Origin of the sequence: Amycolatopsis sp. NPDC049691 (assembly GCF_040675005.1) — a bacterium.
Classification (GTDB): domain Bacteria; phylum Actinomycetota; class Actinomycetes; order Mycobacteriales; family Pseudonocardiaceae; genus Amycolatopsis.
The window spans coordinates 114,134-167,880 of record NZ_JBFANX010000021.1; the positions used below are offsets into that span (position 1 = coordinate 114,134).

Below are 53,747 nucleotides of genomic sequence, written 5' to 3' on the forward strand. Positions count from 1 at the left end.
CGGCCCTCGAACCCGGCGAGATCATCACCGCGGTGGAAATCCCCCGGCAGCCCGAAGACGCGGGCGCGCACTTCGCCAAGCTGTCCAGCCTGGCGGTCAACGACTGGCCCGCCGCGTCCGCCGCCGCGCTGGTCGTGCCCGCCTCGCGCGGTCGCCGCCAGGTCCGGCTCGGGCTCGGCGCGCTGGCCCACGTGCCGGTGTTCACCCAGTTCGAGCTGGCCGGCGACACCCCGGTCGGCGAAGCCGTGGCCGCGGCGCAGGAAGTCGCCCGGCCGCTGATCGACCCCCTGCCGGACGTGCGCGGGGGAAGCGGTTACAAGACGCGGCTCGGCCTGGTGGCCGTCGAAGAAGCCGTGCGAGGTTCCTGGAAGGAGCGAGACGATGAGCGACGGATCCCGTTCCTCGGCCGGCGCCGCCGTCGGTGAGCGGTGGGCCCGCACCGACGGGCGCGCCAAGGTCCGCGGCGAATTCCGGTACGCCGCCGAAGAACCCGTCCGGCCCTGCCTGGACGTCGCCGTCCACCGCAGCACCCGGCCGCACGCGCGGATCGTCGCGGTCGACACCTCCCGCGCGCTCGCGGCCGAGGGCGTCGTCGCGGTCGTCACCGGCGCGGACCTGTTCGCCCTGCTCGGCGACCGGATGATGACCGGGCCCGCGTTCTCCGACCAGCCGTGCCTGGCCGTGGGCAAGGTCCGGTACGTCGGCGAGCCGGTCGCGGCCGTGCTCGCGCACGGCGTCGCGGCGGCCCGCAGGGCGGCCGAGGAGATCCAGGTCGACTACGACGAGCTGGACCCGGTGCACGACGTCGACGCCGCCATCACCGGGGGTTCGTTCGTGCACGAGGAGCTCCGGCCGTCGGCGGTGTTCGGCGACCTCAAGCACCTGCGCGGCAAACGCGACACGAACGTCAACTACGAGTTCACCCTGCGCCGGGGCGATCCCGACGCCGCCGGGGGAACCAAGGTAAGCGCGGAGTTCTGGGCACCGCCGACCCACCACGTGCCGATCGAGCTGCCGTACGCGGCCGCGTGGCCCGAAGGCGACCGCGTCGAGGTGCTGGCCACGACGCAGACGCCGTCGTACGTCCGCCAGAGCCTCGCCGACCTGCTCGACCTGCCGCTCAACCGGGTCCGGGTGCGGACCGCGCCGCTCGGCGGCAGCTTCGGCGCCAAGATGTACGACCGCCTCGAACCGCTGGTCGCGGCCTTGGCGTGGACGCAGCGCAAAGCCGTGCGCATCACCGCCACCCGCGAGGAGGCGTTCCTGCTCACCACGCGCCACGGCGCCGCCGTGTCGGGCAGCATGACCGCCGACGAGGACGGCCGGATCGTCGCCGCCACCGCCGACGTCCGGTACGACACCGGCGCCTACGCCGACGTCGGCCCGCGCATCACGGCCAAGTCCGGCATGGTCGCGACCGGTCCGTACAAAGTGGACAACGTGCGGGTGCGGTCCCGGTGCGTCTACACGAACAAGCCGTCCGCCGGGCCGTTCCGCGGCTTCGGCGTGCCGCAGGTGACGTGGGCCCACGAGTCGCTTGTGGACGAACTGGCGCGCGAGCGCGGCGAAGACCCGGCCGAGTTCCGGCGGCGCAACCTGTTGCGCGAGGGCGACATCGCGCCCGTCGGCACCCCGATGCACAGCGCGGACTTCGTCGGCTGCCTGGACGCCGTCACCGAAGCGATCGGCTGGTCCGAGCCGCTGCCGCCGGCGGACGGCCGGTTCGTGCGCGGCCGCGGGGTCGCGGTCGGGATCAAGGCCGTGCTGACCCCGACGATCTCCAACGCGACCGTGCAGCTCAACCAGGACGGCTCGGCGACCGTGCTGATCAGCACCGTCGACATGGGACAGGGCAGCGACACGATCATGGCGCAGATCGCCGCCGAGGTGCTCTGCCTCGGCGAGGGCCGGGTACGCGTCATCGGCGCGGACACCGACGTCACGCCGTACGACACGATCACCGCGGGTTCGCGCTCGACCTACCACACCGGCAACGCCGTCCGGCTCGCCGCGGAGTCCATGCGGGACAAGCTGATCGCGCTCGCGGCGAAGCACTTCGACGTCGAGCCGACCGATCTCAAGATCACCGGCGACGGGCTCGTCAGCGCCCAGAACCAGGCCACCGTCGGCATCCCGGACCTGCTGCTCGCCCACTTCGGCGCGCGGGGCACCACGCTCACCGCCGAGGCGAACTTCAGCACGTCGTGGCAGCCCTACGACCACGAGACCGGGCAGTCCGCGCAGGTCACCGAGCACTGGTTCGCCGGCGCGGCCGCTGTCCAGTTGACCGTCGACACCGCGACCGGGCGCGTGCACGTCGAGCACCTCGCGGTCGCCGGCGACGTCGGCCGCGCGATCAACCCGGCGCTGGTCGAGCAGCAGCTCTCCGGCGCGGCGCTCATGGGCCTCGGCCACGCGCTGTTCGACCAGCTCGTGTTCGACGAGGGTCAGATCGTCAACGGCACCCTGCTGGACTACCAGCTGCCGTCCATCAAGGACATGCCGGACAAGCTGACGCCGATCGTCGTCGAAAGTCCACATCGGACCGGGCCGTTCGGCGCCAAGGGGGTCGGGGAGACCGCGATCATCCCGCTCGCGCCGGCGATCGCCAACGCCGTGCGCGACGCGACCGGCGTCCGGCTGACCGAGCTGCCGCTCACCCCCGAGCGGATCCTCACCGCGATCACCGAGCAGGAGCCGTCATGAGGGAGATCCAGCTGACCGTCAACGGACGGCGCCGCCGCCTCGCCGTCGCCGACGACGAGCTGCTGCTCGACGTGCTGCGCCGCGAGTTCGGCGTGACGAGCGCGCGCGAAGGCTGCGGCGTCGGCGCGTGCGGGGCCTGCACTGTCCTGGTGAGCGGACGCAGTGTCTCCAGCTGCCTGGCCCGCGCCGCGCGGTACGACGACGCCGAGATCACGACGGCCGACGGACTGCCGGACGGCGACGAGGTGGTCGAGGAGTTCGTCGCGGCCCGCGCGATGCAGTGCGGCTACTGCATCCCCGGCTTCGTGCTGATGGCGCACGAGCTGCTCGACGAGAACCCGCGCCCGACCGACGACGACGTCACCGAACACCTGGAAGGCAACATCTGCCGCTGCGGCACCTACGGCGAGATCCGCACCGCGATCAAGGCCGCGGCCGCCCGCCGCGCAGCCCGCGAGGGAAGGAAGAGCGCGTGAAAGAACTGCACGTCCACCGCACCGGGACCCAGGGGCGGCCCGTCGTGCTCCTGCACCCGCTCGCGCTCAGCGGCGCGGTCTGGGACCCGGTCGCGGAGTACCTCGGGCAGCGGCACCAGGTCCTCGCCCTCGACGCCCGCGGCCACGGCGAGTCCTCCTGGGACGGCTCGGAGTTCACGGTCGAGGACATGGCCGCCGACGCGGCCGCGGTCATCGAGGACTTCGGCGCGGGCCCGGCCGACGTGCTCGGCCTGTCCATGGGCGGCAGCACGGCGCTGGTGCTCGCCGCGAGCCGCCCGGACCTGGTGCACCGGCTCGTCCTCGCCGACGCGACCGCGTGGTACGGCTCGGACAGCGCCGCCGAATGGGCGCAGCGAGCCGAGCGCGCGTTGGGCCTGGACCGCCGCGCCCAGCTGGAGTTCCAGCGGGACCGGTGGTTCGCCGACGCGTTCCGCGCGGCCCGTCCCGACGAGGTCGAGCGCGTGTGCGAGATCTTCGTCGCGACGGACTCGAAGGCGCACGCGGCCGCGTGCCGGGCGCTGGGCGCGTTGGACGCGCGGGACCGGCTCGGTGACGTCCGGGCCGAAACGCTGGTGCTGGTCGGGGCGGAGGACTACGCGACTCCGCCGTCGATGTCGCGTGAGCTGGCCGCGGGGATCACGAGCGCGCGGTTGGAGGTGCTCGACCGTGCGCGGCACCTGAGCCTGCTGGAACGGCCGGACCTCTGGCCGGTCGTCGCCGCGCACTTCGCCGGGGAGCCGGCATGACCGAACCGCTGCTGAGCCTGCGTCCGCACCTCGACGCCGTCGCCGGGTTCGGGGAGCTGCGGACCGTGCGGGGCGCGCACTGGGACCTCGAACTCGGCGGGATCGCCGAGCTGAGCTACCGGCTGCCCGGCGCGCCCGCGGTGCTGTTCGACGAGATCGCCGGCTACCCGGCGGGGATGCGCGTGCTCACCGGGAGCACGGGCTCGCCGCGGCGGTTCGGGCGGACCCTGCGCCTGGGCGACGACCTCGACGACGTCGGCGTGGTCGAGGCACTGCGCGGGAAGCCGTCGCGGTGGGCGGCGGCGGCCCGGGACTTCCCGGTCCGGCCGGTCGGCGACGCACCGCTGCTGGCCAACGAGGTCCCGGGCGAGAAAGTCGACTTGTTGACCTTCCCGGTGCCGCGCTGGCACGAGCACGACGGCGGCCGGTTCATCGGGACGGGCTGCTTCGTCGTCACCAGCGACCCGGACACGGGTGTCCACAATGGCGGGTGCTACCGGATGGAGGTGGCCGACGGCGGGCGCAGCGTCACCCTCGCGGTCGTGCCCGGCAAGCACGGCGACCAGAACATCCGCCGCTGGTTCGAGCGCGAAGGCCGGGCGCCGGTGACTGTCTCCTTCGGACACGACCCGTTGCTGCTCGTGCTGGGCGGAACCGAAGTACCGCACGGGATTTCCGAACTGGAGTACGCCGGGGCGGTGCTCGGCGAGCGCGTCCCGGTGGTGACCGGGCCGGACACCGGGCTGCCGATCCCGGCGGGCAGCGAACTGGCGATCGAGGGCTGGCTGCGGCCGGACCACCTGCGGGAGGAGGGCCCGTTCGGCGAGTGGACGGGGTACTACTCGGGCCGCCGCCGGCCGAACCTGGCCGTGGACATCACGCGGCTGTACCACCGCGACGACCCGATCCTGCTCGGCGCCCCGCCGGGCAGGCCCCCGCACGACTATTCGTACATGCGCACGGTGATGAAGTCGGCGATGATCTCCGACGAGCTGGCGGCCTCGGGCGTCCCGGGCGTGGTCAAGGCGTGGGCCCACGAATCGGGCGGCGGGCGGCTGTTCATCGCGGTGTCGCTGCGGCAGCGGTACGCCGGCCACGCGCGTCAGGTGGCGTACCTGACCGCGCAGTGCCCGGCGGCGGCGTACCTGAACCGGTACGTCGTGGTGGTCGACGACGACATCGACCCGGCGGACCTGGACCAGGTCGTCTGGGCGATGTCGACGCGCAGCGACCCGGCCGGCGACATCGAGGTGATGAAGCGGACGTGGGGAAGCAAGCTGGACCCGCTGTCGGTCGAGGGCGAGCCGCCGTTCAGCAGCCGCGCGATCATCGACGCCTGCCGGCCGTACGAGCGGCTGGAGAGCTTTCCGCGGGTGGCGGAAAGCTCTCCGGCCTTCTTGCGGGAGCTCGAACGCAAGTGGCGTGCCGAGCTGGGGTGAGCGGTACTACGTGCGGTAGCGGAACAGGATCCGGCCTCGGGCGAGGTCGTACGGGCTCAGCTCCACCAGGACCCGGTCGAACGGCAGGATCTTGATGTAGTTCTTCCGGATCTTCCCGCTGATGTGGGCCAGGACGTGGTGCCCGTTCGGCAGTTCCACCTTGAAGGTGGCGTTGCGCAGGCACTCGATCACGGTGCCCTCGACTTCGATGCCGCCCTTATTCGCCATGGCGCACCAGCTCCAGGGTGCTGCTCGCCCGCCGGGCGCCGACGCTTTCGAACAGCGCCGTCGCCGCCGCGTTGGCTTCGCTCACTTCCGCCGTCGCCGTGGGGATGCCCGCCGCGTGCAACGAGCCGAGGACGTCGGCCAGCAGCGCACGGGCGATGCCGCGGCGCTGCCGGTCCGCGCGGACCGCGAGCAGGCCGATGCGCGGCAGCCGCGGCACCTGGACCACCCGGACCAGGCCGACGTACTCGTCCCCCTCGGCCGCGGCGGCGTACAACGCCGGGTCCACGATGGTGTCCCCGGCCGGCCGGGGCAGCACCTCGGCCGGCATCTCCTGCCAGCCGACGCCCGCCTCGACCTCGGCCCGGATCACGCGGTCCAGCTCGCGCAGCGGACCTTCCGCGGCCGAGCCGCGCGGCACCAGCGTCACCCCTGGTGGCGGCGCCGCGGGCCGCTGCCGGGTGGGCACCACGTACTCCCACTCGCGACGGCGGATCGTGAAGCCGGCTCGCTCCCACCCGGCGGTCAGGTCGGTGTGGACTTCGTCGACGACGGTGTACAGGGGCGTGGGCAGGTCCGCGAGCATCGCGTCGGCGAGCCGGTCGAAGACCGAGCGGTGCCAGGCGTCGATGCTGAGGAAGGTCCGCCCGTCGGGCCGGGTGGTGGCTTCGCCGCGGCCGGCCACGACGTCGTCGTCCAGCGCGTGCCAGTGGCGTGGCGCGACCCGCGTGATCACCACCGCGGGTTCGCCCGAAGTGAAATGCGTGGTTTGCATGGGTTCGTACCTCTCGGGAGTGCTCGAAGCGCTCCCGGCGACCCCTACGTCAGTCGCCCGACCGTGACGACGAGGGGAGCACCCACATCGAAACAGCGTTCATGGGGCTCACCTCCCGGCGTCGAGTCACGGTCCCCGGCACGATAGCGACCCGGCACCCCCGCGCCCAACTCATTTACCGGCGGCGCGGTGTGTCCACCGCGGCCCTCGGCTGGGTCACCGCCGCGGCAGGACCAGCAGCGCGTCGCCGACCGGGCGTTCGCCCGTCGCGTCCGACGGCGAGCTGACCAGCTTGCCCTCGATCGCCATCGCCGTCGAGCCGCCGCCGTCGAGGTTGATCGCCGTCACCGCGCCCAGCCGCGCCATCAGCTTCGCGCCCTCGAGCAGCGACAGCCCTTCGGCGAAGCCCGGTTGACGCCCGTCGGCCGTGACGATCAGCAGCCGCCCCTGGCGGTCGACGCCGACCATCGTGCGGGGGTTGCGCTTGACGCCCCAGCCGTAGACGAACGACGGGTCGCCCGGGTGCACGATGCCGTCCGAAGCCGCGTTCACCGCGATCCGGCCGTCGCGGACCAGCCACGGGCCGCCGTTGACCACGCCGGTGGGGTGGACCGGCCGGCCGGCGTCGAAGACGTGCGTCGCGACCGGCAGTTTCGTGCCGGGCCGCGCGTGCCCGGTCAGCCACGTCGCCGCCGCGCCGATGCCCTGCACGGTGTGCCCGCCCGCGGGCACTTCCCCGCCGGCCGGACGCACCGCCGTGACGACGTCGCGCGCGTCCAGCACGGCTTCGACGCCGTCGCCGGCCGGGGTCGGCGTGCCGAGCTGCGGGGTGAAGAGCACCAGTTCGTCCGGGTGGGTGCACGTCGTGTCGTGCAGCGGCCGGTCCGTCGGGACGTCGCCGGGCTCGCCGCAGTTGCGGATCAGGCCCGGCTTGCGGTTCACGCCGTTGACCTCGCGGCCGCCGACGGTGACGGCGGTGCGCGGGACGCCGATCGCCGGCCGCGCGCCGAGCAGCAGCGCGGGCCGCCCGGCGGTGGCTTCGCTCTGCAGGAGACCCTGGTAGACGCCGATGCCGGCCGGTTCGCCGGGGATGCCGTCGCGCGGGTCGATGACGAAGAAGCCGCCGTTGGTCCCGACGAGCGCCCCGGCCGCGGCCGCGAGCGCCGACGTCGTGCGCCGTCCCGCGACGGACTCGCCGTGCGAGGCCACGACGTCGCCGCGGAACCGCCGCGGATCCACGACGGCGACGCGGACGCGTTGCGGCCCTTGCGCTTCCGGCCCGTCCTGACCCGTCCACTCGACGGCGCCGGTGAAGCCGTTCGCGGCCATCGCGCTCGCGGTGGCGGCGGCCTGCGCGCGGTCGGCGAACGAGCCGACCCGCACCCGCCAGCCGAGCGGACCCCGCGGGGTGTCGGCGAAAGCGGGCCAGTCGACCTCTTCGGCTCGCGCGGCGAAACCCTTGCCCCGCAAAGCGAGCACGAGGGCGTCGGCGTGCTCGCGGGTCCCGAGCACGGACGGCGGCGCGTCCGGATCTGGGCTCGACCCGCCGGGCACCTGCGTGGTGACGGTCCAGGAGTTGTGGCCGGTCCCCGCACCGGTGACGGTGGTGGAGACGGTCAGCCCCGGCGCGAGGACGTCGCCGGCGGCCGAGGCCGGGGAGCTCAGCGCGAGGGTGAGCGCGGCGGACAGGGCCAGGGCGAGCGGCGTCCTCGTCTTCACGCGGAGCAAGCTACCCCGCGCGGGTGGACCGCGCGTGGGTTCCGGTTGAACTCCCGGGTGCGGACGGGCACGGCACGACCCCACCGGACGCGCCGTGCCCGGGTCTCACGACGACCGCACGTTCTGCTGCGCCTCCTGCGCCCGGTCGGTGACGTCGCCCGTGGCCGAGCGCGCTTCCTCCTGCACCGTCGACGCGCTGTCGGCCACTTCGGACTTCACCGACTCCATCGCCTGCTGCGCCGGTTCGCGCAGGTTCTCCTTGAGCTCCTCCGCCGCGTGCTGGGCGACCGGGGCCAGCTGCTCGCGGGCCAGGTCCGTCGCCTGGCTCGCCAGCTTGCGCTCCGGCTCGCTCGCCGGCAGCAGCGACGACACCAGCCAGCCCGCGCCGAACGCGATCAGGCCGGCCGCCAGCGGGTTGCCCTGCGTGCCGCGGCGGATCTGCTGCGGGGCTTCGGACACCGCGTCGGCCGCGGAGCTCACCTTGTCCTGCGCGGTCGAGGCGACCTCGCCCACCTTGTCGCCGGCCGCCGAAACGTGGTGGTCCGCGGTGCCCATGACCCGCTCCTTCGCGTTCCCGAACGCCGCCCGCACCCGGCCGACCCGGCGTTCGACGATGCGGCCGGGGCTCACCTTCTCGGTCAGCGCGTTGACGTCGGTGCTCAGGTTCCGTTGCGTGCCTTCGATCTCGCGGCGGATCCGGTCCGGTTCGGTCATGGTCGTTCGCCTTTCAGTGCGTCGGGAACCTGCTGCAGGGTCTCGACGGTGCGTTCGGGTTTCGGGTTGATCCGGCGGAACTCGCTGCGCCCGGTGGCGTACAGGACCGCGCCGGCGATCGCCCACACCGCGGCCACGATCAGCGCCGCCCAGCCCCCGTCCAGCACGTTCTCCAGGCCCTGCCAGAGCGCGACGGACAGGAACAGCAGGACCATGTAGCCGGCGAACCCGGCGCCGCCGAACATGCCGGCGCCCTTGGCCGCCTTCGTGGCTTCGGCCTTCGTTTCGGCCTTGGCCAGCTCGACCTCCTGGCGCACCAGGGTGGAGAGGTCCTTCATCACGTTGGACATCAGCTCGCCGACCGAGCTGTCGGCGACGTCCGGGTGGGGACCGGGTGGCTGCGTCATCACGGCACCTGCCCGGGCGCGGTGTGCCGGCTCGGCTGCGGGAGCGGCGGGGGCGGGGGTGCGGCGAACCCGCCGGGCGTGGTCGGCGGCGCGTCGGCGCCGCCGGGGCCGGGCGGCGGTGCGTCGGCCGCACCGGGACCGGGCTGGGGTGCGGTGAGGCCGCCCGGGCCGGGCTGGGGCGCGATGAGGCCGTCGGGACCGACCGGCCCGCCCGGCTGCGGTGCGTTGTACCCGCCCGGCGCGACCGGCGGCGGGTACCCCGTCCCGCCGGGACCGGGCGCCGGGGGCACCGGCGGGACCCCGGCCGGTCCCGGGTGCGGCGCCGGGGCGGCCGCGGCCGCCCGCCCGTCCGGGGAACCGCCCGAGTTCTCCTGCTGCTGCTGGGCGACGACGCCGCGGGTGAGCCGGCCGACGAGGGCGCCGGCCACCGCCGCACCCACCAGGAAGGTCCCGGGACGGCGGCGGGCGAAGCGCCGCACCTCGTCGAGCAGGTCACCGGGCTCGCGGTGCTCCAGCCAGTCCGCGACCGACCGCGTCCGCTCCGACACCTGCCGCGCGACGTCCGCGGCGACGCCGGGGGAGTCGGTCTGCTCGGCCATCCGGCCCAGCTGGTCCGACAGCTGGTGGAGGCTCTGCGCCGCCTTCCGCTGGCCGTCCTTGGCCTGCGCCTCGAGCTGCGCGCGGCCTTCGCGGAGGAGGTCGCGTGCTTCGTGCTGGGCGTGCTGGGCGACGTGTTTCGCTTCCTGCGCGGCGGTTTGCGCGACCTCGCCGCCGCGGTCCGCGGCCGTCGTGGCCACCTCGCGGGCTTCGACCTTCGCGGTTTCCGTCGTCGACGGCGGCGACTGGCCGCCGGATCCGTGTGTCATCTCGACCTCCTTGCGGGAGAGGCACTTCCGGTGCCCTCGGCTTCGTTGAGCGCCGGGCTACCCGGGCCGTACCGGCATAAACCGGCATGCGTGTCCGCGTGGAACCGGGGTAGCCCGCTCGGGGAGGTGGGTGTGCCGGAGGTCGGCACCATTTCTACGACGGCTCGACGACCGACGCCGGCCTGGTCTCCGACGGGCTCTTCCACGCGTTCGGCTGGTTCGCCCTCGTGTTCGGCCTCGTGCTCGTCGCCGACCTGCGGCGCGGCGACCGGCTGTCCGGCCGGGCCCTCGCCGCCGGCGTGCTGCTCCTGCGCCGTACGAAGACGGTGTGACGGGACACGGCGGCCCGGCCACGGCGATCCTGGCCGTGGTGGTGTTCGCGGCCTACGAACTGGGCGCGTGGCGCTTGCGCGGCCGCGGCGACCGGTGGCCACCCGTGCGCGACGCCGGTTTCGCCACCGGCGTCGCCGCCGCGATCTTCCCGGCCGCGCCCGGGTTCACCGGACACGTGCTGCAGCACGTCGTGGCGGGCATGCTGGCGCCGCTCCTGCTGGTGCTCGCCCGCCCGGTGACGCTGCTGCTGCGGACCGCCCCCGCCGTGGTGCGCCGCCGGCTCAAGCCGGTGCTGCGGTCCGTCCCGCCGGCGGTGCTGACGTACCCACCGGTCGCGGCCGTCCTCGACGCCGGGAGCCTGTGGCTGCTCTACCGGACCGGCCTGTTCGCCGCGGCCGGCCGCGACCCGTGGCTGCACGTCCTCGTCCACGCGCACGTCGTGGCGGCCGGCGTCCTGTTCACGGCGTCGGTGTGCCGGCTCGACCCGCTGCACCACCGGGCCGGCCTCGGTCCGCGCGCGGCCGCGCTGGTGGGTGCCGCGGCCGCGCACGCCGTGCTGGCCGGGCACGGCCCTCGCCGTCGTCGCGCTGAGCTGGTACGCCGCCCGCGGCCGGGCCGTCGCCGCGGTCAGCCGCCGACGTGGATGCCCGGACGGCGCGCCGGGTCCTTCTCCGCGCTGCGGATGATTTCCCGGACCACCGGGGCGGTGTCGCCGCGGCCCAGGATCAGATAGCGGAACAGGTGCCCGAGCGGGTTGCCCTCCGACCACTCGAAGTGGCACTGCGGCCGGACGCCGGTGACGTCGCGCAGGGCCAGCAGGATCGCCGCGATCGCGTTCGGCGCGGCCGGGCTGTCCGCGCGCAGGATGCGGTAGCCGTCGACCTCGACGCCGCGCACCTTCAGCACGTTGCTGAACTCCGACGGGTCCACCACGTCGATCTCGAGGAACAGGATGTCGGCCGCGCCGGGCACCGGGTTCATCGCGCGCTGTTCGGCCTCCTTGGCCGAGTACTCGGCTTCGTCGCCGCCCTGGCGGCGGTTCGCGACGATGTGCAGCGCGCCGTCGTTGGCGAGGGAGTCGGTGACGAACCGGCGGGCCTCGTCGTCGAACTCGATGCGCTCGGCCCGCAGCTCGGTCGTCCGCGAAACCCGCGACACCAGCGAGACGACGATGATGCCGAGGATGAACAGGGCCGAGATGGCGATGCCGTCCGGCTTCTCGACGACGTTCTCCACGAGTGCGTACAGCAGAACGAGCGTCAGAACGACGAACCCGATCGCGGCACCGCGCTGGCGCCGCCGGATCGCCGAGATGCTCACGGCGACCGAGCCGGACACCATCATCGCGAGGATCCCGGTGGCGTAGGCCCCGGCCTGCGCGTTGACGTCGGCGCCGAAGGCGACGGTGATGAGGATGCTGATCGCCGTGTAGACGAGCACGACCGGCCGCACCGCGCGGCCCCACTCCGGCGCCATGCCGTAGGACGGCAGGTACCGCGGGACGATGTTGATCAGCCCGGCCATCGCCGACGCGCCGGCGAACCACAGGATCAGGACGCTGCTGATGTCGTAGGCGGTGCCGAAGATCTCGCCCAGCTCGTGGTGGGCGAGGTAGGCCATGGCCCGGCCGTTGGCCTCGCCGCCGTCCTTGAACGCGTCCGCCGGGATCAGCACCGTCGTGACGAAGCTGGTCGCGATCAGGAAGACGGACATGATCAGCGCGGCGGCCGTCAGCAGCTTGCGCGTGTTGCGGATCCGCGATTCGAGCTTCTCTTCCGGCGTCTTCCCTTCCGCGGCGACCAGCGGCATCATGCTGACCCCGGTTTCGAACCCGGAGAGGCCCAGCACCAGCAGCGGGAAGGCGATCACGGCCGGCCCGACGATGCCGCCGAACCCGCCGCCGCCCGCGGTCAGCGCGTCGGTCCAGTGGGAGAGGGCCGTCGAGTCGCCGAGCAGGTCGACGACGCCGACGACCGTGACGATCGCGTTGAGCACCAGGAAGACCGCGACGAGCGGGATGGCGACGCCGACCGCCTCGCTGAAGCCCAGCAGGAAGACCCCGCCGAGGATCAGCAGCAGCACGACGGTGATGAGCACGGCGTGGCCGTGCAGGAAGCCCGGCAGGTACGGGTTCTCCAGCATGTGCACGGTCGCGTCGGCCGAGGACAGCGTGATGGTGATGATCCACGACGTCGCGACGAAGCCGAGGAGCGTGAGGACGAACAGCTTCCCGCGCCAGAACGGCAGCAGGTCCTCCAGCATCGCGACCGAACCCTGCCCGTGCGGGCTTTCCCGCGCGACCCGGCGGTACATCGGCAGCATGCCGAGCAGCGTCAGCGCGACGATCAGCAGGGTCGCCAGCGGCGAGAGCGCCCCGGCGGCGAGCGCGGCGATGCCGGGCAGGTAGGAGAGGGTGGAGAAGTAGTCGACGCCGGTCAGGCACATGACCTTCCACCAGGCCTGCGGGGTGCCGTGGTCCTCGCCGCCCTGCCTGCCGACGGGGGCCACCCGGTGCTCCAGCAGCCACCGGGCCAGCCCGGAGGACGGCGGCTTCGGCGGCACGGGGCTGTCGACAATCGCCGGCACGGTCACCTCGGGCGAAGCACCCATCCTCGTCCCCTCATCGCTGGACAACTCCGGGCACCAGGATGCCGGATGGGGGACGGGCGGCCCGCGCGGGCCGGGGTGGTGTCGGGCACGGGCGCGAACGCCCCCGCCGTCACCGGTGACGGCGGGGGCGTGCACGGGGGTGGCTCAGCTCCCGGGCCGCCGCACGTCGCCGCGCCACGCGCCGGTCTCGCGGCCGCCGCGTTCCTCGATGAACGTCTTGAACCGGCCCAGGTCGGCCTTGACCCGGCGGTCGAGGACGCCGAGCTTGTCGGCGACGTTCTCGACGAAGCCCTCCGGGTCGATGTCCAGCTGCGCGGTCACCCGCGTGTGCCGGTCGTCGAGGCGGTGGAACGTCACCACGCCCGCGTGGTTCGGGCCGGAGTCCGACCGCCACGCGACGCGCTCGTCGGGGTGCTGCTCGGTGATCGTCGCGTCGAATTCGCGCGTCTGCCCGCCGACGCTGATCTTCCAGTGCGTGTGCGTGTCGTCGAGCTGCCGGATCTCGTCGACGCCTTCCATGAAGTGCGGGAAGGACTCGAACTGGGTCCACTGGTTGTACGCGGTGCGGACATCGGTTTCGACGTCGACGGTCTCGGTCACGGTGCTCATCGTGGGCGTCTCCTTCCTGATGTGGTCCCGCTCCGGTTACCCGGCAAATCGATGACAAAACGATGCGGGCCGCCTAGAGTCGGGCACCGGTGGAAGGGAGGGCGCGATGACCGGCGAGCGGACGCTGACCGTGCGGGTGCGCACGGTGCCCGGAGCCGTCGTCGTCGCGGCCGACGGAGACCTGGACCTCGGCACCGCGCCGGTGCTGCGCGCCCGGGCCAAGGCCGTGCTGGCCGACCGGCCGGGTGCGCTCGTCGTCGACCTGGGCGGGATCGGGTTCTGCGGTTCCGCGGGCCTGCAGGTGCTGGCCGAAATCGCGGCGGAGACCACGGCGGACGGCGTGCCGCTCGCCGTGGTCGCCGACGGGTACGCGGTGCTGCGCGCGGTGCGGATCAGCAGGCTGGACGAGGCGTTCGCGGTGCACGCGACCGTCGACGATGCCTGCGCGTGGATCCGCGGCGGGTCGTAGGTCCACAGTGGACTTGTCCACTGTGGGGCGTGCGGTCAGGCCGCCGAAGCCGCCGGGCGTGCGGTCCGTGCGGTGCTCGTGACGGCCGCCAGCACCGCGTCCGCGTCGAGGGCCGGGTCCCACAGCGCGCAGCCGACGACGTGGGCGAGCCGGCGCCGCCGGTGTGTCCCGGAGTCCGTGAGCGCGACGTCGGTGGGGCGGCCGTTCTTGACCGCGTGCACCGCGCGCGTGACGAGCACTGCCTCCTGCCGCGTGGTGCCGACTTCTTCGGCCGCGGCGAAGATCCGCTCCGCCGCGGCCTGGACGGGATCGGTCATGCTGTTCCTCGAAAGCCCTTCGCGGCGGACCGGCCGGTACCGGTCCGCCGCGGGCGGGGTGCGTCAGGCCTTGATCTGCTTCCGGTCGGACTCCGCGCCGCCGATCTCGATGCGGCGCGGCTTCGCCTTCTCGGCGACCGGGATCCGCAGGGTCAGGACGCCGGCCTCGTACTCGGCCTTGATGTGGTCGACGTCGAGGGTGTCGCCGAGGAAGAGCTGGCGGGAGAAGACGCCGAGCGGGCGTTCGGAGACCTGCATCTGGACGTCGTCGCCGCCGGGGAGGGGCCGGCGCTCGGCCTTGACGGTCAGGACGTTGCGCTCGACATCGAGCTCGATGGCGTCCTTGGTCACGCCGGGCAGGTCGAAGCAGACCACGAACTCGTCACCCGAGCGGTAGGCGTCCATCGGCATCGCGGCCGGCTTGGACCACGTGCCCGGCGTGCCGAAGACCTGCTGGGCGAAGCGGTCGAGCTCGCGGAACGGGTCGGTGCGCATCAACATCGTTCTCCTCCTGTTCGACGATCGGGGTGTCAACACGCACTACTGTTCTAACATGTCGTCGCAACGATGACAAGAGGGAAGTCATCGAAATGATGACGTCAGCCGGGCAGGTCGATCTCGGTGTGCCGGTCGGCGAGGGTCCCGGCCAGCTCGGCCAGCTTGACGTTCAGGTCCTGGGACGTGCGCCGCAGGACGTCGAACGCTTCGTCGGCCGAGACGCCGCGGCGGGCCATGATGATGCCCTTGGCCTGGCCGATCACGTCCCGGCTGTCGATCGCCTTGCGCAGGTGCGCCGCCTGCAGCTCGCCGCGGGTGACGGCGTCGGTGGCCGCCAGCGCCAGCGACGCGTGCGTGGCCAGCAGCAGGAGGACGTCGCGGTCGGCTTCGTCCAGCCCGTTCGGGGAACGCGAGTAGACGTTCAGCGCGCCCACGGACGGACCGGACGGTGCACCCGGGATGAGCGCGGTGGAGACGACGGCCCGCACGCCGAGCTCCGCCGCGGCGGGTGCCCACCGCGGCCAGCGGGGCTCGTCGGCGAGGTCGGGCGAGTCCGCGACGGCGGGCCCGGCCGGCTCCGCGGAGTCGACGCACGGCCCCTCCCGGAACCGGTACTGCAGCAGGTCGAGCTGGATGGCCACCTCGCCGGTCTCCGCGGGCGTGTGGAACTGCCCGTCGGCGTCGATGAGCGTGAAGCTGGCGAGGTCGGCGGAGGGAACCATCAGGGTGGTGGCCTCGAGGACGCGCTCGAGGACGTCCTCGACGCTGGGGGCGGTCAGCAGCCGGCCGGTCAGCCGGGCGAACTCCGCGGCGAGCGGGCCGGGCCGGGTCGTGCCGGCGACGAAGGTTTCCTTGTCGCGCTGCCACTCCTGCTCAGCGGTCACGGTGCGAGCCGGTCCTCGGCCTCGGCGAGCGTCCGGTGCAGGGGCAGCTCGTCCTCGAGCCCCAGCGCCCGGACCGGCCGCAGCACCGCCCGGCCCTCGGCGACGACGGCCACCGGCACGCCCGCCGCGCGGGCCGCCGACACCGCGTCCAGCACCACGCCCAGTCCGCGGGCCGAGCAGAAGGTCAGCCCGGTCAGGTCGACGACCAGCGCTCGCGGCGCCAGGTCGAGCTCTTCGCCCAGCAACGACGCCAGGCGGTCCGTGCGCGCCAGGTCCAGTTCGCCGGAGACGGCGACGACCGTGCGTTCGGCCGTCGTCGTGATCGCCGTCCGGGCCGGGATGCCCGCCAGCAGGGCGACGCCCGGACGGGTGATGGTGTCGTGCATGGCTCACTCACCTCGATGAGGCGGGCCGGGCCCGCCGGTCCCGGCCGGCGCGGGAGCGCGGGCCCTCGGGTTCCAGGAGGCGGCTGCTGTGCTCAACCGCAGCGACGACGACACTACCCCCGCGCGGCATCCGGAGTCACCAGGCGCGCGCCGGTACCGTGCTCCGGGTGGGTGACGACACCTGGGCCGCGCTGGCGGGCCCGTTCGCCGACGACGCCTACGCGTCGGTGAAGGGCCGCGTGCGCACCTACGTCCTGCACCGCCAGCTGCTGGAACACCTCCCGCCCCCGCCGGCCACCGTGCTCGACGTCGGCGGCGGCGCCGGGCACCAGTCCTTCCCGCTGGCCGGCGCCGGGTACGAGGTCACGCTGCTGGACCCGTCGCCCGCGATGCTGGCCAAGGCGCGGCAACGCCCGGGCGCCGAACGCGTGACGTTCGTCGAGGCCGACGGCGAGCACGCCGAGGAAGCTGTCGGCGGCCGGCGCTTCGACGCGGTCCTGTGCCACGGCGTCCTCGGGTACCTCGAGCGGCCGGAGCCGGTGGTCGACCGGCTGTGCCGCCTCGCCGCGTCCGGGGGCGTGGTCTCGATCATGGCGGGCAACGCCCACGCGATGGCGGTCCGGCCGGCGCTGGAGCGGCGGTGGGACGACGCGCTGGCCGCGTTCGACGCCCGGAGCGAGATCGGCGTGCTGGGCGTCCCGACCCGCGCCGACACCGTCGAGGAGCTGAGCGAGCTGATCCGGGCCCGGGGCGTGGAACCCGTGCGGTGGTACGGGGTCTGGCTGTTCGTCGACTGGCTCGGGTTCGCCGGCGCCGAGGTGGACCCGGCCGACGCGGGCCGGGTCGCGGCCGTCGAGTTCGAGGCGGGCCGTCGCGATCCCTACCGCCGGCTCAGCCGCGTCTTTCACCTCGTGGGGCGCAAGGCCTGAGCGGCCAGCGTCAGCAGCTCGTCCAGCACTTCGGCCGCGATGTCGGCCAGTGACCGCTCCTCCCGCAGCCAGCGGGTGAACGCGATCCCGAACACGGTCGCGCCGGACTCCGCCGCCAGCGTCGCCGCGACCTCGTCGACGCCCCGGGCACGCAGGGCGGCGGCGACCGTCGTGGCCATGGTCGTGAGCTTGTGGTGCTCGCGTTCCTGCAGCGCGGGGTTGCGGTCGATCACGGACTGCCGCGTGCGGGCGTGCGGGCGGCGCTCGTCCGGGAAGAAGGTCGCCGCCGACCGCAGCGCGCCGGCGACCACTTCGAACGGCGACGCGTCCGGCGCGGCGGCCTCGATGCCGTCGAGGAACGCCCGGACCAGCTGTTCCTGCCCCTGGAAGAGCACCTCGCGCTTGTCGCTGAAGTGCCGGAAGAAGGTGCGTTCGGTGAGGCCGACGGCCTGGGCGATCTCCGCGGCGGTCGTCTGCTCGTAGCCGCGGGTGGCGAACAGCTCGAGCGCGGCCTTCTGCAGCCGTTCCGCGGTTCCGGGTTCCCAGCGCGCCATGCGTCGATTCTAGGTGATGACAGCGGCTGACGTGGAAGCGTAGGGTGGCGATGTCAGCCACTGACATCCACTCTTCACCAAGGAGTTCACGCCATGCGCGTTTTCGTCACCGGAGCCTCCGGCTGGATCGGCTCCGCCGTCGTCGACGAGCTGCTCGCCACCGGCCACGAGGTCACCGGGCTGGCCCGGTCCGACGCGTCCGCCGCCAAGCTGGCGGCGAAGGGCGCCGAGGTCCGCCGCGGCGACCTCGACGACCTGGCCGGCCTCCGGGCCGGCGCCGAGGCGGCCGACGCCGTCATCCACCTGGCGAACAAGCACGACTTCGCCAACCCGGCGGTGTCGAACGCGGCCGAGCGGGCCGCGGTCGAAACCATCGGCGACGCCCTCTCCGGCAGCGGCCGCCCGCTGCTGCTGGCATCCGGGGTCGCCGGCATCCGGCAGGGCCGGCCGGCGACCGAAGCCGACGCGTCCCCGTTCCACGGCCCGGACTCCCCGCGCGGCGGCGCGGAGAACCTGGCGCTGGAGTACGCCGACCGCGGCGTGCGGCCGGTGAGCCTGCGGTTCTCGCCGACCGTGCACGGCACCGGCGACCACGGGTTCATCGCGGTCCTGTCGGCGATCGCCCGCGAGAAGGGCGTTTCCGCCTACCCCGGCGACGGCACCAACCGCTGGGCGGCGGTCCACGTGACGGACGCGGCGCGCATGGTCGTCCTCGGCCTGGAGAAGGCCCCCGCGGGCACGCGGCTGCACGCGGTGGCCGAGGAGGGCGTGCCGACGAAGGTGATCGCGGAGGCGATCGGCCGGGCGTTCGACCTGCCGGTCGCGTCGGTCGACCCGGACGACGTGGCGGCGCACTACGGGTGGATCGGCGGGTTCTTCGCGATGGACCTGGCGGCGACGAGCGCGGCGACGCGCGAACTGCTGGGCTGGGAGCCGAGCGGCCCGACGCTGATCGAGGACCTCGACGGCGGCGCGTACTCGGGTTAGCCGCCGCGGTTGACCGTGCTGATCCGGTCCTGGAGCCGTTCCCGCGCAGGCGAAAGCGCGTCACGTGCGGCCGGCTCCGGGACCGGTTGCCCGGTCGCGTCGCCCGCCGGGCCCGGCACCGGGAACACCGACTTCTCGCCCGGCAACGGCACCCCCGGGCAGATCGTCGCCGCCGGGCGGGGAGCGCCGAGGAAGAAGCCGCTCACCAGACCGTCCACACAGGAATTGCCGCTGACCGCGTACTGGCCGTGGAACGGCGAATCCGCCACCGACACCATCGGGACGCCGGCCGCCCGCGCCGCGGCCTCGGCCTGCTCGTAGCCCGTCTGCGGGTCGAACTCGCCCTGTACCACCAGCACGTTCTTCGCCGCCTCCACCGGCAGCGTCGGCAGCTGGTGGCGCGGGAGGTCGGACCAGAACCCGCACGGCTCGCCCAGCCCGTACGCCCAGCCGAACAGCGGGTAGGCCGGGCCCTGCAGGTCGCTCAGCAGCTTGTACCAGCTCGCCGCGCGGGTCGGCTGGTCGCCGCACGCCACGGCCAGGCGGGTGCCGCCCACGTCCGCGTAGTCGGGCTCGGGCGGCGCCACGTCCGCCGCCGTCAGGCGGGCCAACGGCACGCCGAACTCCGCGCGGGACGCGCGGTCGAGGTCGGCCGCCAGCGCGGCGGGCGGGGCCGGCTTCGTGCCGTCGAGGGCCGCCACGCCCTTGGTCAGGACCAGCGCGCCGACCAGCCACTGCCTCGTGCTGCCGTTGCCGACGAAGACGTGGTCGAAGACGTCCGGCGAGACGCCCTGGCCGCGGAAGTACCCGCGCACCCGCTCGTAGGTCCTCTTGACCTCGCCGACGGTCTTGCCGAGCTGGTCCGGGAACCGCCGGGCCAGCCACGGCGCGTAGACGCGGTCGAACTGGCGCTGGTCGATCTTCGGGAACGCCTCGAACGCCGCCTGCAGCCTGCCCTCGAAGTTGACGCTGGAGTCGAGGACCACCCGGCCGGCGTGCTCCGGGAACAGCGACGCGTACTTGGCGCCGAGCCACGTGCCGTAGGAGTAGCCGAGGTAGTTCAGCTTCTCGTCGCCCAGCAGCGCGCGGATCAGGTCCATGTCGTGCGTGGTCTGCCACGTCGTGACGAACGGCGCGAGCGCGTCGCTCTGGCAGGCCTCGGCCACCGCGCGCGGCGTCCGCTGGTGGGCCGCGATGCTGGCGGCCGAGCGGTCGCGCGCGTCGAGATCGGCTTCGGCGGGCAGCCGCCCGGTCGGCACCCGGCAGACGAACCCCTCGTCGTCGCCGCCTTCCTGGCCGGTGCCGCGCGGGTCCATGCCGACGAAGTCGAAGTGCTCGTTCACCGCCGGTTCCAGGCCGGCCAGCGCGCCCGCGAGCGACGTGCCCTGGCCGCCGGGCCCGCCCGGGTTGACCAGGATCGCGCCCCGCCGCTCGCCGGTCGCGGCGGCGCGGCTGATCGCCACCTTGAGGTCGGTCCCCGGCGACGGCGCGGACCAGTCCCGCGGCACGGTGATCCGCGCGCACTGGGCCTTGCCGCCCTTGAACGGGCAGCTGCCCCACTCGACCTTCTGCGTCAGGTACGGCGCGAGCGGATCGGGCGTGGTCGCCGCGGCCGGTGCCGTCGCCGCCACCAGGATCGAGACGGCGACCGCCAGTCCCGCTTTGGACGTCCGCACCGCAGCTTTCCTTCCTCGCTCCCCGGCAACCCGGGAACACCCAAGCACGGCGGGACGGGCGCGGGCAGCCCGAAGACCCCCGACGGCACCGCGATTTCCCTCGATCCGGTGATCAGCTCGGCGGTTCGGGGTGCACGGCGTCTTCGTCGACGTCCTGGTGCTCGGGCTCCTCGCGCTCGGTCTCCGGGACGGGGACGTCGAGGTCGATCTCCGGCGTGCCGGGCGGGCGCGGCGCGTCGGGAGTGACGGGTCCGTTCTCGGCTTCGGTCATGGGACCCGGTTACCCGGGAACCACCGCGCCAAGCGGGCCCGTCACGAGCAGAACGCGGTGTCCACTGCGGACAGGACGGCCTTCGCCGCCTTCTCGCCGTCGCCGAACGTGCCCGGCAGCGCGGTCACCGCCAAGCCGACCGAACGGCCGTCCTCGGTGGCGCCGCCGCGGGTCTCGTAGCCGTCGATGTCGCCGCCGTGGCCCCAGTACACGCCGCCGCAGCTCAGCGGGACGCGGAAGACGCCGAGGCCGTACTGCCAGCCCGGGAACAGCGGCGCGTCGACCGTCTTGCGCATCTCCGCGAGCTGCGCGGGCGGCAGCAGCCGGCCTTCGAGCAGGGCCCGCGCCACCTTCGCGAGGTCGCTCGGCGTCGAGATCAGCTGCCCGGCCGCGCCGCCCCACGACGGGTCCATCTCGGTCGCGTCGACGACCGTCGTGCCCGTGCTGTTCGCCAGCGCGTAGCCGTGCGGGTGCGGTCCCTGGACGGTCTGGTCGCCGGGCTGCGGCCAGTACGTGTCGCGCAGGCCCGCCTTCTCGATCACGCGCTCGGTGATCTGCTCCTGCACCGGGCGCCCGGTCACGTGCTCGATCAGCAGGCCGGCCAGCAGGTAGTTGGTGTTGCTGTACTCCCACTTCGTCCCGGGCGCGAACTTCGCCGGGTGGGCCAGCGCCGCGGCGAGCAGGTCGTGCGGCTGGAAGAACTTGTGCTGCACGTCCTCGAAGTTCTCGACGCCGAGGTACTCGGTGTAGTTCGGCAGCCCGCTGGTGTGCTGCAGCAGCTGCCGGACGGTGATGGCGCGGCCGTCGATGCCCTCGCCGCGTACCAGCCCGGGCAGGTACTGCTCGATCGGCGCGTCCAGCTTCACCTTGCCCTCGGCCACCAGCTGCAGGACGACGACCGCGGTGAATGTCTTCGTGTTGCTGCCCGCCCGGACCCGGCCGTCGCGCGGCACGGGCACGCGGCGGTCCAGCCGGGCGGACCCGGCGACCAGCGACGTCGAGGAGCCCCTGTCGCCGACCCAGGCGAGGGCCGCGGGGAACTTCTCCTGGCTCACCAGTGCGTTGAGGCTGTCCTGCACCGGGGACTTGGTGTCCGCCGCCGCCGCGGCCGTGGTGACGGTGCCCAGCAGGCCCGCCACGGTCAAGATCGCCACACCCTTGCGCATCGTTTCTCCTCCAGGTCCGGATCGATAGCGGAAATGCTGCTCGAATCCGGCACGAAGATCAGTAGCGCGGGCCACCGGATCGCGGGTAGCGCTGGCACTACCGCGCGAAAAAGGCGTTGCCGGGCCGATCTCGGCGTGGCACGGTCGCGCCCGTGAGCACGACTATGCGCGCGGCGGTCTGCGTCGGAGCCGGTGGGCCGGAGGTGCTGGAGATCCGCGAGGTGCCGGTGCCGTCGGTGCGGGACGGCTGGAGCCTCGTCCGGGTGCTGGGGGCCGGCCTGAACCGGTCGGAACTGCGGACCCGGCAGGGGCATTCGCCGAACGTGCGGTTCCCGCGCGTGCTCGGGATCGAATGCGTGGGTGTCGTGGCGGAGTCGACCGACCCGGCGCTGCCGGAGGGCACGACCGTCGCGGCGGTGATGGGCGAGATGGGGCGGGAGTTCGACGGCGGCTACGCGGAATACGCGTTGCTGCCCAACGCTTTGCTGATGCCGCTCACGACGGCGCTGCCCTGGGAAGTGCTGGCCGCGCTGCCCGAGACGTACCTGACCGCCCAGGGCGCGCTGGACACCCTGGGCCTCGGCCGGACCCGGCTGCTGATCCGCGGCGGGACGTCGTCGGTGGGGCTGGCGGCGGCGTCGATCGCGGCGGGCCGCGGCGCCGAGATCGCGGCGACGACCCGCCGGCCGGACAAGGCGGCCGCGCTGACCGCGGCCGGCGTCGCCCACGTCGTCGTCGACGACGGCGGGCCGCTGGAGCTGCCGTGGCCCGACGGCCCCGACCACGTGCTGGACCTGGTCGGCGCCCGCACCGCGGTGGACTCCCTTCGCGTGGTCCGCCGCGGCGGCACGGTCTGCGTCGCGGGGTCGCTGAGCGGCTGGTCGATCGCGGACTTCCAGCCGGTGGCGATGATCCCGTCCGGCACCCGCCTGACGGCCTTCCACAGCGACGACATGAAGGGCCGCGCGGACGTGCTCCAGCGGATCGTCGGCGAGGTCGAGGCCGGGGTGTACCGGCCGAACGTCGACCGGGTCTTCCGGCTGGCCGAGATCGCCGACGCCCACCGGTACATGGAGGACGACCAGGCGAGCGGGAAGCTGGTCGTCGTCCCCTGACCTCAGCCGAACACCGCCTCGTCCCGCCAGGCGTACGGCTTGACGACGTCGCCGGCGGCCAGCGCGGCGTGGAAGGCCCCGGCCGCGGTCACCTCGCCGGGCCTGGTGCGGGCGGCGATGGCCCCGCTCACGGTGGCCGTGGCGAAGGAGGTTCCCTTCCACGTGGCGTAGCCGTGGAACTCCTGCACCTGACCGGTGCGCAGCTGGACGTTGCCGGGCAGGTAGGTGCTGGTGAGCCCGTCGCCCGGGGCGGTGCAGGTGACCCACGGCAGGTTCGGGCTGTACGGCGCCGGCGTGCCGTCCGGCTGGGTGGCCCCGACCGCGACGACGCCGGCGAGCGCGGCCGGCCAGGTCGGCGCGGTCCGCGTGAGGCCGTTGCGGAGACCGGGGATCTCGCCGTGGTTGCCGGCGGCGGCCACGATCACCATGTGGGGGCTCAGCCGCTCGATCGCCCGGCGCACGGCCGCTGGGCAGTCCCCGTCCTCGTCCTGCGCCGCCCGCGTGCCCATGGCGAGGTTCAGGATGTGGATGTCGTCGTCGAGGAACTCGGCCAGCTTCTTGACGGTGGCCCACACCGGAGCCCGGCCGTCCGGTCCCAGGACGTCGCGCACCACCAGGGTCGCCGCCGGGGCCTGGGCCAGTACCAGGCCCGCCACGAACGTGGCGTGCCCGTTCTCCCACGGAGTTTCCGCGTCCGGGGCCGGAGCGTCGAAGGTCGTGCCGGTGGCCGGTGTTTCGTAGTGACCTTCGAGGTCGGGGTGGCGGTAGAGCTTGGTGTCGAGGATCCCGACCCGGACCCCGCGGCCCGCCGACGGGCCGGCGCCCGTGCCCTCCGGCCGCTCCGCGGGGGAGGGGTCGAAGTCCGATTGCGAACGGGTCTGCGGGTAGGCCCCGAACTGGTTGCTCAGCGTCCGGTTCTTGCCCAGCAACGGGACCCAGCCGCCGCAGCGCGCCGCGAACCGGCGGCGCAGCTCGGCCAGCACCGGGTCGATGGTCATCTCGAAGCCGAGGCCTTCCGGGTAGGCCAGCTTCAGCTTCGCCAGGTCGAAGGGCTCGATCCGGTCTTCGTGGGTGACGGCGATGCCCAGCTTCTCGAGCGCGGGCCCCACGAGGTCGCGCTCGCGCAGGTCGACGATCAGCTCGTCGGGCTCCACGTGTTCGGCGGCGTCGGGCTGGTAAGGGCCGTTTTCGGACATCGCGATCCCCCTCCTCGATGTGGTGGCACCTCTTCAGACGCGCGCGGGGCTCGCGCTGATACGCGCTGGCGGAGGACCGCGCCGCCGGGAATGCTGAAACCCATGGTGGCGGACTCGGCCCTCGCCGAAGCCCGGACGGCCATGCGGCTGGCCGATCTGCAGCCCGGAAGGGCAGTCCCGGCCGCGGCCGCAGCCGTCCGGCGGGCGGTGCGCGAGCGGGATCCCCACGCGGCCGCGCTCGCCGAGCAGGCGTGGGGGCACGCGCTCATGCAGTGCAGCGAAGTCGGCGAAGCCGTGCGGCACCTGCGCCGCGCGGTGCGGCACGGTGAACGCGCCGGACAGCGTGCGCTCGCCGGGGAAAGCCGGATGAAGCTCGCCTTCGCGCTGGTGCAGCGGGGCAGCTCGCGGGCCGCGCTGCGCGAGATCGACGTCGCCGTGCGGGAGCTCGGTGGGATCGGCAAGGTGCTCGCCCAGCGCGCGGTGATCCGCTACCACGTGGGCCGCCTCGACGAGGCGGCCGTCGACTACCAGGCCGCGGTCCGGGAGCTGCGGCGCGCCGGCGACCGGCTCGGGCTGCAGCGCGCGCTGATGAACCACGGGATCCTGCACGCCGAGCGCTACGAATTCGATGCAGCGGTCCGCGATCTGGCCGAGGCCGACGTCCTCGCGCGGGAGCTCGGCCGCGACCTCGTCGTCGGGATCATCGCGGAGAACCTGGGGTTCGTGGAGAGCCAGCGCGGTGACGTCCCGGCCGCGCTCGCCTGCCTGGACCGGGCCGAGGAGATCATCGGCGCGCACGGCGGCCAGCTCGCGCCGGTGCTGCAGGACCGGGCGGAGCTCCTGCTGTCGGTCGGGCTCGTCACCGAGGCGCGCCGGACCGCCGAGCGCGCGGTGCGCGTGTTCGCCGCCGAGAACCGGCGGCTGAAGGTCCCCGAACTGCGGTTGCTGCTCGCCCAGATCGCGTTGCTGGAGGAAGACTGGCCGAGGGCCGCGGAGCAGGCTCGCGCGGCGTTGCGCGCGTTCACCGCGCAGGGGCGGGCGCAGTGGGCCGCGCTGGCGCGCTCGGCGCAGCTGCGCGCGCACCTGGGCGCCGGCGAGCGCAGCCGGATCAGCGGCGCGGCCGCCGAAGCCATGGTGTCCACATTGGACTCGAACGGCCGTCCGCTGGCGGCGGTGCAGGCCAGGGTGGACGCGGCCCGGCTCGCCGAGGCCCGCGGGCGGACGGCTGTCGCCGCGGCGCACCTCGCCGTCGCGGCCCGGGCGCGGCGGGGAGCGGGACCGGCGACCCTGCGGGCGCGCGGCTGGTACGCCGAGGCGTTGCGCAGGCGTCGCGAGAACCCCCGCGGCGCGCTCACCGCCGCCCGCACCGGGCTGCGGATCCTCGACGAGCACCACGCCGCGCTCGGCGCGAGCGACCTGCGGGCGTACTCGGCGTCGCACCGCGCGGACCTCGCCGGGCTCGGGCTGCGCGTCGCGCTGGACGAGGGCCGGGTGCGCGGGGTCTTCGAGTGGGCCGAGCGCGGCCGGGCGAGCCGGCTGCTGCACCGCTCCGCGCTGCCCCCGGACGATCCCGAGCTGGCCGCGCTCCTGCCGCGGCTGCGGGCCACCGCCGTCGCGCTCGAACAGGCCAGGGCCGCGGGCACGCCCACCACTCGGCTGCTGCACCGCCAGGTCGAGCTCGAACGGCGGATCCGCGACCGCAGCCGGCTGCTGCCCGCCGCGGCCGGGGACACCCCGGCCGGCCCGGTCTCCGTCGACGACCTCGCCGCGGCCCTCGGCGAGCGCGCGCTGCTGGAGTTCGTCGAGGCCGACGGGACGGTACTCGGGCTGTGCCTGGTCGAGGGCAGGCTGCGGCTGCACACCCTCGGTCCGGTGGCCGAGGTGGCCGGCCTGCTGGACCGGATCCCCTTCGCCCTGCGCAAGCTCGCCGCCCGGGCGGCCGACCGGTCGCGGATGCCCGTGGCGCGGTTCCTGCACAGCGCGGGCGCGCGCCTCGACGCGCTGGTGCTCGGCCCGCTGACCGAAATCGGGGACCGCCCGCTGGTCGTGGTTCCGACCGGGATCCTGCACAACGTGCCGTGGGCGGTGCTGCCGTCGTGCGCGGGGCGCCCGGTGGCCGTCTCGCCGTCGGCGACGCTCTGGCACGCGGCCGCGACCCGGCCGGCCGGTCCGGTGCGCGACGTCGCCGTCGCCGGCGGCCCGGGACTCGCTGGTGCTCGCGAAGAAGCGTTGGCGGTCGCGGAAATCCACCGGCGGACGGCCTTGGTGGACGAAGCCGCGACGGTCGAGGCCGTGCTGGCCGCGCTCACCACGGCGGGCACCGTGCACCTGGCCGCGCACGGCAGGCTGGCGGTGGACAACCCGCTGTTCTCGGCGCTGCGCCTGCACGACGGCCCGCTCCTGGTCCACGACGTGCGGCGGCTGCCCCGGGTGCCCGAGACCGTGCTGCTCGCCGCGTGCGACGTCGGCCGGTCGGTGGTGTGCCCGGGCAACGAGCTGCTCGGGCTCAGCGCCACGTTCATCGAACGCGGCACCGCCCAGCTCGTGGCTTCGGTGGTGCCGGTGCCCGACCTCGCCACGGCCCCGCTGATGACCGAGGTCCACCGGCGCCTCGCGGCGGGCGAGGCGCCGGCGGCCGCGCTCGCGTCCGCGCAGCAGAAGGTGGCGGCCGACGGTCCCGGCGCGCTGGCCGCGTCCGCCGGGTTCGTCTGCATCGGTGCGGGAGCACGCTAGTCACTTGCTCCGCGCCACGATGTCGCCGTACGCCGTGGTGGCGCGGATGGCCAGCTCGGGCGTCCCGGTGTTCTTCAGCGCGTTGTCGATGCGGCCGTGGGACGTGCCCGCGTCGAGGGACGCGGAGACGCCCGCCGCGGCGCCGACGGTGATCGCGCCCTGCCGGGTGTCCAGCACGACGTCGCCGCGCACCGCTTCGGCGATGCGGATGTCGCCGCGCGCCGTGCTGATCCGGGCCGGGCCGCCCAGGCGGCCGACCTCGACGTCGCCGTCGGTCGCGGTGAGGCGGACGCCGGCCGCCTCGTCGAGCCGGATGTGGCGGTAGGCGCCCTCGAAGGCGACGTCGCCGAGGCGGCCGGTGCCGACGAGTTCGGCGGCATCGGCCGTGGCCCGCACGTCCGAACCCGACGGCAGGCCGACGACTACCTCGATCGCGCCGGTGGGGCCGAAGTACCGGTTCTCGGCCCGCGGGGCCCGCACGTGGAGCACGCCGTCGGCGTAGCCGACCGTGGTCTGCTCGGCGGCCTTGACGTCGCGGCTCCTGGCCGGGTCGGCGGGCCGGACCTCGACGGTGGTGTCGGCGCGGTCGCCGGCGGCGAGGTGGACGCGCCCGGCGGGCAGGTCCAGGACGGCGGTGATCGGGGCGGGGGTGGTGAAGTTCGGCATCGTGGTCTCCTCGGTTCCGGTGTCCCCGTCGGTGGGGACGTCAACCACGATGTCCGGCCGCCCTGACACCCGGCGGCCACCGGCCTGACACGGCTCAGCCGGGTGCCGACAGGTCCTCCGGCGGTGCCCACAGCGGCGCGGCGCCGGCCCGCTCCGGGTGCAGCCAGCGGTGCCGTCCCGCGGTTTCGCGGGCGATCCGGAGGTACTCGCGCACGGTCTCCGGCGGCTCGCCGTCCCGCCACGCCAGCGACCACGGGTAGACCGGCTGCAGCTCCCGGGGCCGGTGGACCGGGACGCCGCGCTCGGCGTACCGGCGGGCGTAGCTGTCGAACTCCAGCAGGAACGCGCTGTCGGCCGCGCGGCCGAGGGCGGCGTGGCAGTGCTCGAACGTGCCGGGGTTGCCCAGCCAGCGCAGGGCCAGCCCGGTCTGCTGCTCCAGCGCGGTCAGGTACCGGCCGTGGACGTTGTAGAGCGCCGTGCCGGGCGCGTCCGCGAAGACCTCGAGGGGACGCTCGTGCAGCGACGCGGCCGCCCGCCGCGGGTCGCCGGGCCGCCCGACCAGCCAGAACGGCTCGAGCCGCAGCCGCTCGTGCCGCCAGCCCGCCGGGTGTTCGGCGGTCAGCGCGGCGGTGACGCGGATGACCGCGACGTCGAGGTGGTCGTCCAGCAGCGCGGCGAGCTGGCGGGCGCTGTCCAGCTGGCTCTGCACCAGCTGGACGCCGGGGTGGGCGGCGGCGAACGCGTCGGCGACCACGCGGCTGGTGTCCAGCTCGAAGATGTGCGCGACGCGCAGGCGGTTCGGCGCGGGCTCGCGCAGCATCTGCTCGGCGGTGGCCAGCAGCTGCCTGGCGTGGTGCAGGAACCGCTCGCCGCGCGGGGTCAGCGTGACGTGGCGGCTGTCGCGCGCCAGCAGCGGCGCGCCGACGTCGGCTTCGAGCCGGCGGATCTGCTTGGACAGCGCCGGCTGGCTGATGAACAGCTTGGCGGCGGCCCGTCCGAAGTGGAGCTCGTCGGCGACCGTGACGAAGTACCGCACCAGCCTGAGGTCGAGGTCCATCCGGGCCTTCCCGCGCGAGGGGAGCAGAGGGCCAACGATGCCATCCCGGCTATCGATGCGCACGCACCAGGTCTTGGACGCCGGCGCGGGGATCGGGTTGGCTTCTGCGCAGGTGCCGGCTCGAAGTGCGGAGGATGCGATGGCGGACACGGGTACCCCGGTCGTGTTCATCCACGGTCTGTGGCTGCACGCCACGTCGTGGACCCCCTGGATCGACCACTTCCGCGCCGCCGGGTACGCGCCCGTCGCGCCCGGCTGGCCGAACGAACCCGGCACGGTCGAGGAGGCGCGGGAGCACCCCGAGGCCGTCGCGGACATCGGGATCGACGACGCCACCGACCACTACGCGTCGATCATCGCCGGCCTCGACGCACCGCCGGTCGTCGTCGGCCACTCGTTCGGGGGCCTCATCACCGAAAAGCTGCTCGGCCAGGGCATCGGGCGCGCCGGCGTCGCGATCGACCCGGCGCAGATCAAGGGCGTCCTGCCGCTGCCGCTGGCCCAGCTGCGCGCCGGCCTGCCCGCGCTGGGCAACCCGGCCAACCTGCACCGGTCGGTTTCGCTGACCGAGAAGGAGTTCCGGTTCGGCTTCGGCAACGCGCTGAGCGACGAGGAGTCGGCGGAACTGTTCCGGCGCTGGACGATCCCGTCGCCGGCCCGGCCGCTGTTCCAGGCCGCGGCGGCCAACTTCGTCCTGCACTCGCAGGCGAAGGTCGACACCCACCGCGCGGACCGCGGCCCGCTGCTGCTGGTGTCCGGCACCGCCGACCACACCGTCCCGGACGTGGTCACCCGGTCGACGCTCAAGCAGTACCGGGACTCCACGGCCGTCACCGAGCTGAAGCAGTTCGAGGGCCGCGGCCACTCGCTGACGATCGACAGCGGCTGGCGCGACGTCGCCGACGCGGTGCTCGGCTGGCTGCGCGAGCACGGGGTCTAGGCCGGTGGACCTGGGACTGGACGGCGCGGTCGCCGTCGTGACGGGCGCCGGCCGCGGTATCGGCCTCGCGGTTTCCGAAGCCCTGGTGGCCGAGGGTGCCCACGTCGTGGCCGGCGCCCGGAATCCGGGGCCGGGCCTGGAGGCGCTCGTCCGCGCCGGGAAGGCGCACGCGCTGGCCGTCGACCTCGGGACGCCCGAGGGGCCGGGCCGGCTCGTGGAGCTGGCGCTGACGGAGCTGGGACGCGTCGACGTCCTGGTCAACAACGTCGGCGCGGTCACCCCGCGACCGGACGGCTTCCTGCTGGTCACCGACGAGGAGTGGACGCGGTCGCTCACGCTGAACCTGCTGACCGCGGTCCGGGCGACGCGCGCGGTGCTGCCGTCGATGGTGACGGCCGGGCGGGGCAGCGTGGTGACGATCGCGTCGATCAACGCCACCCTGCCCGACCCCGGCGTGATCGACTACAGCGCGGCGAAGGCGGCACTGGTGAGTTTCACGAAGTCGGTGTCGAAGGAGTTCGGCCCGCGGGGAGTGCGCGCCAACGCGATCAGCCCGGGCCCGGTGGCGACGGACCTGTGGCTCGGCACCGGCGGCGTCGCGGAGACGATCGCGGCGACGACCGGGGCGGACCCGGCGTCGGTCGCGGACGAGGCCGCCGCGCGCGCGGTGACCGGTCGTTTCACCCGGCCGGGTGAGGTGGCGAACTTGGCGGTGTTCTTGGCGAGTGACCGGGTGGCGGCGAACATCACCGGCACCACGGTCACCATCGACGGCGGTTACACCACCGAGCTGCACTGACTCGCTACGCGCCCGGGCCCGAGTAGATCTCCGAGGCCTTGGGCGCGGTGACGGTCGTCGGCTTGTCCCAGTCGGAGAACTCGAGCGTGCCGCTCTTGGGCTCCTGCATGCGCAGCAGGTAGTGCGGCTCGCCCGCGGCCACGGTCGCCGTGCCGTCGGACGTCGTGAACGTCAGGGCCTGGACGCCGTTGGTCGTCGTCGGGCCGCCCGCCGTGAAGGTTGCCGCGTCCAGCTGGCCGATCGTGTTGTCGGTGAACGTCTTGTAGTCGAGGAACTGCTTGAACGCCTCGCCGATCCCCGCGCCGATCTGCGAGGTCGAGGGCACCCACTTGTCCTTGAGCAGCTTGCCGACCGAAGCCGGGACGCCCGCCTTCTTGACCAGCGAGTCGCTGAACCGGAAGTAGTACTTGTCCCCGACGCGCAGGACCGGGATCTCCAGGCCGTCCTGCACCACGGTGCCGCTGGCGCTGTCCGGGTTGAGCTGCAGGTCGAGGTTGAGGTTCCCGCCCTCGGAGACGACGCCGCGGACGTGGACGGCCTTGGCCTGCTTCGCGGCGTCGACGACGGCGGAGCCCGCCTTCGCGGCGTCGAGCGAGGCGGCCGTGGGGCTCGCGGACGTCGGCGCGGAGGAGGCGGCGGCCGGCTCCGCGGTGCCGGAGGTGCTGGCGCACCCGGCGCTGATGAGGGCGGCGACCGCCCCGGTGGCGATGAGCGCTCCCAGGTGGAGACGAGACATGGTGAGTGGGTCCGTTCGTGAAGGCCCGGGTGTTCCGGACACGAACGGGTTATCGACCGAGTGGGTGATGCGTTACGCCCTGTCGGACGCTCGTGTGAAGTCGTGACCTCCGGGTACTCGAAGCGGATCATGCCCCCGCCCGGCGAGGAGTCAGCCGTGTCCCAGCCCGCCCAGCAGCAAACCCCGCCCGGTTCCACCGCGGAGATGTCCCCGCGGCCCGACCACGGCGAACACTCCTACCGCGGCTCCGGGAAGCTGACCGGGAAAGCGGCCTTGATCACCGGCGCGGACAGCGGGATCGGCCGTGCGGTGGCGATCGCGTATGCCCGCGAAGGCGCCGACGTCCTGATCTCGTACCTGAACGAGCACGACGACGCCGAGGAGACGCGGCGCTGGGTCGAAGAGGCCGGGCGCAAGGCGGTGGTCGTCGCGGGTGACGTCGCCGACCCCGCGCACTGCCGTGCCCTGGTCGCCCGGGCGGTGGCGGAGTTCGGCCGGCTGGACGTCCTGGTGAACAACGCCGCCTTCCAGATGACGCACGAAACCGTGGAGGAGATCCCGGACGAGGAATGGGACCACACGCTGGCGACGAATCTGAGTGCTTTTTTCCACCTGGTCAAGGCCGCTGTGCCCCATCTGGGGCCGGGGGCGTCGATCATCGGCAGTTCGTCGGTGAATTCCGATAATCCGAGTCCGCAGCTGATGCCTTATGACGTGACGAAGGCGGGTGTGGCGAACATGTGTGCGGCGTTGGCGCAGTTGCTCGGCCCGAAGGGGATCCGGGTGAACAGTGTGGCGCCGGGGCCGATCTGGACGCCGTTGATCCCGTCGACGATGCCCGCGGAGCAGGTGGAGTCGTTCGGGCAGCAGGTGCCGCTGGGCCGGGCGGGGCAGCCGGCGGAGCTGGCGCCGGTGTACGTGCTGCTGGCCTCCGATGACGGCAGTTACGTTTCGGGCGCGCGCGTCGCGGTCACCGGCGGAAAACCGATCCTCTGACCGGTCGCGATCGGTTCCCGGCTCTGCCACAGTAAGGTCACGGATTCCGCGTCCAGCAGAGTGGCGTGCCAGATCCCTGGCCGAGCTTTGGGGTACGCGAAAAATGTCCGAACAACAGCACTCCGCCACCGGCACGCTGCGCCGTGCCCGGTCCGGCGGGGTCCGCACGCTGGCCTGGCGCGGCGAACTGGACCTCGCCGCCGCGCCCCACATCGGCAGAGCCGTCGGTGCGGCCGACGAGGACGTCGTCGTCGACCTCACCGAGGCGACCCTCGTGTCCGCCGTCGTCGTCCGGACGCTCGTGCGCCTCCACGACCGCGCGGTGCGGCGGCGGCACCGGCTGGTGGTCGTCACGCGTGACCGGTTCGTCGCCTGGAGCCTGCGGCAGGCGGACCGCCGCCTCACCGTCGCGACCACGCGCGAGGAGGCGCTCGCCCGGCTGGGCGGCACCGCGTCGAACGAGGCCGTCGAGGAGCGCCGGGCGCGCAACCGCGCGCGGATCGCCGGCGCGCTCGACGTGCTGTGCGAGCGCTACCGGCTGGCGACGGCCGACGAGGCGTTCGAGCTGGTGCGGGAGGCGTCGCAGAGCCACAACGTCACCATCCGCGCGCTCGCCGCGGCCGTGCACGCCGTGCCCGCGCCCGCCGGGCCCGTGTGGTTCCCCGGCCGCACCCGCCGCGCCGCGCCGCCCACCGTCCTGCGCCCGGCCGGCCGGACCCCGCCCGCGCTGCTGACGGCCGCCCTCACCGTCTCGATGCGGTTGACCGGCGCGCCGCACGGGGCGGTGCACAGCGTCGAACCCCTCGCCGGCGGCCTCGCGCTGGAGCACCACCACGGCCTCGGCCCGCGGTACGTGGACCTGTTCACCCACCTGGACAGCGGCGCGGCGTGCACCCAGGCGCAGCACCGCCGCGAGCGGGTCGTCGTCCACGACGTCGCGACCAGCCCGGTGTACACGGCCGAGCACCGCGACGCGGTCCTGCAGGCGGGCGCGCGGGCGGCGCAGAGCACCCCGATCCTCACCCCGGACGGCGCGTGCGCGGGCGTGCTGACCACCCACCACGGCCGCGCGGCCGACCTGCCCGGTACCCCGCAGCTGGAGCTGGTGGACCGCGTGTGCGCCGACGCGGGCCGCTGGCTGGACTGGCACGGCCGCACCGTCGTCCTCGACGCCCTCGAGCACCTGCACGCCCGCGCGACGTCACGCTGAAACGGGCTCGCCGGCGGCCGCCGGTTCGGGCACCGCCCGCAGGAGCGCGACGGCCATCGCGGCGAACCCCACGGCGTTGCCGCCCCACGCCACGAAGTCGAGCGGGTGGCTGGCCAGCACGACCGCCGCCACGAAGTGCAGTGGCTGCGACACCGCCGTCACCCCGGCGGCCCACCGCGGGACCGCGCCGGAAAGCCACATCGCCGTCCCCAGCAGCACGGTTCCGGCGACGTGCCCGGCGACGAACACCACGCCCGCCACCGCCGTGGCCGGGTGGACCGCCTCGAACAGCCGCGCCACCACCGGTTCGGGCAGGTGCTCCCGGACGCCGAACAGCACTCCCGCGTCGGCGGACACCAGCAGCCCCAGCGACAGGTACCCCGGGACGAGCAGCAGCAGGGCCGCGGCCGTCGTGCGAGGGGCCGTCGTCCTCGTCACCCCGCCCACCGCGAGGACCGCCGGAACCAGCGTCAGCACGGCGAGAAAGCCGAGCCAGACGACCAGCGACTGCGTGTCCGGGGCGGCGGCCACCTTGCGCACGACCACCGCGGCGTCGTCGGTCGTGTCGTAGGGCAGCACCAGCCGGAGCACGGCGATCGCCGCCGGGCCGATGGGCAGCAGGGCCGCGGTGAGCCACCGCGCCGGGCGGCTCATCGCGCACCCGCCGTGAGCCGCGGGGCGAGCACCAGCGCCGCGCCGGCGATCGTGGCCAGCACCCCGGCGCCCGCCAGGACGACCACCGGGCCGGGGACACCGGGTGTCACGGCCGCCGGGACCGCGCCGAGCGCGGACAGCGCCCGCAGCACGACCAGGCCGGGCACCGCCCGCCGAGCGCCCCGCCAGGCCGCGACGACCAGGACCAGGCTGAGCGCGCCGAGCAGCGCGGCGGCCACGGCGACCGCCATCGGCGGGTGGGCGCCGTCGGTCAGCAGCGGGACGAACAGGTCCACCACGGACAGGAAGCCGAGCACCAGCAGCCCGGCACGCGTCGATCGCGACATTTCGAACCTCCTCGGGTCCCGTCCACCGTGCGGGCCCGGCCGGTCCCGCCGCATGAGCCCGCGTTCCGCCCGGTCCGGGAAAACGCCCGGCCGATCCGGGAACGTGGTCCCGGGACAGCGGGACCGCGAAGGCGGACACTGAGGCCCATGACGACCGGCCGCGGGCTCGCCGCGGGCCTCGGCGCGCTCGCCGTGACCGAGGCCGGCGTCGCCGTCGCGCTCACGATCGCCGTCGGGTGGTCGTGGCAGCAGGCGCTCGACGCCTTCGTCGTGACGAACTCGGTCATGGGCGTCGCCTTCGCCGTCTGCGGGGCGGTCATCGGGTGGCACCGCGGGCGCAACCCGATCGGGTGGCTGTTCCTCGCGGACGGGCTCGGGCACGCCACCACCGCGGCGGCCGTCCCGCTCCTGCAGGCCCTGCACGACGGCGGCGCGCCGCTCGGGCTCCAGCGGCTGGCCGCGACGGTGTTCGCCTGGTCGTGGCCGTGGTCGATCGGGCTGTTCCTGCCGCTGGCGCTGGTGCTGTTCCCGGACGGCGAGCTGCCGGGCCGCCGCTGGCGCCCGGCCGTGCTCGCCCTGATCGCGACGGCGCCGCTGTTCGTCCTCGAACTCGGGACCAGCCCGGGGCCCGCCGTCCCCGGCCTGCCGCCGGGGTACCTGACGCTGGCGGGCCACGACGCGCTGGGTCCACTGTGGACGGTTTCGGAACTGCGGACGGTCGCCGCCCTGCTGCTCGCGGTCGCGGCGCTGGTGGTCCGCTACCGGCGCGGGGACGACGTCCGGCGCCGGCAGCTGCTGTGGCTGCTGCTGGCGACCGTCACCGCGGCCGCGTTCGTCGTGCCGTGGTCGTTCGTCGCGGGGACGCCGGTGGTGGTGCTGTTCGCCATCCCGCTCATCCCGGTCGCGGTGACCATCGCGATCGTGCGGCACCGGCTGCTCGACATCCGCCTCGCCGTGGCGCGCGTGCTCGCCTGGGTGCTGCTGTCGGCCGGCGTCGTGCTGGCCTACGGCGTGCTGGTCACCCTGCTGGACCGGTTCGTCTCCGCGCGGCTCGGCCGGTCCGCGGTGGCCACGATCGTGGTGGCCCTCCTGGTCGCGCCGGTCCTGCCGCGGCTGCAGCGCGCGGTCGGCCGCGCGCTCTACGGCGACCGCGGCGACCCGGCCCGCGTCGTCTCCCGGGTCGGCGAGCAGCTGGCCGGATCCGGCCTGGCCGGGGTCGTGACGGCGATCCGGTCGGCGCTGCGCGTCCCGTACGCCGCCGTCGCGACCACCGGGGAGGTCCTCGCCGAGGACGGCGAAGCACCGGAAGAAGTGACCGTCGTACCGCTGGAGTACGGCGGCGCCACGGTCGGCGAGCTGCGGATCGGCGCGCGCTCGGGGGAGGGCGACCTCGGGACCGCCGACCACGCCGTGCTCGCGCTCGTCGCCGCGCCGCTCGCCGTCGCCGTCCACGCCACCCTGCTCTCGGACCAGCTGCAGGCGTCGCGGGAGCGGATCATCGCCGCCCGCGAGGAGGAACGCCGCCGGCTGCGCCGCGACCTCCACGACGGCCTCGGCCCCGCGCTCACCGGTGTCGCGCTCATCGCCGACGCCGCCGCCAACCTGCTCGCCACCGACCCCGGGCGCGCCCGCGAGCTGCTCGGCGCGCTCCGCGGGGAGATCCGCACGGCCGTCGCGGACATCCGGCGGCTCGTCGAGGACCTGCGCCCGCCCGCGCTCGACGACCTCGGCCTGGTCGGCGCGCTCCGCCAGCGCGTCGAGCACCTGGTGCGGCGGGCCGACGGCGGCGCGCTGCTCGTGCGCCTCGACGTGCCCGGCGAGGTCCCGGTGCTGCCCGCCGCCGTCGAGGTCGCGGCCTACCGCGTCGCGACCGAGGCGCTGACCAACGTCGTCCGGCACTCCACGGCCTCGACCGCGGTGCTGCGGCTGCGCTGTACCGACGGCGACCTCGACCTGGAGATCGCCGACGACGGCCCGCCGGACGGCCCGTGGCGGCCCGGCGTCGGCCTGCACGCCATGCGCGAGCGCGCCGCCGAGCTCGGCGGCGGGTTCGAGGCCGGCCCGTCGCCCGAGGGCGGCCGCGTGCGGGTGTCGTTCCCGCTGGGGGCACCGTGACCGCCGTCCGGGTCGTCATCGCCGACGACCACCCGATCGTCCGCGAAGGCATGGCGGCGCTGCTGAACTCGTTGCCCGGCTTCGAAGTCGCGGGGATCGCCGAGGACGGGCGCGCGGCCGTCCGGGAGGTGGTCACGACCCGGCCCGACGTCGCGGTGCTGGACCTGCGGATGCCCGGCCTCGACGGCATCGCCGCCACGAAGGAGATCGCCCGCGCGGCCCCGGGCGTCGCCGTCCTCGTGCTCACGATGTTCTCCGACGACGACTCGGTCTTCGCCGCGCTGCGCGCCGGCGCCCGCGGCTACCTGGTCAAGGGCGCCGAGCAGGACGAGATCGTCCGCGCCATCCGGGCCGTGGCGGCGGGGGAGGCGATCTTCGGACCCGCTGTGGCACAACGGGTCCTGACCTTCCTCACCGCGCCGCCGGCCACCGACGAGCCGTTCGGAGAGCTGACCCGCCGCGAGCGCGAGATCCTGGACCTCCTCGCCGCCGGCCTGCCCAACGGCGCCATCGGCCGCCGCCTGGGCCTGGCCGCGAAGACGGTGGCGAACAACGTCTCCGCGATCCTCACCAAGCTCCAGGTCGCCGACCGCGCGGCCGCGATCATCCGGGCGCGGGACGCCGGCCTGGGGCGAAGCTGACCGCCGTCACCGCATGATCGTCGTCAGCACGTCCACCCCGAGCTGCATCAGCCGCTGGAGGTCGAGGCGGTGCTGGATCATCCGGCCGTCACGGCGGGACACCAGCAGCCCCGCCTCGCGCAGCCGGCCCAGGTGGCGGGAGACCTGCGGCACCGTCATGCCGGTCCGCGCCGCCAGGTCGGACGTCGTGATCGGCTCGTTCACCAGGTGGCGGCACAGCGACAGCCGGGCCGGGTCGGCGAGGATCGCCAGCCGCAGGCGGACCTGGGCGAGGGTGTCGCGGGCGCCGTCGCCCTCGACCGGGAAGTGCACGACCACCGGGAACTCCGGGTCGACCTTGACGATCAGGTGCGGCCGCGCGTGCACCGACGGCACCAGCAGGCAGCGGCGGCCGCGCAGGTCGGCGTGCAGGGACTGCAGCTTGTCGAACACCACCGACGCCGGGTCGTGCCGGACCGCCGCGTTCGTGCTCAGCGACGCCAGCGCCTCGGCGACCGGCAGCGCGCTGAGCCGCGTCCGCACGGTCGCGCATTCGCTTTCCAGGCGGTGGGAAACGCGCGCCCATTCGTCGGCGAAGAACTCGTCGGCGCACGCGCGCAGGACGTCCAGCAGGTCGGCGCGGAACGCCGCCGGGTCGCTCACGAGGTGCCGGGCCAGCTCGCCCCGGCCGAACGACCGCCGCTCGCAACTCACGACGTACGCGTCCCGCGCCGCCGCGTCGCCCAGCAGGTCGCCGATCTCGGCCAGGCCGCCGTGGATCGCCTCGGCCGCCGTCGCCGCGAAGCGGTCGAGAGGCAGCGCCTCGATCCGGCGCAGCTCCTCGTCGAACGTCTGCCCGAGCGGCAGTTCGAACGGCAGCAGCAGCCGGCAGCGGCGGCGCGCCCACAGCGGCGCGTAGGTCTTCAGCCTGCCGTGCAGGGCGGCCGAAGTGTCCGCGCGGACGCGGGTGAGCCACGGCCGCACCTCGAAGTGGTGCTCGGGCTCGGCGATCGAGTGCAGGCACGCGAGCAGCTCGGCCACCGGCGACACCCCGGCGACGAGGTCGGCCGCCCGCGCGCCCTGGACGGTCAGCACGACGGACATGCGCCCAGCGTACGACCCATCCTTACCGCGGTCGCGGTAAACGTCGGCGGCACGGCGGCGAAACGGACCTAGCCTTCCCGGAACGCCACACGAGAGGCCCGGCCATGCACGACTTCCTGCGCACCTTCTTCGATCTCCGCGAGATCCTGGACGTGCTGCCCGCCCTGCTCACCGAAGGGCTGCGCAACACCCTGCTGATCGCCGCGCTGGCGATCGTCTTCGGCGTCGTCGCCGGCGTGCTGCTGGCGATGCTGCTGCTGTCCCGGCGGCGGCTGGTCCGGCTCCCCGCCCGGATCTACGTCGACGTCTTCCGCGGGCTGCCCGCGATCGTCACCGTCAGCCTGGTCGGCGTCGGCCTGCCCGCCGCGGGCTTGCGGCCGTTCGGCCGCGAGCCGCTCGGCTACGCCGTGCTCGCCATCGCGCTGATCTCCGCGGCCTACTCGGCCGAGATCTTCCGCTCCGGCATCCAGGCCGTCCCGGCCGGGCAGCTGCACGCGGCCCGCAGCCTCGGCATGCCCTACCTGACGGCCATGCGCGTGGTCGTCGTCCCGCAGGGCGTGCGCAACGTCCTGCCCGCGCTGGCCGGCCAGTTCATCATCGACGTCAAGGAGAGCGCACTGGTGTACCTGCTCGGACTCGGCTTCGGCCAGCGGGAGCTGTACTTCATCGCCCAGGAACGGCAGGCGGCGACGTACAACTCGTCGGCACTGGTCGCCGCGGGTCTCTGCTACCTGCTGCTGACGATTCCCCTCACCTACGCGGTGAACCGGCTCGACCGGCGGATGCGCGAAGGCCGGCGCTTCACCGCGGCCCCGGCGCCGGTCGCCGTCCCGGCGAAGGCGGCCGTCTGATGCCCGCGGTGTCCGTGCGCGGGCTGCACAAGCGTTATGGCCCAGTGGAAGTGCTCCGCGACGTCGACCTCGACGTCGCCGCCGGCGAAACCGTCTGCGTGATCGGGCGGTCCGGCTCCGGCAAGTCGACGTTGCTCAAGTGCCTGAACCTGCTGGAGGAACCGACGGCCGGGGAGATCCACATCGCCGGCACGGCGATCACCGGGTCCGGTGTGGACGTCGACGCCGTCCGCACCCGCGTCGGCATGGTGTTCCAGCACTTCAACCTGTTCCCGCACCTGAGCGTGCTCAAGAACGTCACCGCCGCGCTGCGGCACGTCCGGCGCCTCGGCCGGGACGCCGCCGACGACAAGGCGATGACCCAGCTGGAGCGGCTCGGCCTGGCGCACCTGGCCCACCAGCGGCCCGGCCGGCTCTCCGGCGGGCAGCAGCAACGCGTCGCGATCGCCCGCGCGCTCGCGATGGAACCCGAAGTGATGCTCTTCGACGAGGCGACTTCCGCGCTGGACCCCGAGCTGGTGAAGGACGTCCTCGACGTGATGCGCTCGCTGGCCGGCTCGGGCATGACGATGCTCGCCGTCACCCACGAGATCGGCTTCGCCCGCGAAGTCGCCGACCGCGTGGTGTTCATGGACGAGGGCCGCATCGCCGAATCCGGCCCGGCCCGCGCCACCCTCGACGACCCGGAAACCCCGCGGCTGCGCGACTTCCTCGCCCGCGTCCTCTGATGAGTCCGGAAAGGACACTCCCATGCTGCGCCTCGCTTTCGCCGCGCTCGCCGGCGCCCTCCTGCTCACCGGCTGCGGCGGCACGTCGGCCGCCGACGACCCGTACGGCCTGCTCGAACCCGGCACCATCCGCGCCGCCACCCAGACCAGCCAGCCGCCCTTCGCCTACGGCGATCCGACGGGCAAGCCGGTCGGCTTCGTCATCGACCTCACCGACGAGGCCGCGAAGCGCCTCGGGCTGAAGGTCGACTACAAGGCGACGTCGGTGACGTCGTCGCTGGCCGGGCTGACCAGCCACCAGTACGACCTCGCCGCGGCCGGTCTCGGCGTCACCGAAGAACGCCAGAAGAGCGTTTCCTTCACCAAACCGCTGTTCTGGAGCACCACCGCGGTGCTCACCGGCGCGAAGAACCCCGCGGCGAAGCTCACCGACTTCGCCGGCCGGAAGGTCGGCGTGGTCACCGGGTCGACGCAGGAACCGTTCGTGCCCGCCAAGATGCCGGGCGCGCTGCCGATCGGTTTCCCCAACGCCAACGCCGCGGTGAGCCAGCTGCTCAACGGCAGCCTCGACGCGTTCGTCGTCGGCGGTCCGGACGCGGCGCAGTTCCTCAAGCAGTACCCGGCCCTGCGGCAGGCGGCCTCGGCGCCGGTGGAGCACCCGACGTCGATGGCCGTGCCGAAGGACCACGGTGCCCTGCTGACCGCGCTGGACCGGCAGATCGGGGCGATGGTCGCCGACGGGACGTACGCCCGGCTGTACCGCAAGTACTTCACGACCGCGCCGCTGCCGCAGCTGGTGGCCGCGTGGCCCGCGCTCGGGGCGCAGTTCGCGGGTGGTCTCTGATGGACTGGGAACGGCTCGGCCGGAACTGCTGGCGGCTCGTGCTCGACGTGCCCGCGCGCGACGGCACGAACCTGGTCGCCGACCTCTACGCCGCGCGGCCCGAGCCGCCCGCCGGGCCGGTGCTGCTGGAACGCACGCCGTACGGCCGCCGGCTCGCGCGTCCGTCGGACGGGGCGGGCCCGCCATCGCCCGAGGCGGTCGCCCAGCGGTTCGTCGACGGCGGCTACCTGGTGGTGCGCCAGGACTGCCGCGGCCGCGGCGACTCGGGCGGCACGTTCACCAAGTACCTCAACGAAGCCGAAGACGGCTACGACACCGTCGAGTGGATCGCCGCGCAGGACTGGTGCGACGGCCGCGTCGCGACGATGGGCGTCTCCTACTCGGCGCACGCACAGGCCGCGCTCGCGTCACTGGGCGCGCCGCACCTGGCCGCGATGTTCCTCGACTCCGGCGGCTTCGCCAGCGCCTACGAAGCGGGCACGCGGATGGGCGGCGCGTTCGAGCTGAAACAGGTCACGTGGGCGTTCCACCGGGCCCGCACGAGCGCCGAGGTGCGCGCGGACCCGGTGCTGCGGGCCACTTTGGACTCCGAGGACCTGCGGGCGTGGTTCACGCGGATGCCGTGGCGGCGCGGTGCGACGCCGCTGCGGTTCGTCCCCGGCTACGAGGACTACCTGCTGGAGCAGTGGGAACACGGCGTCTTCGACGACTACTGGCGCCAGCCCGGCATCTTCGCCCGCGGGTTCTACGACCGGTTCCCGGACGTGCCCAGCCTGCACATCGCCAGCTGGTACGACCCGTACATCCGCACGGCCACCGAGAACTTCCGCGAGCTGGGCCGCAAGAAGCACAGCCCGGCCTACCTCGTGCTCGGGCCGTGGACGCACGGCGCCCGCAGCGTCCGGCACGCCGGCGACGTCGACTTCGGTCCCGAGGCGCCGCTGGAGGGCAACCTCGACGACGACTACGTGACGATGCGGCTGCGCTGGTTCGACGCCCACCTCGCCGGCACGGGCGAGCCCCCGCCGCCGGTGCGGTACTTCCTGATGGGCGGCGGCTCCGGGCGCCGGACCGCCGACGGGCGCCTCGACCACGGCGGCCGGTGGCGCACGGCGACGGCGTGGCCCCCGGAGACGGCCGAGGAGCAGGTGTTCCACCTGAGCGCCGACGGCGGTCTCACGCGCACCCGGCCGGCGGGCACCTACCTGGAGTACGACTTCGACCCGGCGGACCCGGTCCCGACCCTCGGCGGCCAGGTCACCTCGGGCGAGCCGGTGATGAGCGGCGGCGCGTTCCACCAGCGTCCCGACGAGCGCTTCTTCGGCGCGGCACCACCGTTCCTGCCGCTGGAGAGCCGGCCGGACGTGCTGGTGTTCCAGACCCCGCCGCTGGACCGCGACGTCGCGGTCGCGGGGCCGGTCACGGTCCGGCTGGCGGTCTCGTCGACGGCCGCGGACACGGACTTCACGGTCAAGCTGATCGACGTCCACCCGCCCAGCGCGGACTACCCGCAGGGGTTCGCGATGAACCTGACCGACGGCATCCTGCGCTGCCGCTACCGCGACTCGTTCGCCGAACCGGCGCCCCTGGTGCCCGGCGAGGTCTACGACATCACGGTGGAGGCCCCGGACACGGCCAACCTGTTCCGCGCCGGCCACCGCATCCGGTTGGACGTCAGCTCCAGCAACTTCCCCCGCTTCGACGTCAACACCGGCACCGGCGCCCCGGAAGTGGGCGACCGGCGCAAGGTGGTGGCCACGAACCGGGTCCACGTGGACGGCCGGTCGTGGCTGACGCTCCCGGTGCTCCCCGGCTAGTGGATGCGCGTCTGCCAGTCGTCCGGCACCCGGCCCTCGGGGCCGGGCACCGGCTGCGTGACCGGCCGGTGCTCCGGCGGCGCCAGCGCCGGGCCGTCGTAGGCCTCGCCCGTCTCGTAGCTGTAGAACCAGTCCTCCCCCGGCTCGAAGCTGCGGATGAGCGGGTGCCCGGTCGCCTTGTAGTGCGCGGTCGCGTGCTGCGCGGGCGAGGTGTCGCAGCACCCGATGTGGCCGCACTGGGCACAGCGCCGCAGGTGCACCCACCACCCCTCGGCGGCGAGGCATTCCGCGCAGCCCGTCCCGCTCGGTGCGGCGGTGACGTCGATACCGTCGATTTCGGCCATGCCGACAGTCTGCCAAGTGCCGGGGCCGGGCGCATCAGCCGGTGCGGGCCCGCCCGCGTTCCGGGTGGCCTTCCCCGGCGGGAAGGCCACCCGGATCACGTTCGCGCTCGGGGTGTCAGTCGCACGCCGTCCCGTTGAGTGCCGGGGCCTGGAACGGCGGCGCCGAGCCGGTGTAGCTCGCGTTGTAGCCGATCGTGGCGGTCCCGTTCGTCGCGAGGGTGCCGTTCCAGGCGGCGTTGTCGACCTTGACGACGTCGCCGGTGTCGGTCCAGGTGCCGTTCCAGCCCTGGCTGACGGTCACCCCGGGAGCGGAGAAGGTGAGCGTCCACCGGGTGACCGGGGCGCCGCGGTTTTCGAGGACGATCTCGCCGGTGTACCCGTTCGCCCAGGAGCTGACCACCCGGTGCGTGACCTTGCAGCCGCCGGTCGGCTGCGGGGTGCTGCTGGTGGGGGTCGTCGGCGTCGTGGGCGTGGTGGGGGTGGTCGGCGTGGTGGTCGGCACCGGACCGGCGGCGACGGCGAGGTCGTAGGCCCGCTGGGGCACGAACTGCCCGGCAGCGGCGATGCAGCCGTCCGCCTCGCCCGGCGGCTTGACCCAGAGGAAGGCGGCGATCGCGCTGTCGCCGGTCTGGTCGGTGCTGGCGGTGCCGATCGCGCGTCCGGCGGGATCGCACCACTCGCTGCCCTGCGGCCCGTTGCCGTTGCGGCTGGTGTCGACGACGGCCTTCAGCCGCGAGTCGCCGAGCTGGCCGAGGATCGCCTTGTCGTAGGCGACTTCGTCGCCGGTGGCGCGGTAGTTGGAGACGTTGGTGGAGATGCCGTCGGCGCTGTTCGAGATGTCCGCGGCCCGCAGCCGCGCGGCCGCGTCACCGGCCGAAAGCCAGGCGGAGTGCCCGATGTCGAAGTACACCTTCGCCTGCGAGGAGCCGGCCTTGAGCCGTTTGCCGGCGTAGGCGATCGACGCGGTGGTCTGGCTCTGCTGGTCGCCGCTCTGGCAGTTCGTCATGAGCGCGAGCACGTCGGGTTCGAGCACGATGGCGGCGGGCCGCCCGGCCAGGCCGGCGGCGACCTGGTCGATCCACGCCCGGTACGCGTCGTGCGACGGCGCGCCGCCGCCGCTGGCCCCGCCGCAGTCACGGTTGGGGATGTCGTAGACGACCAGGATGGGGATCTTCCCGGCGGCGGCCGCGGCCCCGGTGTAGGCGTCGACCTCGCCGCGCACGGTGGCGGTGTTGGTGGTGGTGAACCACTTGGCCTGCGGAACGGAGGCGATCCGGTCCCGGATGACGGCGGCGCGCGAGTCACCGGGATTGGCGGCGACCCATTGAGCGGCATTGGTGGTGGGATCGACGTAGAAGACGGACCCGGCGGCTTCGGCACCGGACGTCATGACGACGACGCTGCCCAAGGCCAGGGCGGCAACCGCACCGGCGGCCACGGTTCTGCTTCGCATGCACGTTCTCCTTCGAACGACCGTGAAGTGTTCCGTCATCGCCGCGCCCGAGACGACTGGGAGCGCTCCCAGTGATCCGGAATGGTAGCCGGGGATGCGGGATCGGGGAAGGGGGTCGCCCGTTCGGACGGGCGCTCAGCCCGCGATGATGGTGCGGCGCCAGGTGCCGGCGGCTGTGTGGAGTTCGCGTGGCTCAGCGGCGCGCGAGGTTTGGGGAGACGCGTTCGGTTGTCCAGCACAGCGTGCGCGCGAACGCGGCCGGCTCGTCACCGCCGGGCAACGTGTTGGGCCGAGGCGCTCGCGTTGCGGTGCTGGTGCGGCGCCAGGTGTCGGCTGCGGCGTCGAGTTCGCGTGGCTCAGTCTGGTTGTCCAGCACGACGCACGCGCCGGCGCGACCGACTCCTCGCCTGCGGGCGGGCCGTCGATTGGGCCGGGGCGCTCAGGCCGCGGTGATGGTGCGGCGCCAGATTTCGGCGCAGGTCTCGGCCGCGGCAGCCAAATCGCCGGTCCGCGAGGCGTGGTACAAGACCCGTTCGGTCATCCAGCACAACGCGCGCGCCAACGCGGCCGGCTCGTCACCGCGCAACCCCGCCCGCCGCAGAACCGTCGTCATCGCTTCGGCGTAGCGGTCGACAGTTCCGTTCCACAGCCGGGCGATCTCGGGCACTGTCGGGGACAGCTCGACCGCCGCGCGCATCACCGGGCCGTGTTCACGCCACATCTTCGCCGTCAGCAACACGGCCGCCCGCGCCGTCTCCGCGGGCGCCGAATCGGTGGCCACCGACGCGGTGCGGGCGTCCTCGTCGAGGACCGCGACCGTGCGCGCGACGAGCGCCGTGAGCACGTCCTGCTTGGACCCGAAGTAGAAGTACAGCGACGCGCGGGAGATGCCCGCGCCCTTCGCGATCGTCTCCACGGTCATCGGCTCGACGTGCTCGCGCTCCAGCAGGGCTTCGGCGGTGTCCAGGATCGCCTGTTCGCGCAGGTCGCCCTTGCGCGGTGCGTCGCGCCGCTTGCGCGTGGTGGCCATGGCGGGATCCTAGTTCGCCGCGATCTGGTGCCCGTCGGGAAAGTCCGTGGAGCGCGACAGGTCCGCCCACTTCTCGATCTCGGCGTCGACCGCCGAACGTCCCGCCGCGACCAGGCGCAGGGCGTCGGACCCGAGCACCAGGTGCGTGGGCGGCTCGGCGGAGTCGACGACCGCGAGGAGCGCGTCGGCGGCCTTGGCTGGGTTGCCGAGCTGGTTGCCGCTGGCGGCCTGGCGCGCCTCGCGGATCGGGGCGAACAGCTCGTCGTAGTCCGCGATGGACCGCTCGGTGCGCACCATCGAACGGCCGGCCCAGTCGGTGCGGAAGGACCCGGGTTCGATCAGCGTGACGTGCACCCCGAACCCGGCGACCTCCTTGCCGACGGTTTCGAGCATGCCCTCGACGGCGTACTTGCTGCCGCAGTAGAAAGCGAGCCCGGGCACGGTCATCAGCCCGCCCATGGAGCTGACGGCGAAGATGTGCCCGGACCGGCGCCGCCGCATGCCGGGCAGCACGGCCTGCACGGTCGCGGCGACGCCGAAGACGTTGGTGGCGAACTGCGCCCGCAACTCCGCGAGCGGGGATTCTTCGAAGACGCCTTCGTGGCCGTACCCGGCGTTGGCGACGAGCACGTCGATCGGCCCGACCCCGGCCTCGACGTCCTGGACGAGCGCGAACACGGCGTCGTCGTCGGTGACGTCGAGCAGCCGGGCGTGCGCGCGCCCGGGGGCCAGCGCTTCGAAGGCGCCGAGGTCGCCCTCCCGGCGCACGGTGCCGACGACGGTGTGCCCGGCGTCGAGCGCACCCTGCGCGAACGCTCGGCCGAGGCCGCTGCTGACGCCGGTGATGAGAAAGGTCTTGGGGGACATCCGGTGCTCCTTGTCCTGAGCTGTCGTCCCCACCGACTCTACACAGCGTCGATTAAATTCGACACTGTGTCGATAATCTCGGGAGCGCCCGGTCGCGGCGATCTCCGCCACGCACCCCTTGAAACCCATACCCCCTAGGGGTACCTTCTGATCCGAAGGCGGCACCCGCGAAGGAGAAACCCATGACCACCAGCAGCTTCACCGTCACCGGCATGACCTGCGCGCACTGCGTGGCCTCGGTCAGCGAGGAGGTCGGCGCCATCGAGGGCGTCACCGACGTCGCCGTCGACCTGCCCACCGGGGCCGTCACCGTCACCAGCAGCCGGCCGGTCGACGACGCGCGGGTCCGCGCCGCCGTCGAGGAGGCCGGTTACACGCTCGCCGGGTAGACCCGGCCTTCACGCGAGGAAACGCAGATGAACACCACAGCACGGCTCGCCGGGTTCGGCGGAGCGCTCGTCCTGCTGGCGGCCGGGGGGTTCGCCGTCGGGACCGCGGCCGGCCCCGTCTCCGCCGCCACCAGCGAACACGAAGGCACGGGCGGCGAGCACGCGGGCATGACCGCGCCGGTGGACGACCTGCCGGGCGGGCTGGCCTCGAGCAAGGACGGCTACACGTTCGCGGTCGCCGACGCGACCCCGGAGCCGGGCCGGTTCTCGTTCACGATCACCGGGCCGGACGGCAAGCCGGTGACGGGTTTCGACGTCGAGCACGAGAAGAAGCTGCACCTGATCGTGGTGCGCCGGGACACCGCGGGCTTCCGGCACGTCCATCCGGAAATGGCGCCGGACGGCACGTGGAGCGTCCCGCTGACCCTGCCGGCGGCGGGTTCCTACCGCGCGTTCGCCGACTTCACCCCGGCCGGCGGCCGGGCGATGACCCTCGGCACCGACCTGTCCGTCGCGGGCGACTACCGGCCCGCGACCTACGCGCCCAGCCGCACGGCGCGGGTCGACGGCTACACCGTCGAACTCGCCGGTGACTTCACGGCCGGGCGGACGTCCCCGCTGACGCTGACCGTCACCCGCGGCGGCGCCCCGGTCACCGACCTGCAGCCCTACCTCGGCGCCTACGGGCACCTGGTCGCCTTGCGCGAAGGCGACCTCGCCTACCTGCACGTCCACCCCGACGGCGCCCCCGGCGACGGGAAGACGGCCGCCGGGCCGCAGGTGAAGTTCGCCGCCGAGGTCCCCAGCGCGGGGACCTACCGGCTGTTCCTCGACTTCCGGCACGGCGACGTCGTGCGGACCGCCGAGTTCACCCTCACCACCGGCCACGGCCACTGACGCGGAAGGAGAGCCGATCATGACCGAGATCGAACTCGCGATCGGCGGCATGACCTGCGCGTCCTGCGCCAACCGCATCGAGCGCAAGCTCAACAAGCTCGACGGCGTCACCGCTTCGGTCAACTACGCCACCGAAAAGGCGCGCGTGCACGCGCCCGACGGCGTCGACCCGGCCACGCTGGTGGCCACGGTCGAAGCCGCCGGCTACCACGCGACGCTGCCCCGGGCGGCGGAGCCCGAGTCCGAAGTGGACGACGGGGATCCGACGCGGCCGTTGCGGCAGCGGCTGATCACCAGCGCGTTGCTCGCGGTACCCGTGATCCTCCTGGCCATGGTGCCGGCGCTGCAGTTCACCTACTGGCAGTGGATTTCGCTGACGCTGGCCGCGCCGGTCGTCACCTGGGGCGCCTGGCCGTTCCACCGGGCGGCCTGGACGAACCTGCGCCACGGCGCCGCGACCATGGACACGCTGGTGTCGATGGGCGTGCTGGCCGCGTTCGCGTGGTCGGTGTGGGCGCTGCTGTTCGGCACCGCGGGCACACCCGGGATGGTGCACCCCTTCGAGCTGACGGTCGCGCCCTCGGACGGCGCGGGCAACATCTACCTCGAGGTCGCCGCGGGTGTCACGACGTTCATCCTGGCCGGCCGCTACTTCGAGGCACGCTCGAAGCGCCGCGCGGGCGCCGCGCTGCGGGCCCTGCTGGAGCTGGGGGCGAAGGAGGTGGCCGTTCTCCGCGGCGGCACCGAAGTCCGCATCCCGACCGCGGAACTGGCGGCCGGGGACCGGTTCGTCGTGCGGCCCGGCGAAAAGATCGCCACCGACGGTGTGGTCGAGGAGGGCAAGTCCGCGGTCGACGCGTCGATGCTCACCGGCGAGTCGGTACCCGTCGAGGTCGGCGAAGGCGACGCCGTCACCGGCGCGACGGTCAACGCGGGCGGCCGGCTGGTCGTCCGGGCCACCCGGGTCGGGGCGGACACGCAGCTGGCGCAGATGGCCAAGCTGGTCGAGGACGCCCAGAGCGGGAAGGCCGACGTGCAGCGCATGGCCGACCGCGTGTCCGGGGTGTTCGTGCCGATCGTCATCGGGCTGGCCGTGGCGACGCTCGGGTTCTGGCTCGGCAGCGGTGTCGGGACGGCGGCCGCGTTCACCGCCGCGGTCGCGGTGCTGATCATCGCCTGCCCGTGCGCGCTCGGCCTGGCGACGCCGACGGCGTTGCTGGTCGGCACCGGCCGCGGCGCCCAGCTCGGGATCCTGATCAAGGGCCCGGAGGTGCTGGAGTCCACGCGCCGCGTCGACACGGTGGTGCTGGACAAGACCGGCACGGTCACCGCCGGGCGGATGACGCTCGTCGGCGTGCACGCGGGCGAGGGCGTCGACGAGGCCGAGCTGCTGCGGCTGGCCGGCGCGCTGGAGGACGCGTCGGAACACCCGATCGCGGCGGCCGTCGCCCGCGGTGCCCGGGACCGCGTCGAACTGCCGCCCGCGGAGGACTTCGCGAACGTGGAAGGCCTTGGCGTGCAAGGGATCGTCGAGGGGCACGCCGTCCTCGTGGGACGCACGGCACTGCTGGAGGATTGGAGCCAGCCGCTGCCCGCGGACCTGGCGGAGGCGAAGGCCGCGGCGGAGGAGCGGGGCCACACGGCGGTCGCAGTGGCGTGGGACGGCGCGGCCCGGGGCGTCCTGGTGGTCGCCGACACGGTCAAGCCGACCTCGGCCGAAGCGGTTGCCCAGCTGCGGGCTCTCGGGTTGACCCCGGTGCTGCTGACCGGGGACAACACGGCCGTCGCCAACGCCGTCGCGGCCGAGGTCGGCATCGATGAGGTGATCGCCGAGGTGCTCCCGGCCGACAAGCTCGACGTCGTCAAGCGGCTGCAGGACGAAGGCAAGGTCGTGGCGATGGTCGGCGACGGCGTCAACGACGCGCCGGCGCTGGCCCAGGCCGACCTCGGGCTGGCCATGGGCACCGGCACGGACGTCGCGATCGAGGCGAGCGACCTCACGTTGGTCCGGGGCGACCTGCGCGCGGTGGCCGACGCGATCCGGCTGTCCCGGCGGACGCTGCGCACGATCAAGGGCAACCTGTTCTGGGCGTTCGCCTACAACCTGGCGGCGCTGCCGCTGGCCGCGGCGGGGCTGCTGAACCCGATGATCGCGGGTGCGGCGATGGCGTTCAGCTCGGTGTTCGTGGTCGGCAACAGCCTGCGCCTGCGTGGCTTCACCTCGCGCGCGACGAGCTGACCGCGACTCAGGGGCAGCCGACGAAGCCGGTGGCCAGCAGCAGAACGGCCGCGAGGGCCGGCGGTGCGAAGAACGCGGCGAGCCCGCCGGCCACGGTCATCAGCCGGGGTGCCGGCGACGAGCCGGAGTCGAGCCGGCTCAGCCGGATCGCCGCGTCGCCGCCGGCCATCGCGAGGGCCCGCCGCGGCCCGTCCCCGGCCTTGATCGTCCGGAGCGCGGACCGGAGCGGCTCGCGCCCGCACTGCTCGGCCGCCGCGCGGTCGGCGGCCAGTTCGGCCAGCAGCCGCGTCGCGCCGGGCAGTTCACGCATCAGCGGCAGGAACCGCAGCGTCCGGCCGAGCACCTCCGCGCAGCCGGTCAGCAGGTGGTGCCGGCCGTGGACGTGGGCCCGTTCGTGGGCCAGCACCGCCCGCAGTTCGCGGTCCGTCAGCCGCGCCGCGAGCCCTTCGCTGGCGACCACCAGCGGCCGCCGGCCGCCCAGGCTGTAGGCGATCGGTTGCTCTTCCGGCAGCCACAGCGTGGGCAACGGCCGGGGGTCGCGGGTGCCGGCGAGCCGCAGCGCGGTCAGGTGGCGCCGGTGCAGCACGTGCCGCCTTCGCCGTCGGCGCAGCGAAGCCAGTGCCAACCGGCCGGTGGCGGTGGCGAGCACGGTCCCGGCGACCGTCCCGACCAGCGGGTCGAGGCCGGGGAGGTCGTCGTGGTCCAGCGCCGACCAGCAGTCGTGGAGCAGGCCGACGACCGCGTCGGCGGGGCCGTGCCCGGGCAGGACGAGCACCAGGACGCCGGCGATCGTCCCGGCGGCCACTCCGGCGGCGGTCAGCAGCCACCAGGCGATGGCCGTCCCCGGGTCGATCCGCGCGGCCAGCCTGCTCAACGGCACCGGAGACCACCAGGCGACCGCGAGGGTGCCGAGCAGCAGGGCGGCCGCGAGGATCACCGTTTGCCCGGCTTCCGGCGCAGCGCCCGGCGGAGGACGTCCGACTCCTCCTCGGTGACCGTGCTGACGAAGTGCAGCAGCACGGACTCCCGGTCGTCGACGGAGTCGAGCACCTCGCGCAGGCTCCGCGCGGTGGCTTCCGCGCGCGTGGTGACCGGGCGGTAGCGGTAGGCGCGGTTCTCCAGTTCGCGCGTGACGCGGCCTTTCCGGTGCAGGTTGTCCAGGACGGTCAGCACCGTCGTGTACGCCAGGTTCCGGTGCCGGTTGAGCTCGTCGAGCACCTGGCGGACCCGCAGGGGTTCCGCCGCGTCCCAGAGCACGTCCATCACCGACGCTTCGAGCTCGCCCAGCCCCAGCATGGCACCTCCGCCGGCCAGGATACTTCCCGCGCGCCGGGCCTTCGCCGGTCGCCGGGGCGGGAGCGGCCGCCCCGGCGACCGGTGCTCAGCCCTGCGTGCGCAGGCCCCGCATCTCGGTGATCTCGGCCTGCTGGGCGTCGACGATCTTCCGGGCGAGCGCCTTGGCGTCGGCGTTGGCGCCCCGGGACAGCTCCGTCCCGGCCATGTCGATCGCGCCCTGGTGGTGCTGGATCATCATGTCCAGCCACATCTTGTCGAACTCGGCGCCCTTGGCGGCCTCGAGCTTCGTCAGCTCGGCGCCGGACATCATGCCGGGCATCGGCTCGTGGGTCATGCCCGGCATGGCCGAGCCGGCGCCCCAGGTGGTCAGCCAGGTCCGCATCTGCTGGATCTCGGGGTCCTGGGCCTTCGCGATCCGGCTCGCGAGGTCGATCACCTTCGGGTTCGTGCTGCGGGACGGGACGAGCTTCGCCATGTCGAGCGCCTGGCTGTGGTGCGGGACCATCTGCTGGGCGAACACGACGTCATCGGCGTTGTGCTCGCCCGCCGGAGCCGGCGCCGGTACCGACGACCTGTGGTCCATTCCGGACATCGGCGCGGTGCTGTCGCAGGCGCCGAGCACCACGGCGGAGATCACGGCGATGCCGCTGATCAAAACGTTCTTGCGCATGACAAATCCTTCTTCGTGCTGAGGTACGTGGATCGACTGGGCCGTGCGGGCTGTCGATCACGTACGCGACACGCACAAAGAAGTCAGGATGCTGCGGCCGGCTCTGTCGGGTGGGCGTCCTCGACGCGGTGAGCCGCGGGGCCGGGCGAGCCGGCGGAGCGACGTCCCGTACTGGGCCACCACCAGGAAAGCCACGACGGCGACGAGGAGGGCACCCGCGGCCGCCAGCACGGCCAAGCAGAGGTGCAGGGCGTCGTGCGGGCCACCCGGCATGCCGGGGTCGTGGTCACCGGATGCGGCGTGCACGGACGTCTCCGCGGTGTCCGGCATCCCGGAGGCCGAAGCGACGTGGTGCATCGCGACGACGCAGAAAGCCAGCACGCACAGCAGGACCACCCGCCGCGCGCCGCCGAACCGGTTCGTCGTCACCATGTCACTATGCAGCATAGTAGAGCGGGCTACCCGGCGGGCGGCTCGCTCGGGAACAGGACGGGGCTGAGCAGGTAGCGCGTCCGGCCGGGCCGGGGTTCGTTCGCCAGTCTCGGTGCGATCGCCGCGCGGAGCTCGCCGATCATCGCCGCCAGCTCGGCCCGGTCGAGCCAGACCGCGTGCTGGCGGTAGCCGACGAGATCGGCCGCCGGGTCCGCCGTGTCGCGGTCGAGGTAGGCGTGGAACTCGGCGACCAGTGCCGCGACCGCGCTCCCGAACGCGCGGCGGTGGTCCTCGGCTGTCATCGCGCGGGCCGTTTCGAGGTCGATCACCGCGCGGTCCTGCCGCAGGCGGTAGTGCCGCTCGACCGCGCCGCGGACGCGGCGTTCCTCGGCGACTTCGAGGACGCCGGCCTCGGCGAGGAGGTCGACGTGCCGGTAGACGGTCGCCTTCGACACGTCGGGCAGCCGGGCGGCCAGCTCGGCCGTGGTGAGGATCCGGTCACCGCGCAGGGCGTTGACGATCCGCACCCGGACGGGGTGCGCGAGCAGCTTCAAGGTGTCCACACCCAACGTTCTCATATTCTGCTATCGTTCGCAAAAGATGAGAAAGGTGGGCCGATGACCCAGGATCCGGTGGCGACCGCGGTGGCGGTCGTGGAGTCGCTGATCGGCGAGCGCTTCGAGGACGTGGCCGGCCGGTTCGCGCCGGACCTGCGTGCGGCGGTCCCGCCCGATGCGCTGCGGAGCGCGTGGGCCACGGCGGCCGCGGGAACGGCGGCGGTCGCCGGCCCGGCCGTGACCGAGCCGGGGCAGGCGGGGCTCGTCCGCGTCCGCGTCCCGGTCGGCGGCTTCACCGTCGTGATGTCCGTCGACGGCGCAGGCGTGGTGCACGGCCTGCGGTTCGCACCCGCGTCCGATCCACTGTGGACTCCGCCGTCCTATGTGGACCCCCGGCGGTTCACCGAGCGGGAGATCACGCTCGGCGCAGGAGCGGGCGCCACCGTCACGTCCCCGGTGGACGCCGGCGGGGCGGGCGTGGTGCTGCTCGCCGGCGGCGGGCCGTTCGACCGCGACGGAAGCAGCGGCCCGAACAAGCCGCTCAAGGACCTCGCCTGGGGACTGGCGAGCCGCGGCGTGACGGTCGTGCGCTTCGACAAACCCGCCCACGCCGAGACGATGACGGCCGAGTACGTGCCGTACGCCGTCGAAGCACTCGCCGTCCTGCGGCGGGAGCCGGGGGTCGAGCGGCTGGTCGTCGCCGGTCACAGCATGGGCGGCAAGGTCGCGCCGCGCGTCGCCGAGGCCGACCCGTCGGTGGCCGGGCTGGTGATCCTCGCCGGCGACGCCCAGCCGATGCACCACGCCGCCGTCCGGGTCGCCCGCCACCTCGGCCTCGACCGGTCCACGGTGGCGGCGTTCGAACGGCAGGCCGAGCTGGTCGACAGCCCCCGGCTGACGCCGCGGACCCCGCCGGCCGAGCTGCCGTGGGGCCGGCCGGCGTCCTATTGGCTCGATCTGCGCGGCTACGACCCGGTCGCCGCCGTGGCGCGGCTGGCGGTACCGGTGTTCCTTGGGCAGGGCGGCCGCGACTACCAGGTGACCGTCGCCGACGACCTCGCCCGCTGGCAGGCCGGTCTCCGGGGCCGCCCCGGCGTCACCGTCAAGGTGTACGGCTCCGCCGATCACCTGTTCTTCCCCGGCGAAGGCCCGGCCACGCCGGCGGACTACGCGCGTCCGGGTCACGTCGATCACGACGTCGTATCGGATGTCGCCGAATGGGTGGCTCGCGTAGGCTGAACGCGGCGCGCCGGGAAGTCTGG

The 53,747-nt window shown here is 73.9% G+C and carries 57 protein-coding genes and 1 pseudogene (1 of these 58 cut by a window edge); 26 read left to right on the forward strand and 32 right to left on the reverse strand.

Annotated features, from left to right (window positions below):
- The 5 genes in view from AB0J40_RS36865 to AB0J40_RS36885 are tightly spaced (each overlapping or abutting the next) and all read left to right on the forward strand, a layout consistent with a single transcriptional unit that may run on beyond the window.
- Positions 1–425 carry the end of an FAD binding domain-containing protein gene (locus AB0J40_RS36865; protein ID WP_364462856.1) on the forward strand. It extends 460 nt beyond the left edge of the window, so 425 of the gene's 885 nt are visible here — the last part of the coding sequence; its start codon lies beyond the left edge, outside the window; the stop codon is at positions 423–425.
- A complete protein-coding gene (locus AB0J40_RS36870; protein ID WP_364462858.1) occupies positions 382–2,706 on the forward strand; it encodes a xanthine dehydrogenase family protein molybdopterin-binding subunit in 2,325 nt (774 codons plus the stop codon). The genes AB0J40_RS36865 and AB0J40_RS36870 overlap by 44 nt, the downstream gene beginning before the upstream one ends.
- Complete coding sequence (locus tag AB0J40_RS36875) at positions 2,703–3,182, forward strand: (2Fe-2S)-binding protein (protein ID WP_364462861.1); 480 nt, start codon at positions 2,703–2,705, stop codon at positions 3,180–3,182. The genes AB0J40_RS36870 and AB0J40_RS36875 overlap by 4 nt, the downstream gene beginning before the upstream one ends.
- Complete coding sequence (locus AB0J40_RS36880) at positions 3,179–3,949, forward strand: alpha/beta fold hydrolase (RefSeq protein ID WP_364462863.1); 771 nt, start codon at positions 3,179–3,181, stop codon at positions 3,947–3,949. Before AB0J40_RS36875 ends, AB0J40_RS36880 begins: the two co-directional genes overlap by 4 nt.
- Positions 3,946–5,388: a UbiD family decarboxylase gene (locus AB0J40_RS36885; RefSeq protein ID WP_364462866.1), complete on the forward strand. Its 1,443-nt coding sequence runs from the start codon at positions 3,946–3,948 to the stop codon at positions 5,386–5,388. Before AB0J40_RS36880 ends, AB0J40_RS36885 begins: the two co-directional genes overlap by 4 nt.
- A 6-nt stretch (positions 5,389–5,394) precedes the next feature.
- Here AB0J40_RS36885 and infA read toward each other — a convergent pair whose 3' ends face one another.
- The 6 genes from infA to AB0J40_RS36915 form a co-directional block, all read right to left on the reverse strand.
- Positions 5,395–5,616: a translation initiation factor IF-1 gene (gene infA / locus AB0J40_RS36890; protein ID WP_364462868.1), complete on the reverse strand. Its 222-nt coding sequence runs from the start codon at positions 5,614–5,616 to the stop codon at positions 5,395–5,397.
- Positions 5,606–6,388, reverse strand: a complete 783-nt coding sequence (locus AB0J40_RS36895) for a GNAT family N-acetyltransferase (protein ID WP_364462871.1) — start codon at positions 6,386–6,388, stop codon at positions 5,606–5,608. The genes infA and AB0J40_RS36895 overlap by 11 nt, the downstream gene beginning before the upstream one ends.
- A 216-nt stretch (positions 6,389–6,604) precedes the next feature.
- Positions 6,605–8,107 carry a phosphodiester glycosidase family protein gene (locus tag AB0J40_RS36900; RefSeq protein WP_364462874.1) on the reverse strand — a complete coding sequence of 501 codons (1,503 nt, stop codon included), beginning with the start codon at positions 8,105–8,107 and terminating at the stop codon, positions 6,605–6,607.
- A gap of 105 nt (positions 8,108–8,212) precedes the next feature.
- On the reverse strand, positions 8,213–8,821 hold the full coding sequence (locus AB0J40_RS36905) for a DUF3618 domain-containing protein (protein WP_364462877.1): 609 nt from the start codon (positions 8,819–8,821) through the stop codon (positions 8,213–8,215).
- A complete protein-coding gene (locus tag AB0J40_RS36910) occupies positions 8,818–9,228 on the reverse strand; it encodes a phage holin family protein (protein WP_364462879.1) in 411 nt (136 codons plus the stop codon). Before AB0J40_RS36910 ends, AB0J40_RS36905 begins: the two co-directional genes overlap by 4 nt.
- Entirely contained in the window at positions 9,228–10,094 is an 867-nt protein-coding gene (locus tag AB0J40_RS36915; RefSeq protein WP_364462882.1) for a hypothetical protein, read from the reverse strand. Before AB0J40_RS36915 ends, AB0J40_RS36910 begins: the two co-directional genes overlap by 1 nt.
- Positions 10,095–10,252: 158 nt before the next feature.
- On the opposite strand from AB0J40_RS36915, the pseudogene AB0J40_RS36920 reads away from it, so the two are divergent.
- Both AB0J40_RS36920 and AB0J40_RS36925 read left to right on the forward strand, forming a co-directional pair.
- Positions 10,253–10,426 (forward strand): annotated as a pseudogene (locus AB0J40_RS36920) (DUF2243 domain-containing protein); the annotation flags it as partial.
- Positions 10,423–11,160 carry a cytochrome c oxidase assembly protein gene (locus AB0J40_RS36925; RefSeq protein ID WP_364462884.1) on the forward strand — a complete coding sequence of 246 codons (738 nt, stop codon included), beginning with the start codon at positions 10,423–10,425 and terminating at the stop codon, positions 11,158–11,160. The pseudogene AB0J40_RS36920 and the gene AB0J40_RS36925, both read left to right, overlap by 4 nt.
- Here AB0J40_RS36925 and AB0J40_RS36930 read toward each other — a convergent pair.
- Both AB0J40_RS36930 and AB0J40_RS36935 read right to left on the reverse strand, forming a co-directional pair.
- Complete coding sequence (locus tag AB0J40_RS36930; RefSeq protein WP_364462886.1) at positions 11,055–13,037, reverse strand: amino acid transporter; 1,983 nt, start codon at positions 13,035–13,037, stop codon at positions 11,055–11,057. The two genes, AB0J40_RS36925 and AB0J40_RS36930, sit on opposite strands and share 106 nt — an antisense overlap.
- A 144-nt stretch (positions 13,038–13,181) precedes the next feature.
- Positions 13,182–13,646 (reverse strand): SRPBCC family protein, encoded by a 465-nt coding sequence (locus AB0J40_RS36935; RefSeq protein ID WP_364462889.1) that lies wholly within the window; start codon positions 13,644–13,646, stop codon positions 13,182–13,184.
- A 106-nt stretch (positions 13,647–13,752) separates the two neighbouring features.
- Here AB0J40_RS36935 and AB0J40_RS36940 point away from each other — a divergent pair, with 106 nt between their 5' ends.
- On the forward strand, positions 13,753–14,115 hold the full coding sequence (locus AB0J40_RS36940) for an STAS domain-containing protein (protein WP_364462891.1): 363 nt from the start codon (positions 13,753–13,755) through the stop codon (positions 14,113–14,115).
- Between the two features lie 35 nt (positions 14,116–14,150).
- Here the strand turns inward: AB0J40_RS36940 and AB0J40_RS36945 are convergent, their stop codons facing one another.
- The 4 genes from AB0J40_RS36945 to AB0J40_RS36960 all read right to left on the reverse strand — a co-directional run bounded on the left by AB0J40_RS36945 (position 14,151) and on the right by AB0J40_RS36960 (position 16,200).
- The gene (locus tag AB0J40_RS36945) at positions 14,151–14,432 is read right to left on the reverse strand and encodes a hypothetical protein (protein WP_364462893.1); all 282 of its coding nucleotides are present in this window, start codon (positions 14,430–14,432) and stop codon (positions 14,151–14,153) included.
- A 63-nt stretch (positions 14,433–14,495) separates the two neighbouring features.
- Complete coding sequence (locus AB0J40_RS36950) at positions 14,496–14,933, reverse strand: Hsp20/alpha crystallin family protein (RefSeq protein ID WP_364462896.1); 438 nt, start codon at positions 14,931–14,933, stop codon at positions 14,496–14,498.
- Between the two features lie 98 nt (positions 14,934–15,031).
- Positions 15,032–15,814 (reverse strand): GAF and ANTAR domain-containing protein, encoded by a 783-nt coding sequence (locus AB0J40_RS36955; protein WP_364462899.1) that lies wholly within the window; start codon positions 15,812–15,814, stop codon positions 15,032–15,034.
- Positions 15,811–16,200, reverse strand: a complete 390-nt coding sequence (locus AB0J40_RS36960; protein WP_364462902.1) for an STAS domain-containing protein — start codon at positions 16,198–16,200, stop codon at positions 15,811–15,813. Before AB0J40_RS36960 ends, AB0J40_RS36955 begins: the two co-directional genes overlap by 4 nt.
- Before the next feature lie 167 nt (positions 16,201–16,367).
- Here AB0J40_RS36960 and AB0J40_RS36965 point away from each other — a divergent pair, with 167 nt between their 5' ends.
- Positions 16,368–17,129 carry a methyltransferase gene (locus AB0J40_RS36965; RefSeq protein WP_364462905.1) on the forward strand — a complete coding sequence of 254 codons (762 nt, stop codon included), beginning with the start codon at positions 16,368–16,370 and terminating at the stop codon, positions 17,127–17,129.
- On the opposite strand, the gene AB0J40_RS36970 is transcribed toward AB0J40_RS36965, so the two are convergent.
- A complete protein-coding gene (locus tag AB0J40_RS36970) occupies positions 17,105–17,683 on the reverse strand; it encodes a helix-turn-helix domain-containing protein (protein ID WP_364462910.1) in 579 nt (192 codons plus the stop codon). The two genes, AB0J40_RS36965 and AB0J40_RS36970, sit on opposite strands and share 25 nt — an antisense overlap.
- A gap of 93 nt (positions 17,684–17,776) precedes the next feature.
- Between AB0J40_RS36970 and AB0J40_RS36975 the strand changes: the two genes are divergently transcribed.
- Positions 17,777–18,670 (forward strand): SDR family oxidoreductase, encoded by an 894-nt coding sequence (locus AB0J40_RS36975; RefSeq protein ID WP_364462913.1) that lies wholly within the window; start codon positions 17,777–17,779, stop codon positions 18,668–18,670.
- On the opposite strand, the gene AB0J40_RS36980 is transcribed toward AB0J40_RS36975, so the two are convergent.
- The 3 genes from AB0J40_RS36980 to AB0J40_RS36990 form a co-directional block, all read right to left on the reverse strand.
- Complete coding sequence (locus tag AB0J40_RS36980; protein WP_364462916.1) at positions 18,667–20,346, reverse strand: alpha/beta fold hydrolase; 1,680 nt, start codon at positions 20,344–20,346, stop codon at positions 18,667–18,669. The two genes, AB0J40_RS36975 and AB0J40_RS36980, sit on opposite strands and share 4 nt — an antisense overlap.
- A 112-nt stretch (positions 20,347–20,458) precedes the next feature.
- The gene (locus AB0J40_RS36985) at positions 20,459–20,617 is read right to left on the reverse strand and encodes a hypothetical protein (RefSeq protein WP_364462919.1); all 159 of its coding nucleotides are present in this window, start codon (positions 20,615–20,617) and stop codon (positions 20,459–20,461) included.
- Positions 20,618–20,658: 41 nt separating this feature from the next.
- Positions 20,659–21,783, reverse strand: a complete 1,125-nt coding sequence (locus tag AB0J40_RS36990) for a serine hydrolase domain-containing protein (protein WP_364462922.1) — start codon at positions 21,781–21,783, stop codon at positions 20,659–20,661.
- Positions 21,784–21,935: 152 nt separating this feature from the next.
- Between AB0J40_RS36990 and AB0J40_RS36995 the strand changes: the two genes are divergently transcribed.
- Positions 21,936–22,898, forward strand: a complete 963-nt coding sequence (locus AB0J40_RS36995; protein ID WP_364462925.1) for a zinc-binding dehydrogenase — start codon at positions 21,936–21,938, stop codon at positions 22,896–22,898.
- Positions 22,899–22,900: 2 nt separating this feature from the next.
- On the opposite strand, the gene AB0J40_RS37000 is transcribed toward AB0J40_RS36995, so the two are convergent.
- Positions 22,901–24,094, reverse strand: coding sequence for a S8/S53 family peptidase (locus AB0J40_RS37000; RefSeq protein WP_364462928.1), 1,194 nt, complete (start codon positions 24,092–24,094; stop codon positions 22,901–22,903).
- 90 nt (positions 24,095–24,184) lie between these two features.
- Between AB0J40_RS37000 and AB0J40_RS37005 the strand changes: the two genes are divergently transcribed.
- Complete coding sequence (locus AB0J40_RS37005; protein WP_364462931.1) at positions 24,185–26,827, forward strand: CHAT domain-containing protein; 2,643 nt, start codon at positions 24,185–24,187, stop codon at positions 26,825–26,827.
- On the opposite strand, the gene AB0J40_RS37010 is transcribed toward AB0J40_RS37005, so the two are convergent.
- Entirely contained in the window at positions 26,828–27,493 is a 666-nt protein-coding gene (locus tag AB0J40_RS37010) for a DUF4097 family beta strand repeat-containing protein (RefSeq protein ID WP_364462933.1), read from the reverse strand.
- Between the two features lie 94 nt (positions 27,494–27,587).
- Positions 27,588–28,550, reverse strand: a complete 963-nt coding sequence (locus AB0J40_RS37015) for a LysR family transcriptional regulator (RefSeq protein ID WP_364462936.1) — start codon at positions 28,548–28,550, stop codon at positions 27,588–27,590.
- Positions 28,551–28,689: 139 nt separating this feature from the next.
- Here AB0J40_RS37015 and AB0J40_RS37020 point away from each other — a divergent pair, with 139 nt between their 5' ends.
- Complete coding sequence (locus tag AB0J40_RS37020; protein WP_364462939.1) at positions 28,690–29,490, forward strand: alpha/beta fold hydrolase; 801 nt, start codon at positions 28,690–28,692, stop codon at positions 29,488–29,490.
- A gap of 4 nt (positions 29,491–29,494) precedes the next feature.
- On the forward strand, positions 29,495–30,289 hold the full coding sequence (locus tag AB0J40_RS37025) for an SDR family oxidoreductase (RefSeq protein ID WP_364462942.1): 795 nt from the start codon (positions 29,495–29,497) through the stop codon (positions 30,287–30,289).
- Positions 30,290–30,293: 4 nt separating this feature from the next.
- Here AB0J40_RS37025 and AB0J40_RS37030 read toward each other — a convergent pair whose 3' ends face one another.
- Entirely contained in the window at positions 30,294–31,025 is a 732-nt protein-coding gene (locus AB0J40_RS37030; RefSeq protein ID WP_364462945.1) for a hypothetical protein, read from the reverse strand.
- A gap of 129 nt (positions 31,026–31,154) precedes the next feature.
- Between AB0J40_RS37030 and AB0J40_RS37035 the strand changes: the two genes are divergently transcribed.
- The gene (locus AB0J40_RS37035; RefSeq protein WP_364463032.1) at positions 31,155–32,021 is read left to right on the forward strand and encodes an SDR family oxidoreductase; all 867 of its coding nucleotides are present in this window, start codon (positions 31,155–31,157) and stop codon (positions 32,019–32,021) included.
- A 103-nt stretch (positions 32,022–32,124) separates the two neighbouring features.
- Entirely contained in the window at positions 32,125–33,231 is a 1,107-nt protein-coding gene (locus AB0J40_RS37040; RefSeq protein WP_364462948.1) for an ANTAR domain-containing protein, read from the forward strand.
- On the opposite strand, the gene AB0J40_RS37045 is transcribed toward AB0J40_RS37040, so the two are convergent.
- Together AB0J40_RS37045 and AB0J40_RS37050 are read right to left on the reverse strand one after the other, a co-directional pair.
- Positions 33,223–33,885: a hypothetical protein gene (locus AB0J40_RS37045; protein WP_364462951.1), complete on the reverse strand. Its 663-nt coding sequence runs from the start codon at positions 33,883–33,885 to the stop codon at positions 33,223–33,225. The genes AB0J40_RS37040 and AB0J40_RS37045 overlap by 9 nt on opposite strands.
- The gene (locus AB0J40_RS37050) at positions 33,882–34,232 is read right to left on the reverse strand and encodes a hypothetical protein (RefSeq protein WP_364462954.1); all 351 of its coding nucleotides are present in this window, start codon (positions 34,230–34,232) and stop codon (positions 33,882–33,884) included. The genes AB0J40_RS37045 and AB0J40_RS37050 overlap by 4 nt, the downstream gene beginning before the upstream one ends.
- Before the next feature lie 147 nt (positions 34,233–34,379).
- Here AB0J40_RS37050 and AB0J40_RS37055 point away from each other — a divergent pair, with 147 nt between their 5' ends.
- Positions 34,380–36,347, forward strand: coding sequence for a sensor histidine kinase (locus AB0J40_RS37055; RefSeq protein WP_364462956.1), 1,968 nt, complete (start codon positions 34,380–34,382; stop codon positions 36,345–36,347).
- The gene (locus AB0J40_RS37060) at positions 36,344–36,988 is read left to right on the forward strand and encodes a response regulator transcription factor (RefSeq protein ID WP_364462959.1); all 645 of its coding nucleotides are present in this window, start codon (positions 36,344–36,346) and stop codon (positions 36,986–36,988) included. Before AB0J40_RS37055 ends, AB0J40_RS37060 begins: the two co-directional genes overlap by 4 nt.
- A gap of 6 nt (positions 36,989–36,994) precedes the next feature.
- Here AB0J40_RS37060 and AB0J40_RS37065 read toward each other — a convergent pair whose 3' ends face one another.
- Positions 36,995–38,071 carry a DUF5937 family protein gene (locus AB0J40_RS37065; protein WP_364462962.1) on the reverse strand — a complete coding sequence of 359 codons (1,077 nt, stop codon included), beginning with the start codon at positions 38,069–38,071 and terminating at the stop codon, positions 36,995–36,997.
- Between the two features lie 104 nt (positions 38,072–38,175).
- Between AB0J40_RS37065 and AB0J40_RS37070 the strand changes: the two genes are divergently transcribed.
- The 4 genes from AB0J40_RS37070 to AB0J40_RS37085 are packed head-to-tail and all read left to right on the forward strand — an operon-like array spanning position 38,176 to position 42,311.
- Positions 38,176–38,922 (forward strand): amino acid ABC transporter permease, encoded by a 747-nt coding sequence (locus tag AB0J40_RS37070; RefSeq protein ID WP_364462965.1) that lies wholly within the window; start codon positions 38,176–38,178, stop codon positions 38,920–38,922.
- On the forward strand, positions 38,922–39,650 hold the full coding sequence (locus tag AB0J40_RS37075) for an amino acid ABC transporter ATP-binding protein (protein WP_364462967.1): 729 nt from the start codon (positions 38,922–38,924) through the stop codon (positions 39,648–39,650). Before AB0J40_RS37070 ends, AB0J40_RS37075 begins: the two co-directional genes overlap by 1 nt.
- A gap of 22 nt (positions 39,651–39,672) precedes the next feature.
- Entirely contained in the window at positions 39,673–40,494 is an 822-nt protein-coding gene (locus AB0J40_RS37080) for a transporter substrate-binding domain-containing protein (protein WP_364462970.1), read from the forward strand.
- On the forward strand, positions 40,494–42,311 hold the full coding sequence (locus AB0J40_RS37085) for a CocE/NonD family hydrolase (protein WP_364462973.1): 1,818 nt from the start codon (positions 40,494–40,496) through the stop codon (positions 42,309–42,311). The genes AB0J40_RS37080 and AB0J40_RS37085 overlap by 1 nt, the downstream gene beginning before the upstream one ends.
- On the opposite strand, the gene AB0J40_RS37090 is transcribed toward AB0J40_RS37085, so the two are convergent.
- The 4 genes from AB0J40_RS37090 to AB0J40_RS37105 form a co-directional block, all read right to left on the reverse strand.
- On the reverse strand, positions 42,308–42,655 hold the full coding sequence (locus AB0J40_RS37090) for a UBP-type zinc finger domain-containing protein (RefSeq protein WP_364462976.1): 348 nt from the start codon (positions 42,653–42,655) through the stop codon (positions 42,308–42,310). The two genes, AB0J40_RS37085 and AB0J40_RS37090, sit on opposite strands and share 4 nt — an antisense overlap.
- Positions 42,656–42,770: 115 nt before the next feature.
- Positions 42,771–44,093, reverse strand: coding sequence for a glycoside hydrolase family 6 protein (locus AB0J40_RS37095; RefSeq protein WP_364463035.1), 1,323 nt, complete (start codon positions 44,091–44,093; stop codon positions 42,771–42,773).
- A gap of 454 nt (positions 44,094–44,547) precedes the next feature.
- The gene (locus AB0J40_RS37100) at positions 44,548–45,138 is read right to left on the reverse strand and encodes a TetR/AcrR family transcriptional regulator (RefSeq protein ID WP_364462979.1); all 591 of its coding nucleotides are present in this window, start codon (positions 45,136–45,138) and stop codon (positions 44,548–44,550) included.
- Positions 45,139–45,147: 9 nt separating this feature from the next.
- Complete coding sequence (locus AB0J40_RS37105; RefSeq protein WP_364462982.1) at positions 45,148–46,005, reverse strand: oxidoreductase; 858 nt, start codon at positions 46,003–46,005, stop codon at positions 45,148–45,150.
- 182 nt (positions 46,006–46,187) lie between these two features.
- On the opposite strand from AB0J40_RS37105, the gene AB0J40_RS37110 reads away from it, so the two are divergent.
- From AB0J40_RS37110 to AB0J40_RS37120, 3 genes are read left to right on the forward strand one after another with little or no spacing between them, the layout of a single operon-like run.
- On the forward strand, positions 46,188–46,394 hold the full coding sequence (locus AB0J40_RS37110) for a heavy-metal-associated domain-containing protein (protein WP_364462985.1): 207 nt from the start codon (positions 46,188–46,190) through the stop codon (positions 46,392–46,394).
- 27 nt (positions 46,395–46,421) lie between these two features.
- Positions 46,422–47,291 (forward strand): hypothetical protein, encoded by an 870-nt coding sequence (locus tag AB0J40_RS37115; protein WP_364462988.1) that lies wholly within the window; start codon positions 46,422–46,424, stop codon positions 47,289–47,291.
- A gap of 19 nt (positions 47,292–47,310) precedes the next feature.
- Positions 47,311–49,530, forward strand: coding sequence for a heavy metal translocating P-type ATPase (locus tag AB0J40_RS37120; protein ID WP_364462991.1), 2,220 nt, complete (start codon positions 47,311–47,313; stop codon positions 49,528–49,530).
- Positions 49,531–49,537: 7 nt separating this feature from the next.
- On the opposite strand, the gene AB0J40_RS37125 is transcribed toward AB0J40_RS37120, so the two are convergent.
- From AB0J40_RS37125 to AB0J40_RS37145, 5 genes are all read right to left on the reverse strand, one after another.
- Positions 49,538–50,467, reverse strand: a complete 930-nt coding sequence (locus tag AB0J40_RS37125) for a M56 family metallopeptidase (protein WP_364462994.1) — start codon at positions 50,465–50,467, stop codon at positions 49,538–49,540.
- Positions 50,464–50,826, reverse strand: a complete 363-nt coding sequence (locus tag AB0J40_RS37130; protein WP_364462997.1) for a BlaI/MecI/CopY family transcriptional regulator — start codon at positions 50,824–50,826, stop codon at positions 50,464–50,466. The genes AB0J40_RS37125 and AB0J40_RS37130 overlap by 4 nt, the downstream gene beginning before the upstream one ends.
- 85 nt (positions 50,827–50,911) lie before the next feature.
- Positions 50,912–51,496 carry a DUF305 domain-containing protein gene (locus tag AB0J40_RS37135; protein WP_364463000.1) on the reverse strand — a complete coding sequence of 195 codons (585 nt, stop codon included), beginning with the start codon at positions 51,494–51,496 and terminating at the stop codon, positions 50,912–50,914.
- Between the two features lie 57 nt (positions 51,497–51,553).
- Positions 51,554–51,928, reverse strand: a complete 375-nt coding sequence (locus AB0J40_RS37140; protein WP_364463002.1) for a hypothetical protein — start codon at positions 51,926–51,928, stop codon at positions 51,554–51,556.
- Between the two features lie 26 nt (positions 51,929–51,954).
- Positions 51,955–52,491 carry a helix-turn-helix domain-containing protein gene (locus tag AB0J40_RS37145; protein ID WP_364463005.1) on the reverse strand — a complete coding sequence of 179 codons (537 nt, stop codon included), beginning with the start codon at positions 52,489–52,491 and terminating at the stop codon, positions 51,955–51,957.
- Between the two features lie 54 nt (positions 52,492–52,545).
- On the opposite strand from AB0J40_RS37145, the gene AB0J40_RS37150 reads away from it, so the two are divergent.
- Positions 52,546–53,724 carry an alpha/beta hydrolase gene (locus AB0J40_RS37150; RefSeq protein WP_364463008.1) on the forward strand — a complete coding sequence of 393 codons (1,179 nt, stop codon included), beginning with the start codon at positions 52,546–52,548 and terminating at the stop codon, positions 53,722–53,724.
- Positions 53,725–53,747: the final 23 nt, after the last annotated feature.

Bases quoted from the DNA above. Each gene is read 5' to 3' on its own strand.
- AB0J40_RS36950 (WP_364462896.1), bottom strand. From the start codon at position 14,933: ATGTTGATGCGCACCGACCCGTTCCGCGAGCTCGACCGCTTCGCCCAG.
- AB0J40_RS37080 (WP_364462970.1), top strand. From the start codon at position 39,673: ATGCTGCGCCTCGCTTTCGCCGCGCTCGCCGGCGCCCTCCTGCTCACC.
- AB0J40_RS37120 (WP_364462991.1), top strand. From the start codon at position 47,311: ATGACCGAGATCGAACTCGCGATCGGCGGCATGACCTGCGCGTCCTGC.
- AB0J40_RS37020 (WP_364462939.1), top strand. From the start codon at position 28,690: ATGGCGGACACGGGTACCCCGGTCGTGTTCATCCACGGTCTGTGGCTG.
- AB0J40_RS36905 (WP_364462877.1), bottom strand. From the start codon at position 8,821: ATGACCGAACCGGACCGGATCCGCCGCGAGATCGAAGGCACGCAACGG.
- AB0J40_RS36875 (WP_364462861.1), top strand. From the start codon at position 2,703: ATGAGGGAGATCCAGCTGACCGTCAACGGACGGCGCCGCCGCCTCGCC.
- AB0J40_RS37140 (WP_364463002.1), bottom strand. From the start codon at position 51,928: ATGGTGACGACGAACCGGTTCGGCGGCGCGCGGCGGGTGGTCCTGCTG.
- AB0J40_RS37045 (WP_364462951.1), bottom strand. From the start codon at position 33,885: ATGAGCCGCCCGGCGCGGTGGCTCACCGCGGCCCTGCTGCCCATCGGC.
- AB0J40_RS37075 (WP_364462967.1), top strand. From the start codon at position 38,922: ATGCCCGCGGTGTCCGTGCGCGGGCTGCACAAGCGTTATGGCCCAGTG.
- AB0J40_RS37115 (WP_364462988.1), top strand. From the start codon at position 46,422: ATGAACACCACAGCACGGCTCGCCGGGTTCGGCGGAGCGCTCGTCCTG.
- AB0J40_RS36910 (WP_364462879.1), bottom strand. From the start codon at position 9,228: ATGACGCAGCCACCCGGTCCCCACCCGGACGTCGCCGACAGCTCGGTC.
- AB0J40_RS37150 (WP_364463008.1), top strand. From the start codon at position 52,546: ATGACCCAGGATCCGGTGGCGACCGCGGTGGCGGTCGTGGAGTCGCTG.
- AB0J40_RS36935 (WP_364462889.1), bottom strand. From the start codon at position 13,646: ATGAGCACCGTGACCGAGACCGTCGACGTCGAAACCGATGTCCGCACC.
- AB0J40_RS37130 (WP_364462997.1), bottom strand. From the start codon at position 50,826: ATGCTGGGGCTGGGCGAGCTCGAAGCGTCGGTGATGGACGTGCTCTGG.
- AB0J40_RS37040 (WP_364462948.1), top strand. From the start codon at position 32,125: ATGTCCGAACAACAGCACTCCGCCACCGGCACGCTGCGCCGTGCCCGG.
- infA (WP_364462868.1), bottom strand. From the start codon at position 5,616: ATGGCGAATAAGGGCGGCATCGAAGTCGAGGGCACCGTGATCGAGTGC.
- AB0J40_RS37015 (WP_364462936.1), bottom strand. From the start codon at position 28,550: ATGGACCTCGACCTCAGGCTGGTGCGGTACTTCGTCACGGTCGCCGAC.
- AB0J40_RS36940 (WP_364462891.1), top strand. From the start codon at position 13,753: ATGACCGGCGAGCGGACGCTGACCGTGCGGGTGCGCACGGTGCCCGGA.
- AB0J40_RS36870 (WP_364462858.1), top strand. From the start codon at position 382: ATGAGCGACGGATCCCGTTCCTCGGCCGGCGCCGCCGTCGGTGAGCGG.
- AB0J40_RS37035 (WP_364463032.1), top strand. From the start codon at position 31,155: ATGCCCCCGCCCGGCGAGGAGTCAGCCGTGTCCCAGCCCGCCCAGCAG.
- AB0J40_RS37005 (WP_364462931.1), top strand. From the start codon at position 24,185: ATGCTGAAACCCATGGTGGCGGACTCGGCCCTCGCCGAAGCCCGGACG.
- AB0J40_RS37055 (WP_364462956.1), top strand. From the start codon at position 34,380: ATGACGACCGGCCGCGGGCTCGCCGCGGGCCTCGGCGCGCTCGCCGTG.
- AB0J40_RS37050 (WP_364462954.1), bottom strand. From the start codon at position 34,232: ATGTCGCGATCGACGCGTGCCGGGCTGCTGGTGCTCGGCTTCCTGTCC.
- AB0J40_RS36885 (WP_364462866.1), top strand. From the start codon at position 3,946: ATGACCGAACCGCTGCTGAGCCTGCGTCCGCACCTCGACGCCGTCGCC.
- AB0J40_RS36895 (WP_364462871.1), bottom strand. From the start codon at position 6,388: ATGCAAACCACGCATTTCACTTCGGGCGAACCCGCGGTGGTGATCACG.
- AB0J40_RS36985 (WP_364462919.1), bottom strand. From the start codon at position 20,617: ATGACCGAAGCCGAGAACGGACCCGTCACTCCCGACGCGCCGCGCCCG.
- AB0J40_RS37110 (WP_364462985.1), top strand. From the start codon at position 46,188: ATGACCACCAGCAGCTTCACCGTCACCGGCATGACCTGCGCGCACTGC.
- AB0J40_RS36990 (WP_364462922.1), bottom strand. From the start codon at position 21,783: ATGCGCAAGGGTGTGGCGATCTTGACCGTGGCGGGCCTGCTGGGCACC.
- AB0J40_RS36945 (WP_364462893.1), bottom strand. From the start codon at position 14,432: ATGACCGATCCCGTCCAGGCCGCGGCGGAGCGGATCTTCGCCGCGGCC.
- AB0J40_RS37090 (WP_364462976.1), bottom strand. From the start codon at position 42,655: ATGGCCGAAATCGACGGTATCGACGTCACCGCCGCACCGAGCGGGACG.
- AB0J40_RS37100 (WP_364462979.1), bottom strand. From the start codon at position 45,138: ATGGCCACCACGCGCAAGCGGCGCGACGCACCGCGCAAGGGCGACCTG.
- AB0J40_RS36975 (WP_364462913.1), top strand. From the start codon at position 17,777: ATGCGCGTTTTCGTCACCGGAGCCTCCGGCTGGATCGGCTCCGCCGTC.
- AB0J40_RS37085 (WP_364462973.1), top strand. From the start codon at position 40,494: ATGGACTGGGAACGGCTCGGCCGGAACTGCTGGCGGCTCGTGCTCGAC.
- AB0J40_RS37010 (WP_364462933.1), bottom strand. From the start codon at position 27,493: ATGCCGAACTTCACCACCCCCGCCCCGATCACCGCCGTCCTGGACCTG.
- AB0J40_RS36930 (WP_364462886.1), bottom strand. From the start codon at position 13,037: ATGGGTGCTTCGCCCGAGGTGACCGTGCCGGCGATTGTCGACAGCCCC.
- AB0J40_RS37065 (WP_364462962.1), bottom strand. From the start codon at position 38,071: ATGTCCGTCGTGCTGACCGTCCAGGGCGCGCGGGCGGCCGACCTCGTC.
- AB0J40_RS37000 (WP_364462928.1), bottom strand. From the start codon at position 24,094: ATGTCCGAAAACGGCCCTTACCAGCCCGACGCCGCCGAACACGTGGAG.
- AB0J40_RS36970 (WP_364462910.1), bottom strand. From the start codon at position 17,683: ATGGCGCGCTGGGAACCCGGAACCGCGGAACGGCTGCAGAAGGCCGCG.
- AB0J40_RS37135 (WP_364463000.1), bottom strand. From the start codon at position 51,496: ATGCGCAAGAACGTTTTGATCAGCGGCATCGCCGTGATCTCCGCCGTG.
- AB0J40_RS37105 (WP_364462982.1), bottom strand. From the start codon at position 46,005: ATGTCCCCCAAGACCTTTCTCATCACCGGCGTCAGCAGCGGCCTCGGC.
- AB0J40_RS36915 (WP_364462882.1), bottom strand. From the start codon at position 10,094: ATGACACACGGATCCGGCGGCCAGTCGCCGCCGTCGACGACGGAAACC.
- AB0J40_RS37070 (WP_364462965.1), top strand. From the start codon at position 38,176: ATGCACGACTTCCTGCGCACCTTCTTCGATCTCCGCGAGATCCTGGAC.
- AB0J40_RS36960 (WP_364462902.1), bottom strand. From the start codon at position 16,200: ATGCACGACACCATCACCCGTCCGGGCGTCGCCCTGCTGGCGGGCATC.
- AB0J40_RS37030 (WP_364462945.1), bottom strand. From the start codon at position 31,025: ATGTCTCGTCTCCACCTGGGAGCGCTCATCGCCACCGGGGCGGTCGCC.